We start from the raw sequence: 56,639 nt of genomic DNA on the forward strand, positions 1-56,639 counted from the left end.
GAGCAGGGAGTGGCGTCCGGTGCCGTGCATCGCGAGGCGGAGGAAGGAGGCATGGCGGAGCCATGCCGACCGACGACAACGCGGCGAGGCGCGGCACCGGACGCCGCGAGCCCGGCCTGATCGACAAGACACCCCCTAACCTGGTCCCATGCCTCGTTACGAATTCCGCTGCCGTACCTGCGGCGACACCTTCGAGCTCAGCCGTCCCATGGCCGAGTCCTCCGATCCGGCCTCCTGCCCCGCCGGGCACGACGACACCGTGAAGCTGCTCTCGGCCGTGGCCGTCGGCGGCTCGTCCGCCGCCCCCGCGCCGAGCGGCGGCGGGGGCGGCGGCGGCTGCTGTGGTGGGGGCTGCTGCGGCTGATACGCGTTACACGGCGGCCGCCGCCCTGAAGCGACGCAGGATCTCCTCCCCCGCCGCGACACCGCGTTCCACGAGGACGTCGAGGTGGGGGGCCGTCCAGTCGCTGTCGGCCAGTTCGCCGTGGCCCGGGCGCCAGGCCCGGTCCGCGGCGAGCAGCAGGTCGGCGTCGAGGAGGGAGTCGCCGGCCGCGAGCGTGAGTGTGGCGCCGGTGCGGCGGGCAACCTCGCGGACCGCCGCGCTCTTGGTGAGCGGCTTCGGTACGGCGTACACCTTGCGGCCCTGGAGCGAGACCGTCCAGCCGCGGTCCGCCGCCCAGTCGCCGAAGCGCCCCAGCCACTCCTCGGGGAGCCGTTCCCGCTCGACGACGAGGTAGGCGAACAGGTCCTCGGCGACGCGGTGCTTGCGCACCCAGGACAGGTCCGTGGTGGCCGTGAGGTACGCCCGGATCTCGGAGAGCGGCGCGCACTCCTCGGCGAGTCGGCCCAGGACGGAGGCATGCCAGTCCTCGTCGGTGACGCCGTCGACGAGGATGTGCCCGCCGTTGGCGCAGATCGCGTACTTCGGTGTGGCGCCGGGGAGTTGGATGCGCTGGTACTGCTTGCGCGTCCGCGTCGTGGTGGGGACGAAGACGGCCTCGTCGGACAGCTGGGCGAGGAGCCCGGCCGCGTCCTCGGTCATGTAGGAGAGCGGCTTGGCCTCGTGGACCTCGACGCAGAGCAGCCGGGGTGCCTGGGCGTCGGGCATGCCGAGGGCGAGGGCGGCCGAGGAGTAGATGAGGGTGCGGTCGAGGTCGCTCGCGACCAGGATCGTGCTCTGTGCCGTGATCGGGAGCGCGTCCTGCGCCGCGCTCGGCGTCGCGGCCGGGAGGGTGACCGGAGGCGCGATCGGGAGCGTGGCCGGAGGCGCGTCCTGCGCCGCGGCCGGTGTCGCGATCAGCGTCGTGCTCTGTGTCGTGGGCGGCTGGGTGTTCGCGGTCATGTCGTCGGCCGGCGTCGTTCCCTGGGTCGTACTCACTGGGACACCACCGCCTTGCCGTCGGCCCCTGTCGCACCTCTGGTGTACTGAGGGTGGATCAGACCCACGCAGCTGTACGGCAGTTCGTCGACCACCTCGACCGGTACTCCGCGCTGCTCCGCGAGCAGGCGGACGTGCGCTAGGTCGGCGTCGGCGCCGCGCTTGGCGAGGATCTTCCAGGGGACGCGGCGGAGCAGGACGCGGGTGGTCTCACCGACGCCCGGCTTGACCAGGTTGACGTCGTGGATGCCGTACTCCTCGCTGATCCGCTCCACGGCCGCCCAGCCCTCCCAGGTGGGGGTGCGGTCGGCGGCCAGGAGCTCCTTGACGTCCGCGTCGACGGTCCCGGCGACCTCGTCGAAGCGGGCGGTGACGGCGTCGAGGAAGTCGTTCGAGACGTCGGCGCCGGCCAGCTCGCGGTAGAACTTGCCGCCGTGGAAGTCGTCGGGCCCGACGAGGTCGGCACGCAGGACCGTACGCGATATCAGCCCGGAGACCGTGGAGTTGAGACAGGCGGAGGGGATGAGGAAGTCCTCCCGGGTGCCGTAGGTACGGACGCAGGAGCCGGGGTCGGCGAGGACCGCGATCTCCGGGTCGAAGCCCTTGATTCCCTCGGTCCCCTCGAACTTCCTTATCGCTTCGGCGAGTTCGCGGGTGATGGCGCCCTTGCCGGTCCAGCCGTCGACGAACACGACGTCGGCCGGGTCGTGGTGGGCGGCGAGCCAGCGCAGCGCGTTGGTGTCGATGCCGCGGCCCCGCACGATGGAGACCGCGTAGTGGGGCAGGTCGAGGCCGTGGCGTGCCCCCGCCCAGCGGCGCATGAGGACGCCGACGGGCGTGCCGGCCCGCGCGAGCGAGACGAGCACGGGGCGACGGCCGGGCCGCTCGGCGAGAACGGTCTCGGTGACGGTGCCCACGGCGTGGGCGATCCGGGCGGCGGAGCTCTCCAGGGCGGTGTGGAAGAGCTCCTGGTAGCGCGCGCTGGGCTGGTACTCGACGGGGAGCGACTCGGCGTAGTGCGCGCCGCCGCTCTGGATGGCTTCCTCGCGTTCCTCGGTGGGCGCCTCGAGCTCGACGTCCGAGAGGTCCTGGAGCAGCCAGCCGACCTCCTCGGGTGCGTACGAGGAGAAGGCGGGGCCGCGGAGGGGCTCGGGCAGCATGGAGCTCCTTTCGGGAGCTTCGGAGTCGGAGAGCTGGGGGGTGTACGGCGTGGACGACGGCACGGTCTGCCCGTACGGCGCGTACGAGGGGACGACGGCGAGCACGACGCGCGGGATGTGCGCGGCCAGCTGGGCGAGGAGGCCGTCGGGGGCGTGCAGGGCCGGGGTGTCGGCCGTGGAGTCGACGACGACGGCGACGGCGTCGAAGCCCGCGCCGGCCACGTTGTAGGCGTAGCGCTCGCCGGGTCCGTCGGCGGGGTCGTCGTGGGCGGGGAAGACGAGCCGGGTGCGTATCGCGTAGCCAGGGTCGTCCACGGCGAGGACGGGCGAACGGGTGGTGGTGGAGTAGCGGACGTCGAGCCCGGCGTCCTCCAGGGCGGTGCCGAGGCGGAGCGGGGCGTACATGAGCTCCTCGAAACCGAGAACGAGCACGCGGGGCCCTGCTGCGGGCGGCTGGGTGGGGGCGGCGGTGAGGGGGCTGAGGAGCGCCTCGGGGCCACCCGGCGGCTCGGCGGACGGCTCCACGGACGCCTCCGTGGCGACGGGGCCACTCGCCGCCTCCGTGGACGCCTCCGTGGCAACGGGGCCACTCGCCGCCCCCGTGGACGCCTCCGTGGCAACGGGACCACTCACCGCCTCCGTGGACGCCTCCGTGGCAACGGGACCACCACCAGGGCCCTCGGTGCCACCCAGCGCCTCGGCGGGCGCTTCCGCGCCGGCGAGCGCCCCCTGCGCGGCGGGTCCCTCCGGCATCGGGATGCGCAGTGCCTCGGCGATCCTGGCGGCCATGGCGGGCAGGGCCGCCTCCAGGGCCGCTCGGTGCTCCGGGGTGAAGCCGTGCCGTCCGCCGTCGGGTATGCCGTCGGGCCAGCCGAGCGCTATCCGGACGGGGGCGGGGCGGGGGGCGTCGGCAGCGCCCGGCGAGCCGGCCTGGCCCACAGGAGCGACGCGCGACTCCGCACCCGCCTCACCCACGGCACCGCTACCGGATTCCAGACCCGCCTCACCCACCGCACCGCCGCCGGACTCCGCACCCGCGGCGCTCCCCCGCGCCCGCTCGGTTCGCCGTTCGTACTCCGCCACCAGCGCCTGGCCCTTCTCCAGGACCCCGTCCGGGAGGCGTACCGTTCCCGCCGCGCCGGAGATCAGGTCGACGCGGGCTCCTATCTCCGCCGCGAAGGCGTCCAGGCGGCCCAGGTCGGCGGCCGAGCGCATGTCGACGAGGGCGACGACGACGTACCGGTCGCGGGGGTAGCGCTCGTGCAGTGCGCGGATGGTGTTGAGGACGGTGTTGCCGGTGGAGAACTCGTCGTCGACGAGGATCAGCGGGCCGTCGCCCGCGAGCAGCTTCGGGTCCTCGGGGAGCAGCAGGTGCGAGGTGGCGTGGGAGTGGGACTCCTCGAAGCCGCCCGCGCGGGCGACGCCGGGCACCGGCCGTCGTGTGGAGTGGAGGTACGGGGCGAGGCCGAGGCCGTCGGCGACGGCGTGGCCGAGGGCGGTGGCGGTCTCCGCGTAACCGAGGACGACGGAACGCGCGGCCTCCTCGTCGCCGAGGAGCGCCCGGACGCGCCGGCCGAGGGCGAGGCCGGAGCCGTACACCACGGACGGCCGCTGCGGCACGTGCTTGCCGAGCACGCTGGAGACCAGCAGATGCGCCCGTTTGGGGTTGCGACGCAGTGCGAGGCCCAACAGGGCCGGTAGCTCCTCGCCGCCGATCAGTTCGACGCCCAGTCGCTCCGCGACCCACGTTCCGGTCCACACCACGTCGTCGACGTCCCTTCGTCAGCCGGCAAGTCCGGCGGTGAGCAGATCCACGAAACCGACGTCCTCCTTGGCGACGCCGAACACCTCGGCGCGCAGGAGGGTGCGCTCGGCCCACGCGCGATGCGGCTTCACTTCGTTCATCTTGTTCGTATAGGCGGAGCGCAGCACTCCGCCACCACCCTGGTCGGGCCGCAGGATGTCCTGGGCGTCGCTCCACTCCTCGTGGCTGACGACGGAGAGCGCGTGCACCGGCACCACATGGGTGGGGTGGATGCAGGTCTTGCCGAGCAGTCCGTTGGCGCGGTCGAGTTCGATCTCGCGCAGCAGGCCGTCGAGGTCGTGCTCGATGAGGGCGGTGCGCAGGTCCTCGGCGCGGCCTTCGAGGAAGGGGCTGCGGCGCAGCTGGGGCTTGAACATGCGCTCGCCGGGCCGGAAGTACTCCCAGACGGGTCCGGTGACGGTGAAGCCGGTGCCGTCGGAGCGGCCGAGGAGGTTGACGACGTCGGCGATGACATGGGCGACGATCTTGATGTCGTACGCGGTCATGTCGGGCGAGCGGCGCAGACCGTAGGCGGAGCAGAAGTCGGTGACGCCGAGGCGCAGGGCGAGGACGCGGTCGCGGTACTTGTCGGTGATCGCGGCGATGCCGGCCAGGGTCTCGGCCCGGGTCTCCAGGTGGAGGAGCTCGGGGGACTCCAGGACGGGCATGGCGAAGAGGCGTCGGCCGCTCGTCCGCTCGGCCTGGGTGAGCGCTTCGAGGAAGGCGTGGCCGCGGCTCTCGGTGAACTTGGGCAGCACGAATCCGGACAGCAGGCGGACCGTTTCGCCCAGGCGGTCGACGAGGTCGGTGATCTGGCGCGGTTCGCGGACCCGGATGAAGAGCAGGGGCACGTCCGTGGCGGTGTCGGCGTCCGTCACGGTCGTGGTGGCGAGGTCGGCGAACTGGCGGACGAGGTTGGCCTCGCCGTCCTCGACGTCGGCGTCGCTGATGGAGTCCTCCAGGCAGAGCACCATGGAGACCACTCCGCGGGCTGCCTGCTTGCGCACGTCGTCGGCGAGCCGCGGCCGGGTGGCCGGGCTGTAGAGCGTGGCGCCCAGGGCCACGGCGAGCGTGCCTGCGGGCGAGTCCGCCGTGAACGAGGCCGGCTCCCGGTGGAACAGCCCAGCCCGCGCGGTGGACGGGATGTGCCCGAAATGACGCATATAAGTCCCCCGTCTGCCTTTCTCGTCCTGACGACATGTGGCCGGTAATAGTACGTAGGTGCGGGTGTCCGCAGTTCCATTCACGCATGAAATCCAGGTAACTCGTCAGCATCCGTCCCCCCACGCGGGTATCGGTGGTGCCCCCGCGTTGTCCGCGGGTCGGCCGGGAGGGCAGGATTACGGTCATGACGCACGCGATGCTGAAGGGCTCCAACGTCCCTCTCGACACCGCGGCCGTACGGGCCGTGCTCCGCTGGACCCCGGGCCCCGGGGTCCCCGACGTGGATGCCTCGGCTCTGCTGCTCGGGCCCTCCGGTCGCGTGCGGTCCGACGAGGACTTCGTCTTCTACAACCAGCCGCGCCACCCCTCGGGCATGGTGCGGCGGCTGCCGAAGAAGCGGGTGCCCGAGGGCCTGACGGACACCGTGGAGGCCGATCTCGGCTCTCTGGACGCCTCGGTCGACCGGGTGGTGATCGCGGCCTCCTCCGACGGCGGCACCTTCCGGTCCGTCTCCGACCTGCGCATTCTGATCTACGACGCCGCCCCGGGGCCGGAGCGCGAGCCGCTGGCCCTGTTCGCCGTGACGGCGGAGACGGGCGAGGAGACGGCGGTCATCTGCGGCGAGCTGTACCGGCGCGGGGACGGCTGGAAGTTCCGCGCGGTGGGCCAGGGCTACCCGACCGGCCTCGTCGGCCTCGCGACCGACTTCGGCATCTCGGTCGACGAGGACGCGCAGGAAGACCCTGAGGCACACGACGGCCAGGACGGCCAGGACGGTCACGAAGGGCGTCAGGAAGGCCAGGAGGAGCCCCAGGCGGCCCAGGAGGGCGCGACCGCCGCTTCCGGCTCCCCCGACCTCGACCTGACCCTGGTCCACGCCCCCGTGCCCCCGCGGCCGGTCGTGCCGCCGCCGGTGCCCGACCGGGCGCCCGCCTACGGCTATCCGCAGCCGCCGGTGAACGACCCCGTGCCGGCCTATGGCTATCCGCAGCCGGTGACCGCCCCGGAGCAGCACCCGTCGCCGGAGTTCCGGATGCCGCCCATGGGCCCCCAGTTCGTCCGCTCCTGAGGACGGGGGCCAGAGCTCTTCCGCTCCCGAGGACACGGTCAAGAGCTCGTCCGCTCCCGAGGGCCGGGGCCAGAGCTCGTCCCGCCCCGAGGACGTGGGCAAGGGCTACGCCTTGGTCTTGTAGCCGCGTCCCCACTGGAGGCCCCAGCCGTACAGCCGGTCCAGTTCGGCCTGGAAGCCGTAGACGAAGCGCACCTCCCGGCGGACCGTGAGCTCGCCCTTGCTGTTGTCCACGGAGAAGACGGCGCAGGAGCGGGCCTGCGGGGCGCGCTCGTCGAGCTCGATCTCGATCCGGGGGCCGTTGCTCGGGTAGAGCGTGATCTTGGCGTGCGTACGGTCGAAGGCCGGCGTCTGGTCGTAGATGTACACGAAGAACAGCAGGCGCTTGATCTCGTCCTTCTGGTCCAGGTTGACGAAGATCGTCTCCCCGGAGGACCCGCCGAAGCGGTCGTCCCCGCTGAGCTTCACGTACGGGGCGGTGTTCAGGTCGCCGAAGAAGCCGCCGAGCGGCTGCACGACGCCCTTGCTGCCGTCCTTGAGCTCGTAGAGGCAGCCGAGGTCCAGGTCCACGTTGACCATGCCCTGGGTGTGGGCCTGGACGACCTCGGGCTTGAAGAGCTTGGACGGGTTGCGCAGGAGCCGTCCGCTCTGCCGGGAGCGGCCCTCGATGTCGGAGGTCCGCATCCGCCAGGAGAGGTTCACCCGGAGGTTTCCGGTGGCGGCACCCTGCTTGGTGAGCGAGACGGACGGGCGCCGTCTCGTCAGGTCGATCGAGTTCGACGCGGCGGCGCCCGAGTCGAACTGCGCCGTCCTCGCCGGAAACAGGTTGTCCCAGAAGGCCATGGCGCCTTCACCCCCCACTGGTCGTCACCACCACCGCACATGCCTGCGGGGCGGCCGGGTGCACCGGCCGCCCCGCAGTGAAGCGTTCCTCGTCGCCGGGGGTGTCACACCCCGGAGGACACCTTGGTCTTGTCGCCCGGGGATCCGGACCCGCCCTCGGCCGCCGCGAGCGCCCTGTTGCGCCGGACGGAGGACCAGAAGGAGAGCGCGATCAGGACGACACCGATGGAGCCGGTGATGAGCTCGCTGATCTCGTGCTGGATGGTGATGAGCAGGATGACGGCGAGCGCGCCGATCGCGTAGTGCGCGCCGTGCTCCAGGTAGACGTAGTCGTCCAGGGTGCCCTCACGGACCAGGTAGACCGTGAGCGAACGGACGTACATGGCGCCGATACCGAGGCCGAGCGCCATCCAGAAGATGTGGTTGGTGATGGCGAAGGCGCCGATGACACCGTCGAAGGAGAACGAGGCGTCGAGCACTTCCAGGTACAGGAACAGGAAGAACGCGGCCTTGCCGGCGAGGCCGACCGCGGAGACCGGCTTGCCCTGGGCCTTGGCCTTCTCCTCCTCCTCGTGCTCGCGCTCCTCCTCTTCCTCCAGCTTGTTCTCGAAGAAGCCGGAGAGACCGCCGACGATGAGGTACGTGATCAGGCCGGCGACGCCGGAGAGCAGCACGGTCGCGGACTTGTCGGCGTGGCCGGCGCTGGTGTGCGCGTGCGTCGCGAAGGTCATGGCCGTGACGAGCAGGGCGATGAGCGCGACACAGACCGACAGCATGTCGACCTTGCCGAGCTTGGCCAGCGGGCGCTCCAGCCAGCCGAGCCACTTGATGTCCCGCTCCTCGAAGATGAAGTCGAGGAAGATCATCAGCAGGAACATTCCGCCGAAGGCGGCGATCGCCGGGTGGGCGTCCGTGACCAGGGCCTCGTACCGCTCGGGATTGTCCATGGCCAGCTCGATGGCCTCGATCGGGCCGACCTTGGCGCTGATGGCGACGATCGCGACGGGGAAGACCAGCCGCATGCCGAATACAGCGATCAGGATGCCGATCGTGAGGAAGATCTTCTGCCAGAAGGCATTCATCTTCTTCAGGATTCCCGCGTTGACCACCGCGTTGTCGAAGGACAGCGAGATCTCGAGGATCGACAGGATCAGAACGACCCCGAACGCCTCCCACCCCCACTGCCAAGCGGCGAAGGCCAGGCCGAGCGCCGTGATGGCGAACGACCAGCCGAAGGTTTTCAGAACCACTGTCTACCCCATCGTGAAACTACTTGGCTTTACGAAACGTTGACCCCGAAGTCTAGAGCGATGCCTCGCAGTCCCGACGCGTACCCCTGACCGACCGCGCGGAACTTCCATTCGCCGTTGTACCGGTAGAGCTCGCCGAAGATCATCGCGGTCTCCGTGGAGGCGTCCTCGGAGAGGTCGTACCGGGCGAGTTCCTGCCCGTCCAGCTGGTTCACCACGCGGATGAAAGCATTGCTGACCTGGCCGAAGCTCTGGCTCCGGTTGTCGGCGTCATGGATCGACACCGGGAAGACGATCTTGTCGCAGTGGGCCGGCACCATGGAGAGGTCCACGATGAGGGACTCGTCGTCCCCGTCGCCCTCGCCGGTGAGGTTGTCACCGGTGTGCTCGACGGAGCCCTCGGGGCTGCGGAGCTGGTTGTAGAAGACGAAGTACTCGTCCCCCAGAACCCGCCCGGCCTGGCACAGCAGGGCGCTGGCGTCGAGGTCGAAGGGGGCTCCGGTGGTGGAGCGCGCGTCCCAGCCGAGCCCCACGAGGACCTTGGTCAGGTTGGGTGCGGCCTTGGAGAGGGAGACATTGCCTCCCTTGGCGAGCGTGACGCCCATGATTCGGTTCCTCCCCGGTGGTGATGAGGCACGTCCGGCGCCGCACGGGATGTGCGGCGCCGGACGATTCGAACGGTTCGGCTCAGACGTTGACGCCGAAGTCCTGCGCGATGCCGCGCAGGCCCGAGGCGTAGCCCTGGCCGACGGCGCGGAACTTCCACTCGGCCCCGTGACGGTACAGCTCGCCGAAGACCATGGCGGTCTCGGTCGAGGCGTCCTCGGAGAGGTCGTACCGGGCGATCTCGGTGCCGCCGGTCTGGTTCACGACGCGGATGAACGCGTTGCGCACCTGGCCGAAGGACTGCTGGCGGTTCTCGGCGTCGTAGATCGAGACCGGGAAGACGATCTTGGTGACTTCGGGCGGCACGGTGGCCAGGCTGACCTTGACCTGCTCGTCGTCACCCTCGCCCTCGCCGGTGAGGTTGTCACCGGTGTGCTCGACGGAGCCGTCGCCACTCTTCAGGTTGTTGAAGAAGACGAAGTCCCCTTCGTTACGGACCTTGCCCTCGTCCGTCACCAGGATGGCGCTGGCGTCGAGGTCGAAGTCCGTGCCGGTGGTGGTCCGGACGTCCCAGCCCAGACCGACGGTCACGGCGGTGAGGCCAGGGGCCTCCTTGGTCAGCGAGACGTTGCCGCCCTTGCTGAGGCTGACTCCCACGAGTCCCTCCATAGGTTTCCAGGGGCAGCGCCCCCAGGTCGTGCGTTGGCATTCGGATCAACGACTGGATCCTAGTGACGGGTTCCCGGTCGAAACAGTCGATTCGCCCCACGAATCGGAGATGTCGGCCGCCGAGGGCTCAGATGGCGTCGAGGGCCTTGACGTACTCGCCGATGTCGCGGGCGTCCGGAAGGGCGTTGACGACGGTCCAGCGGACGACACCCTCCTTGTCGATGACGAAGGTGCCGCGCACCGCGCAGCCCTTCTCCTCGTCGAAGACGCCGTACGCCCGGGAGGCCTCGCCGTGCTTCCAGAAGTCGGAGAGCAGCGGGAAGTCCAGGGACTCCTGCTCGGCGAAGACGCGCAGCGTGTGGATGGAGTCGTTCGACACGGCCAGGAGCTGGGTGTCGTCGTTGACGAACGCCGGGAGGTTGTCGCGGAGCTCGCCGAGCTCACCGGTGCAGACGCCGGTGAAGGCGAAGGGGTAGAAGAGCAGCACCACGTTCTTCGCGCCGCGGAAGTCGGACAGCTTCACGGTGCGCCCGTGGTTGTCCTTGAGCTCGAAATCCGGGGCCTCGGTGCCGGCCTCGATCGCCATCGCGTACGCATCCCTTCGACGGAGCCCTGCCCTTGGGCCGAATCGGTGAGGCCCACCCTACGGCCTGGGCACGAAAGCCCCCGCCGGTGGACCGGCGGGGGCTTCTCGCAGCGTGGTGATCAGCGCTTGGGGGCGCCCAGGCGGGTGCCCGTCCAATCCTTCGCGACGCTGATGCTCTTGGTCTGGGAGAGACCCGCTGTCTGCGCGGCATCCTGGATGTCGGACGGCTCGATGTAGCCGTCGCGGCCGGTCTTCGGGGTCAGCAGCCAGATGTTGCCGCCGTCCTCCAGAAGACCGATGGCGTCCACCAGTGCGTCGGTGAGATCGCCGTCCTCGTCCCGGAACCACAGCACGACGACGTCGGCGACATCGTCGTAGTCCTCGTCCACGAGGTCGGTTCCGATGATGGACTCGATGCCTTCACGGAGATCCTGGTCGACGTCGTCGTCGTAGCCGATCTCCTGGACCACCTGTCCGGGCTCGAACCCCAGCCTTCCGGCCGGGTTGGTCCGCTCCTCCGCGTGGTCCGCGGTCGCGCTCACGGCTTGCCTCCTGCTCATTCGGTAAATGCTTGGGCCGCGCGTATGCGCGCGGCGCTGGCCGTAGTCCACACGTGCCGGGGTGGATCGCGCAAGTACCCGGCCGCGGAGACCGCCGAAACGGTGACGTTTGGGGCCGTCTCGCCGCAACTTCCGGCGCCGCGGGAAACCGCTCCGTGATCAGGCACACATGATTCATCCCGGTTTGATTGTTTCTGCGGTTTCAGTCTGCCGAACGCCCGGACGAAACGCATGCGCGGGTTGGGCGTAAGGTTGCGATTTGAGCACGGTACGACACGGCTTGAGCGCACCCGGACACCCGCAGGACGCCCCCGAGACACCCCCTGGGGGTTACCCCTCGGTAAATGTGACGTCTGGCGTCGGCGGGGTACACGATGGACATCCCGACCACTACTCCGTGGCCCCGTGGGCACCACCGACAGCGAAGGAAGAGCGTGGCTCCCGGATCCGATCGCAACCCGATCATCATTGGCGGCCTTCCCAGCCAGGTCCCGGATTTCGACCCGGAAGAGACCCAGGAATGGCTCGACTCCCTCGACGCGGCCGTGGACGAGCGGGGCCGTGAGCGAGCCCGTTACCTCATGCTCCGGCTGATCGAGCGGGCCCGCGAGAAGCGCGTGGCCGTGCCCGAGATGCGCAGCACGGACTACGTCAACACCATCGCCACGAGGGACGAGCCCTTCTTCCCCGGCAACGAGGAGATCGAGCGCAAGGTCCTCAACGCCACCCGGTGGAACGCGGCCGTGATGGTGTCGCGCGCCCAGCGTCCGGGCATCGGCGTCGGCGGTCACATCGCGACCTTCGCCTCCTCGGCCTCGCTGTACGACGTCGGCTTCAACCACTTCTTCCGCGGCAAGGACGAGGGCGACGGCGGCGACCAGATCTTCTTCCAGGGGCACGCCTCCCCGGGCATCTACGCCCGCGCGTATCTCCTGGACCGGCTGAGCGACACACAGCTCGACGGCTTCCGCCAGGAGAGGTCGAAGTTCCCGAACGGGCTCTCGTCGTACCCGCACCCGCGGCTGATGCCGGACTTCTGGGAGTTCCCGACCGTGTCGATGGGCCTCGGCCCGCTCGGCGCGATCTACCAGGCGCGGATGAACCGCTACATGGAGGCGCGCGGGATCGCCGACACCTCCAGGTCGCACGTCTGGGCGTTCCTCGGCGACGGCGAGATGGACGAGGTCGAGTCGGTCGGCCAGCTCTCCATCGCCGCCCGTGAGGGCCTGGACAACCTGACCTTCGTCGTCAACTGCAACCTCCAGCGGCTCGACGGCCCGGTGCGCGGCAACGGCAAGATCATCCAGGAGCTGGAGTCGATCTTCCGGGGCAACGGCTGGAACGTCATCAAGCTGATCTGGGACCGCTCCTGGGACCCGCTGCTCGCGCAGGACCGCGACGGCATCCTGGTCAACAAGTTCAACACCACCCCGGACGGCCAGTTCCAGACGTACGCCACGGAGACCGGCGGCTACATCCGGGACCACTTCTTCGGCGACGACCACCGGCTGCGGGCGATGGTCGAGGGCATGTCGGACCAGCAGATCCTGCACCTCGGGCGCGGCGGTCACGACCACAAGAAGATCTACGCGGCCTACGCGGCGGCGAAGGCCCACACGGGTCAGCCGACCGTGATCCTCGCGCAGACCGTCAAGGGCTGGACGCTCGGCCCGAACTTCGAGGGCCGCAACGCGACCCACCAGATGAAGAAACTGACGGTCGACGACCTCAAGCGCTTCCGCGACCGGCTGCACATCCCGGTGACCGACCGGCAGTTGGAGGACGGCCTGCCGCCGTACTACCACCCGGGCCCGGACTCCGAGGAGATCCAGTACATGCACGACCGCCGCAACGCCCTCGGCGGGTACGTCCCGACCCGGGTCGTACGGGCGAAGCCGCTGGCCCTCCCCGACGACAAGGCCTACGCGGCGGCCAGGAAGGGCTCCGGGCAGCAGTCGATCGCCACCACGATGGCCTTCGTCCGCATCCTGAAGGACCTCATGCGGGACAAGGAGATCGGCAAGCGCTTCGTGCTGATCGCCCCCGACGAGTACCGCACCTTCGGCATGGACGCGTTCTTCCCGAGCGCCAAGATCTACAACCCGCTCGGCCAGCAGTACGAGGCAGTGGACCGTGAACTCCTCCTCGCCTACAAGGAGTCCCCGACCGGCCAGATGCTGCACGACGGCATCTCCGAGGCCGGCTGCACGGCCTCGCTGATCGCCGCCGGTTCGGCGTACGCCACGCACGGCGAGCCGCTGATCCCGGTGTACGTCTTCTACTCGATGTTCGGTTTCCAGCGGACCGGCGACCAGTTCTGGCAGATGGCCGACCAGCTGGCCCGCGGTTTCGTCCTCGGCGCCACCGCCGGCCGGACGACGCTGACCGGTGAGGGCCTCCAGCACGCGGACGGTCACTCGCACCTCCTCGCCTCGACCAACCCGGCCTGTATCGCCTACGACCCGGCGTTCGGCTTCGAGATCGCGCACATCGTCAGGGACGGTCTGCGCCGCATGTACGGCCCCGATGCCGAGGACGTCTTCTACTACCTGACCGTCTACAACGAGCCGATCCAGCACCCGGCCGAGCCCGCGGACGTGGACGTGGAGGGCATCCTCCAGGGCATCCACCGGTTCAGGCCGGCCGAGGCGGGCACGATCCCGGCGCAGATCATGGCCTCCGGTGTCGCCGTGCCGTGGGCGATCGAGGCGCAGCGGATCCTCGCCGAGGAGTGGAACGTGCGGGCCGACGTCTGGTCCGCGACGTCCTGGACGGAGCTGCGCCGCGAGGCCGTGGCCGTCGAGGAGCACAACCTGCTCCACCCGGACGAGGAGCAGCGCGTCCCGTACGTGACGCGCAAGCTCCAGGGCTCCGAGGGCCCCTTCGTGGCGGTCTCGGACTGGATGCGGGCGGTGCCGGACCAGATCTCCCGCTGGGTGCCCGGTCCCTACACCTCGCTGGGCGCGGACGGCTTCGGCTTCGCGGACACGCGCGGCGCGGCCCGTCGCTACTTCCACATCGACGCCCCGTCGATCGTGCTGGCGGTGCTGACCGAACTGGCCCGGGACGGCAAGGTCGAGCGGTCGGTCCTGAAGCAGGCCGTGGACCGCTACCAGCTGCTCGACGTGGCGGCCGCCGAGCCGGGCGCCGCGGGCGGCGACGCCTGAGCCCGTAGGGGCGTGTCCGGTGAGGGCGGTGGGACCGTGGTCCCGCCGCCCTTCGGCGTTCTCTACGATTCCTCGCATGAGGGATCGCTGGGAAGAACGCACACGGGCACCACTGCTCGTGCTCGCCGTGGCGTTCGGCATCGCCTATGCCGTGCCGATCGTCGCTCCCGGCGCCGCACCCTGGGTGCACCGGCTGTGCACCCATGTGGAGTGGGCGGTCTGGGCTGCCTTCGTCCTCGACTATCTGGTCCGGCTCGCCCTCGCCCCGGCCCGCTGGGCCTTCGTCCGCTCCCACCCCCTGGATCTGCTGGCGGTCCTGCTGCCGATGGTGCAGCCGCTGCGGCTGCTGCGGGTCGTGTCCACGCTCCTCCTCATGGGTCGGCGGGCCCGGATGGCCCCGCAGATCACGCTCACCGCCTATGTGGCGGGCGCGGTCGTCGGCCTGATGATGTTCGGCTCGCTGGCCGTGCTGCACGTCGAGCGGGACGCCCCGGAGGGCAACATCAAGACGCTCGGGGACGCTGTCTGGTGGTCGTTCACCACGATGACCACGGTCGGCTACGGCGACCATGCCCCGACGACGGGTCTCGGCCGGGTCCTCGCGGTGGGTCTGATGCTGTCGGGCATCGCCCTGCTGGGTGTCGTCACCGCCAACATCGCGGCCTGGTTCATCTCCCGCTTCGAGCGGGACGACGCGGCGGAGCGGCGGCAGACCGAGCTCCTGGAGGCGCTGACCCGGGAGGTCAGGGAGCTGCGCGCCGAGGTGTCCCGGCTCTCGGACCCGGTGAGGGTGCCCACTCCTGACGGGCCCCCGGACGTCCGCGTGCCTACCGCTCCCACAGCTTGAACGCTCTGACCTCGTAGGGCGTCTGCGGCACCCACGTCCCGCGCCCCGGGTAGGTCTCGAACTCACCGGTCTCCGCGCACTCCGCCGACTGGTATGTGGTGACGGGCCGGCCCGTGCGGTTGGCGAGGGACTGCGCCGAGGTGCCCGGTGGCAGGGCGACACAGCTCTCGAGGTCGGTCGTCGCCAGCTCGTGGGTCCCCGCCCGGCCCTTGAAGTCGGGCTTGGCCCAGAGGCAGAGCCGGCCCGGTCCGCAGGGCCCGAGGACGGTCCCGGACGGTGCGGCCGCCGCCGGTGCCGCGGCCGGGGCCGCGAGAAGGGCGGTCAGGACGGCCGCGATGACGAGCACGGTCTTCGTATACATGCTGATGAACCCCCGTTTGGTCACTCTCCGTAATCACGAGAATGGCGGAGGTCGCCCGCCGACGGAAGAGGGGCCGCCCCCGTTCACGCGAACGGGTGACGGCCCCCTACGGGAACCCTGAGCACTACGGCCTCAGGGCCGAGGACGTCAGATGTGACCGCCCATGCCGCCCGCCTCCGCGTTCTCACCGCGCTTGGTCAGCGTGGCGACGAGGGCCGCGACGACGGCCACGGCACCGGCGACGGTGAAGGCCAGGCCCATGCCGTCCAGGAAGGTGTCGTGGATGACCCCGGTGATCTGCTGGAGGGCGTCGGGGGTCATCCCCGGCGCCTGCGCCAGCTCCGGCGGGGCCATGCCGAACTCGGCGGCCTGCTCCAGCTGCGGGTTCACCGGCGCCTGGATGCCGGCGTCCTTCCAGTTCCCCTCGAACGCGCTGGAGACCTTGGAGGACATGACGGCACCGAGCACCGCCGTGCCCAGCGCGCCGCCGACCTGCATCGCTGCCTGCTGCAGACCGCCGGCCACGCCTGAGAGCTCAAGAGGAGCGTTGCCGACGATGACCTCGGTGGCACCGACCATGACCGGGGCGAGCCCGAGGCCGAGCAGGGCGAACCAGAGGGACATGGCGAAGGTGCCGGTACCGGCGGAGAGCGTGATCATGCCGAACATCGCGACGGCCGTGCAGACCATGCCGCCGACCAGCGGCACGCGCGGGCCGAACTTGGTGATCAGCGCGCCCGCCAGCGGCGAGGAGACGATCATCATCGCGGTCAGCGGCAGCAGGTGCAGACCGCTGTCGACCGGGCTGAGCCCCTTCACGCCTTGGAGGTAGAAGGTCACGAAGAACAGGCCGCCCATGAACGCGAAGGCCATCAGGACCATGAGCACCACGCCGGCGGAGAGCGGCACGGAGCGGAACATGGCCAGCGGGATCAGCGGCTCCTTGACCTTGGTCTCCCAGACGGCGAAGACCGCGAACAGCAGCACCGCGCCGAGCAGGCAGCCCCAGGTCTTGCCGCCGGTCCAGCCCCAGGACTCGCCGGCCTTGATGAGTCCCCAGACGAGGGAGGCCATCGCGCCGGAGAGCAGCAGGATGCCGAGGATGTCGAAGGAGCGCGGCGCGTTCTCGGCGCGGTGGTCCTTGAGGATGACCAGGCCGAGGACGAGCGCGACGACGCCGACCGGCACGTTGATGAAGAAGACGGACTGCCAGCTGACGTGCTCGACGAGCAGGCCGCCGACGATCGGGCCGCCCGCGGTGGAGGCGCCGATGACCATGCCCCAGATGCCGATGGCCATGTTCAGCTTCTCGGCGGGGAAGGTGGCGCGCAGCAGGCCGAGCGCGGCCGGCATCAGCAGGGCGCCGAAGAGCCCCTGCAGCACGCGGAAGGCGATCACGGCCCCGATGCTGTGGGAGAGGCCGATCGCGGCGGAGGCGGCGGCGAAGCCGGCGATGCCGATGAGGAAGGTCTGCCGGTGGCCGAAGCGGTCACCGAGCTTGCCGGCGGTGATCAGGGCGACGGCGAGCGCGAGCAGGTAGCCGTTGGTGATCCACTGGACCTGGGCGAGGGAGGCGCCGAGGTCGCTCTTGATGGCGGGGTTGGCGATGGCGACGATCGTTCCGTCGAGCGCGACCATCATCACGCCCACGGCCACGCCGAAGAGGGTCAGCCAGGGGTGGCCGCGCAGTCCTTTCGCCGGGCCCGTTACGGGTTCCCGGACGCCCCCCTGACCCTGCGGGGCCTTTTCCACGGTGGTCTGACTATTCATATGAACGAGGCTAGTGACAGTCACTGACAATTGACAAAGCGATTCACACGCCGGTAACTGTCACGTAGCTCACAGGTACGCTGAGCAGAGGAAATGCCCGAAAAGAGGACCCGACGTGACCCTGCCCGGCCTGCGTGAGCGGAAGAAGCAACGCACGCGCGACGCGCTGACCCGGGTGGCCCTGGAGCTCTTCACCACCCAGGGGTACGAGCGGACCACCGTCGACGAGATCGTCGACGCCGTCGAGGTCTCCCAGCGCACCTTCTTCCGGTACTTCTCCTCCAAGGAGGAGGTCGCCTTCGCCGTCCAGCACATGGTGGAGGAGCGTTTCGTCCAGGTCCTCGGAGAGCGCCCGCCGGCCGAGGGGCCCTTCGACGCGATGCGGAACGCGGTGCTCTGCGCCTGGGACACCATCGGCGAAGCGATCACCGAGGTCGTACCGGTGGAGCTGCACCTGCGCACCTTCCGGATGATCGAGTCGACGCCCGCGCTGCTCGCCGTCCATCTGCGCCGCTCCACCGAGATGGAGGAGACCATCGCCCGGATCATCGCCACACGGGAGGGCCTCGACGTGGACGCGGATCCGCGCCCCCGGATCGCGGTGGCGGCGTTCAGCGGTGTGATGCGGGTGACCGCGCAGCTGTGGGGCCGGGGTTCGGACCAGAGCCTGGAGGCCATCCGCGCGCTCACCGAGGAGTACCTCGACCACCTGGGCCCGGCGCTCGCCACCAGCTGGAGGCCACCGCTCCCCTAGGGGGTGTCTTGTCGATCAGGCCGGGCTCGCGGCCCGGCCGGCACGACACCCCAGGGCCGGATCGGCGCCTGTCCGCCCTCGCCCCGTAGGGTGGCGGCCCGTGACCTCAGCCGAAGCCGCCTCCCCCGCTCTGGTCGTCGTGCGCGCCCTCCTCACGCTCGCCGTCGTCCTCGTGCTCCTCGCGACCACCGGGTGGACCACGATCCGGCACCCTCCCGTGCCCGGACCGTCGCGCGAGGCCGCGCTCGCCGCCTGGGCCCGCGACCGGATCGACCACCGCCCGCTGCCGGGGCCGGGCACCCCCTCCCGTACCGTCGCCGCGTTCTTCGCCGGACTCGGCCCCGCGCGCGCGTCCCGGCTCGCCGAGCGTCACCCGCTCGTCGTCGGCAACCTCGACGGCGTCCCGGTCTCCCTGCGCTACCGCGCCAACCGCCTCACCCTGCGCCACGCGCTCGCCGCCGAGCGGGACAGGATCGACGACACCCGGCTCTCCGCCGAGGGACGGCACGAGGCGCGGCGCCGGTTCGACCGCTTCACCTCGCTCTCGCGGCCCGGCCGGCAGATCCTCGCCTTCGACCCGACCGGTACGGGGCGGACGGCCGAGGTCCTCGGGGATCTGGAGCGGGCCCGGCGCGTCTCCGTGATCGTCCCCGGCGTCGACACGAACCTCCTCACCTTCCAGAAGACCCACGGCCGGTACGGGGCTCCCGTCGGCATGGCCCAGGCCCTCTACGCCGCCGAGCGGCGCTCGGCGCCCGGCACCCGGACCGCGGTGATCGCCTGGGCCGACTACACGGCGCCCGCCGGGGTCGGCGTCGACGCGATGACCGGGCGGCTCGCCGAGGTGGGCGCCGCTCGGCTCCTGGAGCTGACCGACGCGCTGCCCGGCGACGCGCGCGTGGCGCTGTTCTGCCACAGCTACGGCTCCGTGCTCTGCGGGCTCGCCGCGCCCCGGCTGCCCGCCCGGGTGACCGACCTCGCCGTGGCCGGAAGTCCCGGGATGCGGGCGGAGCACGCGGCGGAACTCGCCACCCCCGCGCGCGTGTGGGCCATGCGGGACGCCGACGACTGGATCGCCGACGTGCCGCACGTGGAGGTGGGAGGCATGGGGCACGGCGCCGACCCGGTGGCCCCGGAGTTCGGCGCCCGGCTGCTCTCGGCGCGGGGCGCGGCCGGCCACAGCGGCTATTTCGAGCCGGGCACGGAGAGCCTCGGCAACTTCGCCGCGCTGGGGGTCGGCGCCTACGACCGTCTGGTGTGCGCACGTGCCGACAGCGCTTGCCACAACGGAATATCCGGTGCGGAAGGGCCCTGACGCGCGTAGATCACGTGATGTCGGGACCTTTCACGGGGGCGACGCACGGGCAAGCGCCGCTTACGATGAGGCGTATGGGTGATGTGCTGGCCGGAATTCATGCCACCTGGGAGTTCGAGAGCGACGCGCTCGTCATCCGCTTCGAACGGGGGAACCGCACGCCGAAGCTCCTCAGCGTGCTGCGCGAACGGCGTGTACCGCACGAGGCGCTGGCGTCCGTGACGCTCACGCCCGGGAAGCGGGGCACGGTCGTGCTGCACGCCGTGCCGAGACCGGGTGCCGATCCCCTGATGGAGGCGGCCGCCGGGCAGCTCGCGGAACACTGCGATCCGTACCGCCTGGTGCTCCCCGCGGACCGGGAGACGCTCGCGGAGTACTACCGGGACGAGCTGCGGGCGGTGCTCGCGGCACGGCGGCGGACGAGTGCCTGGGACCCCCTCGACGCCCCGGGCCTCCCGCACTCCCCGAGTGACGTTCTCGACGCCCCGGAGACCGTGGACGCCACGCCCGCCGACCGTTTTCTGGTGGCGCCGCCGTCGGGACCGCGGTCCTTCAAGGCGTACGACGGGAAGGCGAGCTTCGACGGGCACGCGGAGGTCGCGTTCCGCTGGTCCTGGACGGGGGCGTCCTCCGAGAAGTGGAAGGCCGGCGACCAGGTGTTCCAGGTACGGGACCTCTGCGGGGTCGAGTGGCGCTCGCCGGACGTCCTCGACGGGCATCTGCGGCTGCTGCCCCGGGGCGGCGAACCCCGGGCGTCCCAGCCGGACCGGGACCCGGCCTCCGTCGTCTTCGGCCTCGGTTACGGGCCGGTGCACCTGTCCCTGCCCTTCGCGGCGGCGGTCCTCGCGGCGATCCGGACCACGGACCGCGTCCCCGCCCGTGTCGCCGCTCCCGGAGCGGTCGCTGAAAGGATTCGGCACCTGGGTGAACTGCACCAGGCGGGACTGGTGACGGACGAGGAGTTCTCGGCGAAGAAGGCGGAACTGCTCGCCGAGCTGTGAGCGGCGCCGGGTAGGCATCGGGTGGGCGCCGAGTACGGAGTCATACCCCGGTAGCAGGCCGGAGCCCGGTCCCCGGTATGACGTCGGGGGCCCGGACCGCTGCCTACCCTGGGCTCGTCATGGCTACCGAACCGCGGCACGAGCCGCCCACCCTCCAACGGCTCAGCGCCCGGACACGCGAGATGGTCCAGGGGCTCGGATCCGCGCTCACCACCCCGGCGAAGCCCGGGGCGCCCCTTCTCTCCGACGCCTCCTGGCGCTGGGCGCGGCTGCTGCCGTACGTCCTCGCCCTCGCCCTCGTCGCCTCGCTCCTCCCCGTCACGGTCACCCTCCTCGCCGGGGACTACGGCGTCAACGGCGCCCTCGCCGGAGCCATCGGCACCGCGCAGACCGCGCCGCTGCTGCTCGCCGTCGCCCGCCCCCTCCAGGCCTGGTGGATCATCTTCGCCGCCGACGTGCTCGGCGCGCTCGTCCTGCTCGCATCGGACGGACCGCGCGCCCACCTGTGGCCCTGGGCCCCGCCGACCGTCATCGGCTATTGCGCCCTGATGATCGCGCTCGGCCTCCGCGAGTCCCGCCGGGCGCTGTTCGGGGTCTGGCTCGCGACGGGCGCCGCCGGGTACGCCATGGAGGTCTTCCGTCCGGACGGGTACTCCAGCCTCCACACGCTGCTGCTCGTCCTCACCGGAGTGCTGCTCCTCCTCACCTCGGCGATACGCGCGCGGAGCGACGCCCAGCGGCGGCTCGCGGAGCAGGAGACCATCAGCGAGGCCGAACGCGCCCGCCGCACCCTCCTGGAGGAGCGGGCCAGGATCGCGCGCGAGCTCCACGACGTGGTGGCCCACCACATGTCCGTGATCACCGTGCAGGCGGACTCGGCCCCGTACCGCATCCCCGGGCTCCCGGACGCGGCCCGCGAGGAGTTCACCTCGATCGCGGCGAGCGCGCGCGAGTCGCTGGCCGAGATGCGCCGGCTCCTGTCCGTGCTGCGCAGCGACGGCAGCGAGGGCGAGCGGGCCCCGCAGCCCGGCCTCGACCGGGTCCAGCAGCTGGTCGAGGCGACGGTACGGGCCGGGGTGCCGGCCGAGCTGCGGCTCGCCGCCGGCCTCGGGGACGTACCGCAGGCGGTGGACCTCTCCGCGTACCGGATCGTGCAGGAGGCGCTGGCCAATGTCGTCCGGCACGCGCCGGGGGCGCCGACCCGGGTGTCGGTCAGGGCGGACGAGGGGTGGCTGACGGTCCTCGTGGTCAACGGGCCCTCGGCCGAGCCGGGTTCGTCGGTCGAGCGGGGCGCGGCCGGCACCGGGCACGGGCTCGTCGGCATGCGGGAGCGCGTACGGTTGACGGGCGGCTCGCTCGACACCGGGCCGCTGCCGGACGGCGGCTTCCGGGTCGCCGCACGGATGCCGCTGACCCCGGACCCGGCCACGACGACCGCCGGGCCGCTCCCGACCGACCCCACCGCCACGACCGGCAAGGAACCCCAGTGACCATCCGCGTGATCATCGTCGACGACCAGGCCATGGTGCGGGCCGGTTTCGCCGCGCTGCTCGCCGCCCAGCCCGACATCGACGTGGTGGGCGAGGCGCCGGACGGGCGGCAGGGCGTGGACGTGGCACGGTCGACGCACCCGGACGTCGTCCTGATGGACGTACGGATGCCGGAGCTCGACGGACTCGCCGCCGCCCGGGAGATCCTGCATCCGCCCACGGGGGTCACGCACCGGCCGAAGGTGCTGATGCTGACCACCTTCGACGTGGACGACTACGTGTACGAGGCGCTGCGCGCGGGTGCCTCCGGGTTCCTCCTGAAGGACGCGCCGCCGGCCGATCTCATCGCGGCGGTACGGGTGGTGGCGGCGGGCGAGGCCCTGCTCGCCCCGTCGGTGACGCGACGGCTCATCGCCGACTTCGCCGCCTCCCGGCCCGCACCGCGCAAGGACACCACGGCCCTGCGCCTGAACGGTCTCACCCCGCGCGAGACGGAGGTCCTGGAGCTGATCGCCCGGGGTCTCTCGAACCAGGAGATCGCGGACCGTCTGGTCCTGGCCGAGCAGACGGTGAAGACCCACATCGGCCGGGTCCTCGCCAAGCTGGACCTGCGCGACCGGGCGCAGGCGGTGGTCTTCGCGTACGAGTCGGGCCTGGTGACCCCGGGCGCTCCCTGAGCCTGACGGTGGCCTCCCCCGGCCGCGCACAGGCCGGGTGACGCGGGCCTGACGCGTGGCCTCCCCCGGCCGCGCTCAGGCCCGGTGACCCGGGCGCTCCCCGAGCCTCACGTGACCGCGCACACCCGCCACCCCCCGGGGGAAAACCCCACCCTCTCCCTGGTGTTGCCCGCTCCTCCACCCCCTACCCGGGTATCAACCCACGGTTGGCTCCCCGGTGTGACGTGCCGTCACCCGTCGTCTTCCTACCTTCCTCTCGCCGACGAACGAGCGAGAACCGGAGAGGGAGGGCGAGACCATGCGCCGCTTTGCGAGGATCCTGACCACCGTGGCCCTGGTGGCCACCGTGACCGCCGGGACGGCCGGCTGGGCGTCCGGGAACGCCCAGGAGGCCGTGACCGGCGCCCCGGCCGGGAGTGCCGGGTGGCGGGCCGCGGGGCTGCCGGACCCCGAGCGGACGAGCCCGGCCGGGATCGCGCGCTTCTTCGCGGGACTCGACCCCGTACAACAGCGTGAACTGGCCCGCACCCACCCCACGGTCGTCGGGAACCTCGACGGCGCGCCCCTGGCCCTGCGGTACGAGGCCAACGCCCTTTCCACGCACGGGAGATACGGCGGGGCGCGGGTCCTGGCCCACGATCCTCGCGGCCGGGGTCAGGTCGCCCTCGTGTACGGGGATCTGACGCGGGCCGAGCACGTGGCGGTGATCGTGCCCGGCTCGGACACCGACGCCGGCCACGTACGGCCGCTCGCGGACATGGCGACCGCCCTGCGCCGGGCGACCGGCGGACGTACGGCGGTCGTCGCCTGGGCCGGCTACACCACCCCCGTCGGCGTCGGCCTCGACGCGGCCACCGGCCGGCTCGCCGAGGCCGGGGCGGAGCGGCTCAGCCGGTTCACCGACGGGCTCGCGGCCGTCCGCGCGGCCGAACCCTCCGTGTTCTGTCACAGCTACGGTTCCGTCGTCTGCGGCCTCGCCGCCCACGGACTGAAGGCCAAGGACCTGGTGGTCTTCGGCTCACCCGGGATGCGCGCCGCGAACGTGACCGAGCTCGGCACCTCCGCCCGCGTCTGGGCCGCGAAGGATCCCACCGACTGGATCGACCGGGTCCCGAACGTCGAGTGGGCGGGCCTCGGGCACGGCACCGACCCGACCGACCCGTCCTTCGGGGCCCGCCGGATCCCGGCCGACGACGCCACCGGCCACGGCGGCTACTTCGCGCCGGGTACCGCCTCGCTCCGTACGTTCGCCGCGATCGCCGAGGGGGACGTCCGATGAACAGGCTCGTCGAGAAGATCGAATCGAGCACTCCCACCCACCGCGACCGGGCGATCGACGGGCTGCGCGCCCTGGCCCTGCTCGCCGTGCCCACCGGACACTGGCTGCTCGGCGGCTTCACGCTCTCCTCCGACGGCGCGATCCACAACGCGAGCCCGCTGGGCACCTTCGCCGGTCTCGCCCCGGTCAGCTGGGTCCTCCAGATGCTGGGCATCTTCTTCCTGGTCGGCGGCTACGCCTCGGTGCTCTCGTACCGGCGGAGGAAGGGGGCAACGGGTGAGTGGCTGAAGGGCCGCCTGGCCCGGCTCGGCCGCCCGGTCCTCGGGGTCACCGCCGTGTGGGCGGCGCTTCTGCCGCTGCTCCACTTCGGCGTCGGGGTGCCCGTCGACACCCTGCGGACGGCGTCCACGCTGGTCATCCAGCCGCTCTGGTTCGTGGGGGTGTACACGGTCGTCACCGCGCTCACCCCGCTGTGCGTCCGGGCCGCCCGCCGTCTCGGGGTGTGGGCCGCGGCCCCGCTGCTCGGCTCGGTCGCCGTCGTCGACCTCCTGCGGTACGGGCCGTACGCCGACGCCGTGCCGTCCTGGCTGAGCCTCCTGAACATCCTGCCCGGCTGGCTCTTCGCCTATCAGCTCGGCGTCTCCTGGGGCGAGGGCCGGGTCACCCGGCGGCACGCCCGGGGGCTGCTCATCGGCGGGGCGGCGCTGTTCGCCGTCCTCCTGCTCGTCTTCGGCTACCCGGCCTCGATGGTCGGCGTCCCCGGCGAGGCCCGCACCAACTCGCACCCGCCGTCGCTGCTCGTCCTCGCCCTCGCCGCCGCGCAGAGCGGCGCGGCGATCCTGCTCCGGAACCGGCTCGGCGGGCTCCTCAAGCGGCCCGCGCTGTGGGCCCCGGTCGTGGTGGTCAACCTGTCCGCGATGACGATCCTGTGCTGGCACCAGACGGCGATGCTCACCGCCGCGATCCCCGCCTCCTTCCTCGGGGAGGTCCCGGGCCTGGTCGGAGCGCCGGACTCGGTCGGCTGGATCCTCGCCCGGCTGGCGTGGCTGCCGGTCTTCGCCGGACTGCTCGTCCTGACCGGCCGGTTCGCCCGGGGCTTCGAGTCGCCGTGGACGCGGACGGGCCCGGCCCGCCGCACCGTCGCGGGGCTGCTCGCTGCGGGGTTCGCGGTCTTCGCCCTGGGGCTCGCGTGAGCGGGCCGCGGAGTTCAGGCCTCGCGCGACACGGACGTGAAGCGCATGTCCGGGTAGCGGTCGCCCGCCACCAGGCCGGCGATCGGCTCCAGTTCGGCGAGTTCGGCCGCGGTGAGGGTGATCCGGGTGGCGGCGGCGTTCTCCGCCAGGCGGGCCCGCTTGCGGGTGCCGGGGATCGGGACGACCGTCAGACCGTGCACGGAGGCCCGCTGCTGCACCCAGGCGAGGGCGATCTGCGCCGGCGTCGCCCCGTGCGCGGCGGCGATCTTCCGGACCGGGTCGAGCAGGGCGGCGTTACGCTCCGCGTTCTCGCCGGTGAACCGGGGCTGGTACTGGCGGAAGTCGCCGCCCGACAGGTCCTTGGCGGCGTCCGCGAACGCCCCGGTCAGAAAGCCCCGGCCGAGCGGCGAGTACGGCACGAAGGTGACGCCGAGTTCGGCGGCGGCGCCGACGGCGCTGCGCTCCACGTCCCGGGAGAAGAGCGACCACTCCGACTGGAGGGCGGCGATCGGGTGCACGGCGTGGGCCTCGCGCAGTTCGGGTCCGGTGACCTCGCTGAGGCCGAGGTGGCGGACCTTGCCCTCCTTGACGAGTTCGGCCATCGCGCCGACGGACTCGGCGAAGGGGATCTCCGGATCGCGGCGGTGCATGTAGTAGAGGTCGATGGTCTCGACGCCGAGGCGGCGCAGGCTGGCCTCGGCGGCCTTCCTGATGTAGGCGGGGTCGTTGCGGACGGCCCGGTGGGCCGGGTCGTCGGCGCGCCGCTCGATGGCGAACTTGGTCGCCAGGGTGACCTCGTCGCGGTGGGCGGCGAGGAAGGGGGCGAGGAACTCCTCGTTGGCGCCGCTGCCGTAGATGTCGGCGGTGTCGATCAGGGTGACGCCGGCCTCCAGGGCCGCGTCGAGGGTGTCGCGGGCGGCGGCCTCGTCGGTGTCGCCGTAGAACTCGCTGATGCCCATGGCGCCGAAGCCCTGGACGCCGATCTCGGGTCCGTCCTGGCCGCCGAGACGTACGGTGTCGATCCTGGTCACGCTGGTCATGAAGCTGTGCCTCCGCATGCGGTCCCGTAATGACTGATCTTGATGTCGAGCACGGCGAGTGTGTCCTGGAGCTCGGTGATCCGGGAGAGCACGTCCCGCCTGGTGGTCTCCAGGAGCTCCCGTCGCGCGTCGCGGGTGTGGTCGCCCTCGCGGACGAGTTCGGCGTACCTGACCATGTCGGCGACCGGCATCCCGGTCAGCCGCAGTTTGCCGACGAAGCCCAGCCAGCCCAGGTCCCGTTCGCTGAAGCGGCGCTGGCCCGTGTGCGAACGGTCGACGTGCGGCATCAGGCCGATGCGCTCGTACCAGCGCAGGGTGTGGGCCGAGAGGCCGGTCAGGGCGGCGACCTCGCTGATGGTGTAGTGCGCCCGGGTGCCGGCCGCGCTCGGGGTCGTGCCCGGGCTCGGGGTCGTGCCGGTGGTCGTGCTCGTGCTCGCCATCACGCTCATGACCCCCACGCTAAAACGTTGGAGTGCACTCGAAGCAAGTAGGCTCGGCCGCATGCAGAGCAGCGTGCCGAGCCTGGCGTCGATCGAGAACTGGCCCGTCCCCACCGCGGCCGCCGCCGTGGTCCGTGCGGACGGCACCCTGGCCGGCTCCCATGGCCCCACCGGGCGGCGGTTCCCGCTCGCCTCCGTCACCAAGCCGCTCGCGGCGTACGCCGTCCTCGTCGCGTACGAGGAGGGGGCGATCGACCTCGACGAGCCGGCCGGGCCCGAGGGCGCCACGGTCCGTCACCTCCTCGCCCACACCTCGGGGCTCGCCATGGAGGAGAACCGTGTCATGGCCGCGCCCGGCACCCGCCGCATCTACTCCAACGCCGGCTTCGAGGCGCTCGGCGACCATGTCGCCAAGGCGGCCGACATCCCCTTCGCCGAGTATCTGCGCCAGGCGGTCCTGGAGCCGCTCGGCATGACCGCCACCTCCCTCGACGGCTCGCCCGCCAAGGACGGCGTGTCGACCGTGGACGATCTGGTGCGGTTCGCCGCCGAGGTGCAGGCACCCCGGCTGCTCGACCCGCGTACCGTCCTGGACGCGATGAGCGTCACGCACCCCGGTCTGACCGGCATCCTGCCCGGTTACGGGCACCAGAGGCCGAACGACTGGGGCCTCGGCTTCGAGATCCGCGACGGCAAGTCCCCGCACTGGACGGGCGCCACCTCCTCGCCGCGCACCTTCGGGCACTTCGGGCAGTCCGGCACGTTCCTGTGGATCGACCCGGACGCGCGGGCCGCGTGCGTGGCGCTCACCGACCGGCCCTTCGGGCCGTGGGCGATCGAGGCCTGGCCGCCGTTCACGGACGCGGTCCTCGCGGAGCTGCGCGCGGGCTAGGGCCTGCCAAGCCCTGGGCCGTGTCCGGCCCCCGTCAGTCGTCGCAGCGGCTGGTGGGCAGGGTCCCGTCGGGTCCGGTGACCGACACGTCGGCCAGGCCGGTCGGGTGGTCGGCGTAGGCGGTCGTGCACACCAGCTGGCGGACGGCCGCGTCCGACAGTTCCCTGACGGGGAACGGGGCGCGGAGCCGGAGCGTCCGGCGTGCCGAGGTGGTCGCGTCGACGGGCACGACGTGCGGTCCTTCGCCGTGGAGCGCCGGCAGGTCGGTCGTGATGCCGGCGGAGGCCTCGTGGCGCTGCGGCCCGGCGAGGAGCATGGCGAGGATCTTGTCGGTGGTGACGGCCGCCCCCGAGCGTTTCAGGTCGTCGGCGGATATCTCGTAGCCCGGCCCGAATCCCTCGTAGGTGGCCGTGTCGGCCGTCGAGCCGTCCGTCGGGAAGGTGGCTTCCGGGCCGGGGTGCTGGGGGTCGCGGGCCACCGGCATCGACCGGCCGTCGGGACCGAGGAAGTAGAGGACGATCCGGTCGTTGGGTATCGGCGCGACGATGACGGTCGCGGCCCCGCCCGCCTCGACGACGTCGGTCTCCTGGATGCCGCAGCCGGACAGCGCCACCAGGAAGAGCGGGCCGAGGAGGGCCGTGGCGGCCGTCCGGCGGTTCACCGTGGCATCCGTACGGTGAAGACGGCCCCGCCCATGGAGTCGTTGGCGGCCGTGACGGTGCCTCCGTGGAGCAGTACGTTCTCCAGGGTGATCGCGAGGCCGAGGCCGCTGCCCGCCGAGCGGGTACGGGCCTGGTCCGCCTTGTAGAAGCGGTCGAAGACGTGCGGCAGGACGTCCGGGTGGATGCCCGGCCCCCGGTCGGCGACCTCCGTCACCAGCTCGTCCCCCTCCGCGTACAGCCGTACCGTCACCGGCGCTCCGCCGTGCCGCAGGGCGTTGCCGACGAGGTTGGCGACGACGACGTCGAAGCGGCGCGGGTCGAGCCGGGCTCTGATCCCCTCGGAAAGATACGGGACGACCTGCGTGGGATCGGTCCAGTGCCGGTGCTGGAGGGTCTTGCGGACGCAGTCGGCGGCGTCGACCTCGTCGGTGTGGAGCTCGGCGGCGCGCGCGTCGAAGCGGGAGATCTCCATCAGGTCCTCGACGAGCACGGCGAGCTTGCCGGTCTCGGCGCTGATGAGACGGACGGCGCGGGCGGTGTCGCTGTCGAGGGACCCGGCGTCCTCGTCGAGGACCTCGGTGACCGCGAGCATCCCGGCGAGCGGGGTACGGAGTTCGTGCGAGACGTCGGAGGCGAAGCGGCGGGCGCGGGCCTCGGCGTTGCGGAGTTCCGCGACGGAACGTTCCAGCTCGGCGGCGGACTCGTTGAAGGTGCGGGCGAGGTCGGCGAGTTCGTCGCTTCCCTTGGCGTGGATACGGGTGTCGAGGCGGCCGCGTCCCATGCTGTGGGCCGCGCGGCGCAGCTCGCGCACGGGCCGGAGCACACCCCGCGCGGCGATCAGCGCGGGGATCAGGGCGACGGCGAGCGCGGGCAGGGCGCCGTCGCGGGCGGCCGCGACCATGGCCTCCACGTTCGCCTCCTCCGCGCCGAGGTCCATCACCGCGTAGAGCACGAGACCGGTGCGCTGGGGCGGCCCCTCGGCCGAGTGGGCGAGGAAGACGGCGGGGACGGCGATCGTGAGGTACGGGGTGCCGCCCTTGACCACCCGCTGGAAGCTGCCGTGCGGGATCGCCTGGTCGGCGGCGCGGGCCCGCAGCTCCGGGGTGATGACGGAGGAGGAGGGCCGGTCGGTGGAGGAGACGCGGACGTCGCCGTACTCGGCGTAGACGCGCCAGGGGCGGGGTTTGCCCTGGCGGGCGATCCGCATGAGGGAGTCCCGCAGGGAGTCCGGCTCGACGGGCAGCGAGATGTTGAGGGCCTCGACCTGCTCGCGGAAGGCGGACACGGCGGTGTCCTGGGCCTGCTCCAGGATGGCGTTCCGGGCGGCCCGGTAGGTGAGGGCGGCGGTGGTGCCGCAGCCGACGGCGGCGACCAGCAGGAAGGCGAGGACGAGCCGGGTGCGGAGGCCGAAGGGGTGGAGGCGCAGACGGGGGCCTCGGGCGGCGCGCCGCTCGGCACGGCCGGTCTCCGCACGGCCGGGCTCCGTCCGGTGCCCGGTGTCCGGCTCCTCGGCCTCGGGCTCCGGGCTCACGCAGGCCTTCACAGGGGTCCGAAGCGGTAGCCGAAGCCGCGCAGGGTCTGGATGTAGCGGGGTTCGCCCGGGGTGTCCTCGATCTTGTTCCGCAGCCGGCGGACGCAGGCGTCGACCAGCCGGGCGTCCCCGTGGTAGCTGTGCTCCCAGACGTGTTCGAGGAGCTGCTGCCGGCTGAAGACCTGCTCGGGCGCGGCCGTGAGGTGCAGCAGGAGTTTCAGCTCGGAGGGGGCGAGGGCGACGCGCTCGCCCGCCTTGGCGACGGTGAGTCCTGCCCGGTCGATGGCGAGCTCCCCGTGGAACTCGACGGCGGACCGGCCGCTCGCGGGCTCCTCGATGCGGCGGAGCACGGCCCGGATCCTGGCTTCGATGACCTCGGTGCGGGCGGGCTTGACGATGTAGTCGTCGGCGCCGGCCTCCAGGCCGATGACGACGTCGAAGTCGTCGCCGCGGGCGGTCAGCATGATGATCGGCAGCTGGCTGTTCTCCCGGACCCGGCGGCAGACCTGGACGCCGTTCATGCCGGGCAGCATCAGGTCGAGCAGCAGCAGGTCCGGCCGGAACTCGCCGAGCGCGTCGAGTCCGGCCTCCCCGGTGGGCGCGGTCCGCACCTCGTGCCCGCGGCGGCGGAGTCCGAGCTCGACGCCCTCGCGGACGGAGGGGTCGTCTTCTATCAGGAGCACGCGGGGCATGGGCGGAGTATCCCAGGGTCGACGGGCCCTCCAGGAGGGCGGGGGCTGAAGCGGGCCGGGAAAGCGGGGCCGGCGAGGAGCGTCACCGGCGGCGGAGGCGGGTCGATGCGGTGGCCAGGAGGGTTCGGACCTCCGTGAGTCGGAGCGGGCCGGCCAGGACCGCGAAGACGCCGAGGACCGTCAGCGCCCCCGCGAGGCCCGAGGGCACCGCCCCGGCCGGACCGGTGAGGTCGGTGACGAGGAGCCCGTACCCGGCGGCGGGCACGGCCGCGAGCAGCAGCCGTACGAGCGCGGGGGCGGCCCCGCCGGCCGGGGTCCCGCCCAGCCGGCGCCGCAGCACGTACGCCGTGAGGCCCCAGCCCGCCCAGAGGGCCAGGGAGTATCCGGCGGCCATGCCCGCGACGGCCCAGTGCGTCGGCAGGTGGTGGAAGGCGGCGAACGACAGGAGCGCGTTCAGTCCGGCGATCACCAGGTTCAGCAGGAACGGGGTGCGGGTGTCGCGCAGGGCGTAGAAGGCGCGGGTGCACACGTACTGGCCGGACAGGGCGACGAGGCCGGGCGCGAAGGCCATCAGGATCCAGGACATCGCGCGGATGTCGTCGCCGGTGGTCGCCCCGTACCGGAAGACGACCGTCATCAGCGGTACGGCGAGCGCGAGGAGGGCGCAGGCGGCGGGGACGACCGCCGCCGAGCTGGTTCGCAGCGCGTACGAGACGTCCCGCCGGACCCCGGCGAGGTCGCCGTCGGCGGCGGCGCCGCTCATCCGGGGCAGCAGCGCGGTGACGAGGGAGACGGTGATGATGCCGTGCGGGACGGTCCACAGCAGATAGGCGTTGTTGTACGCGGCGAGGCCTCCGCCGCTGACCGATTCACCGGCCGTGGTGGCGAGCAGGGTGGTCACCCAGTACGCGCCCTGGTTGGTGAGGACGAGCAGCACGAGCCAGCCGGCCGAGCGCAGCGGGGCCCCGAGGCCGCTGCCGCGCCAGTCGAGACGGGGCCGCCAGCGGAAGCCGGCGGCGCGCAGCGAGGGCACGAGGGCGAGGGCCTGGAGGGCGATGCCGGCGGTGGTGCCCCAGCCGAGCAGCGCGGTCTCGCCGGGGGTGAGGGTGCCGCCGTCGCTCACCACGAGGAAGAGACCGAAGACGGCGACGACGACCACGTTGTTGAGGACGGGCGTCCACATCATGGCGCCGAACCGGCCCCGGGCGTTGAGGACCTGGCCGAGGAGGGTGAAGAGTCCGAGGAAGAGGATCTGCGGCAGGCACGCGCGCGCGAAGGCGAGGGTCATCTCCCGTCGCTCGCCCGTGTAGTCGGTGTAGGTGTCGACGATCAGGGGTGCGGCGAGGACCGCGACGGCCGTGATCAGGGTGAGGGCGAGGGCGCAGAGGGTGAGGAGCCGGTCGGTGTAGGCGACGCCGCCGTCCTCGTGTTCCTTGGCGGCCTTGACCAGTTCGGGGACGAAGACGGCGTTGAGGGCGCCGCCGAGGAGCAGCGTGTAGACGATGGTGGGGACGGAGTTGCCGACCGCGTAGCCGTCGGCGACGTAGCCCGCGCCGAGCGCGGCGGCGACGACGGCGGCGCGGACGAAGCCGGTGGCGCGGGAGACGAGCGAACCGGCGGCCATGAGCGCGCCGCTGCGGAGCGCGGACGGCGTGCCCTTGGACCGTGGGCGTTCGGCGGTGAGCGTGGCCGTCACCGGCGGGCCAGATACGCCTGGAAGGCGCGGTACAGCGCGTGGTTGGTCGTGCCTCGCATCGGTGTCTCCCATTCCCCCAGCGTCTCGACGACCTGGCCGCCCGTGCCGAGCTTCCAGCGGAGGAGGCCGTGGGCGCGGTCGTCCGGATCGAGGGTGGAGGGTACCCCGCGCAGGTCGTAGACGGCGGCGCCGAGGGCGTGCGCGTCGAGCAGCATGCGCCACTGGAGGGCGTTGGAGGGACGGACCTCGCGGCGGTGGTCGGCGGAGGCGCCGGTCTGGTACCAGACGCGCCCGCCGACGGTGACCATGGTGTGCGCGGCGAGGATCTCGCCCTCGTGGCGGGCGAGGTAGAGCTTCATGCGGCCGGGCTGTTCGGCGTTGAGGACGGCGTACTGGCGCTCGTAGTACGCGAGGGAGCGGCCGAGCCGGAAGCCGTCGCGCTCCTCGGTGATGCGGAGCAGCCGGTAGAACTCGGGCAGGTCGGCGGCGGATCCGACGGTGATCTCGACGCCGGACTTGCGGGCCTTGCGGACGTTGCGCCGCCATTCCTGGTTGAGGCCGTTCCACAGGTCGTCGGTGGTGCGACCGGTGAGCGGGATCTGGAAGACGTGCCGGGGCTGGGCGTCGGCGCCGTCCTCGGACTCGCCGCCGCAGCGCCGCCAGCCGCGTGCCCGCAGGCGTTCGGCGACGACGGTGCCGAGGGGGTCGACCTCGTCGGCGAGGACGTCGGCGAGACGGCGGCGGGGTCCGGTGCCGGCCTTGACGGTGGCGGCGCTCCACCGCCGGTGGGCGGGTCCGGGACCGATGCGTACGGCGAAGGCGCCGGTGGCGCGCAGATGCCCGAGCAGCGGGTCGAGCCAGCCGTCGACGTCGGGGTCGGACCAGTCGGCGACGGGCCCTTCGGGAAGGTAGGCGAAGTACTTCCTGGTGCCGGGGAAGGGCCGCAGCAGGACGAGGGCGACGCCGGTCAGCGGCCCCGACTCCGGCCCCCAGCCGACGAGCTGGTGGCTCCAGCCGTCCTTCACCTGGGCCCAGGAGGGCACTTGGAGGAAGCTGGCCCCGTCGGCACCGGTGCGGGTGGCGAGGAAGGCGCGGTAGGCCTCGGGGGTCACGGGACCGAGCCGCAGGGCGCGGTGGTCGGCGGGTGCGGCCGTCACGAGCAGCGCTGACACAACGGGAGCCTCCTTGTTCCGCCCCTCGGTGGTGGGGCGCACAGCAGGCTCACAGCCGATTTCGACGGAAGCGCGCGGTCAATGTGACCGGACCATGACCGTTGCGTCGCAGCCCTCGTCACATGGGCCTCGCCCGGCCTCCGAGCGGCGGGGGCGACCTACAGTCCAGACATCCCACCCACTTCCCCACCATCGCGGAGGTCTTCCGTGCTGCGCATACGCACACCCCGTCCCGTTCTCGCGGCCGTGGCGCTGAGCGTCTCCCTCACCGCCTGTACGGCGCAGGCGGCGAACGGCCCCTCGCGGGACCGGGCCCCGTCGTCGGCGGCTCCGCCGGCGAAGGTGACCGTCGTGGACCCGGCGGCCGGCCGGCCGGTGACCGTGACCGCGTCGGGCGGCACGATCGCCGCGGTGAAGGTCGCCGACGCGGACGGCGGAGCCCTCACCGGCCGTACGGGCGCGGGCGGCACGCGCTGGACCTCGGACCGCAAGGCCCTGCCGGGCAGTTCGTACACGGTGGAGGTGACCTCCCGTACGGCCGACGGCAAGGAGTCGACGACCCGGTCCTCGTTCACCACCCCGGAAGCGGCGCGGGTCAACAAACTGACCCTGGCGCCCGGCAAGAACACCACGGTGGGCATCGGGCATCCGCTGTCGATCGTCTTCGACCTGCCGGTGACGCGGAAGGCGGACGTGGAACGCCAGTTGAAGGTGACCACGTCGAACGCCACCGAGGGCTCCTGGGGCTGGGTGAAGGACCACTCGGGCCGGGACAGGGCCGACTGGCGGCCCCGTGAGTACTGGAAGCCGGGCACGAAGGTCACCCTGGAAGCGGACCTGAACGGCACGGACTCGGGCGGCGGCTGGTTCGTACGGGACTACCGCACCGGCTTCACGATCGGCGCCGCGCAGATCGTGAAGGTCGACCTCGACCGGCACCGGCTGACCGTGCACCGGGACGGCCGCGCCGTCCGGACGATCCCGGTCTCCGGCGGCACCCCGGGCGGCGACAAGCGGTCCTGGCGGGGCACGGCCGTCCTGATGGCGAAGGAGGGCACCATCAACATGAACTCGGAGACGGTCGGCCTCGGCGACGCGTACGACAAGGACGTCGACTACTCGATGCGGCTGACGTGGTCGGGGATGTACGCGCACGCGGCTCCGTGGAACGCGAAGTACTTCGGCAACGCCAACAAGAGCTCCGGCTGCATCGGCATGAGCGACGCGGACGCGGCGTCGTTCTACGCCTCGGTGAACGTCGGCGATCCCTTCGAGATCACCGGCAAGGACACCAAGGGCACGGTCGCCGAGGGCAACGGCTACGGGGCGTGGAATCTGAGCTGGGAGCAGTGGAAGAAGAAGAGCGCGCTCGCCTGAAGGGTCAGCCCAGGGCCTTGCGCCCGTCCCGCATCTCCCAGACCAGGACCTCCGCGTCGCCCGTGGCGGCCAGCTCCGTCCCCCCGGTGCCGGTGAGACGGGCCGCGTCGCCGGGGGCGAGGTCCTCGCCGTCCAGCCGCACCGCCCCGCGTACGACGTGGACGTACACGAGGTCGGCCTCGGGTACGGCGGTGCGGGCGCCCGCCGTCAGGCGGTGGACGTGCAGCCGGGCGTCCGCCTCCGGCAGGGCGTACGGCCCGTCGAGGCCGCGCACCACCTCGTACGACGGCTCCCCGCCCGGCGAGAGGGGGGCGAGCCACATCTGCACGAAGACCAGGGGTACGCCGGCGTCGTTGCGTTCGACGTGCCGGACGCCGCCGGCGGAACTGAGGCGCTGGAGGTCGCCGGGGCGGACGACCGTGGTGTGGCCGGCCGTGTCGTGGTGGGTCAGTTCGCCCTCGACGACCCAGGTCACGATCTCGGTGTGCCTGTGCGGGTGCTCGTCGAAACCGGCACCGGGCGCGAGCCGCTCCTCGTTGCAGGCGAGGAGGCCGCCGAAGCGGAGGTTGTCGGGGTCGTAGTGCGGCCCGAAGGACAGGGCGTGCCGGGTCTCGATGCCGGCCGCCGGGTCGCCCCCGGGGTACCGCTCGGCGGCGCGCTGGATGCGTATCACGGGCCCTACGGTAGTGCCGCCCCCGGAGGCGAAGCCGCCCCGACCCCGCACGCCGACGTCCCGATAAGGCAGTCTTGTCCCCGTGCCAGAACCCACGAACGCCCCTCACTCGCACGCCGCGACCCTGAAACGCCTCGAACAGTCCTCCGGGCGGCTCGCCGCCGGTGCCATCGCCCGCATGGACGAGACGCTTCCGTGGTACCGGGCGATGCCGCCCGAGAACCGGTCGTGGATCGGTCTGGTCGCCCAGGCCGGTATCGCGGCGTTCACCGAGTGGTTCCGGCACCCCGAGACCCCGCAGGCGATCTCGACGGACGTCTTCGGCACGGCGCCCCGCGAGCTGACCCGGGCGATCACCCTGCGCCAGACCGTGGAGATGGTCCGCACCACGATCGAGGTCATGGAATCGGCGATCGAGGAGGTCGCCGCCCCCGGTGACGAGTCGGTGCTCCGTGAGGCGCTGCTCGTCTACGCCCGGGAGATCGCCTTCGCGACGGCCCAGGTGTACGCGCAGGCCGCCGAGGCCCGGGGCGCCTGGGACGCGCGTCTCGAATCGCTCGTGGTGAACGCGGTCCTCTCCGGCGAGGCCGACGAGGGTGCCGTCTCCCGCGCGGCGGCCCTCGGCTGGAACTCCCCCGACCATGTGTGCGTGATCCTCGGCACGGCCCCCGACGGCGACAGCGAGCTGACGGTGGAGGCGATCCGCCGGGCGGCCCGTCACGCCAAGCTCCAGGTCCTCACCGGCGTGCTCGGCGACCGTCTCGTCGTCATCGCGGGCGGCAACGACAACCCGCTCGCCGTGGCGAAGGCCCTCATCGGCCCGTACGCCGCCGGACCGGTCGTCGCCGGCCCCGTCGTCCCCGACCTGCTCGCCGCGACCCGCTCCGCGCAGGCGGCGGCCGCCGGCCTCAAGGCGTGCACGGCCTGGCAGGACGCTCCCCGGCCCGTTCTCGCGGACGATCTCCTCCCGGAGCGCGCCATCGCCTCCGACCCTTCGGCGCGCGAGCAGCTGGTGGAGGAGATCTACAGACCGCTGGAGGAGGCGGGCTCGGCTCTCCTGGAAACTCTGAGTGTCTATCTGGAGCAGGCCAGCAGTCTGGAAGGCGCTGCCCGGATGCTCTTCGTCCACCCCAACACCGTGCGCTACCGGCTTCGACGTGTGACCGACGTCACCGGCTGGTCACCCTCCGATGTGCGCTCCGCGTTCACGCTGAGGATCGCGCTCATCCTGGGGCGCTTGGCCGACGGAGATCCGCAGTCCTAGACTTTTGTCGAACACCAACAATTCCCCCGACGGTTCTTCGTCCCTGTCCCCACGGGCGCTCGGAGCCGTCCGCAAGAGAGAGTGTGAGGGTGCTCGTACTAGTCGCTCCCGGCCAAGGCGCCCAGACGCCCGGCTTCCTGACTCCCTGGCTCGAACTCCCCGGTGCCGCCGAACGCGTCGCGGCCTGGTCCGACGCCATCGGGCTCGACCTCGCCCACTACGGCACGAAGGCGGACGCGGACGAGATCCGTGACACCGCCGTGGCCCAGCCGCTCCTCGTCGCCGCCGGTCTGCTGTCCGCCGCCGCGCTCGGCGACGTGTCCCCCGGCGTCGTCGCCGGTCACAGCGTCGGCGAGTTCACCGCCGCCGCGTTCGCGGGCGTGATCGACGACACCGCCGCGCTGCGTCTCGTACGGACCCGTGGGCTCGCGATGGCCGAGGCCGCCGCGATCACCCCGACCGGCATGTCGGCGCTGCTCGGCGGCGAGCCCGAGGTGACCGTCCCGCACCTGGAGAAGCTCGGTCTGACCCCGGCCAACATGAACGGCGCCGGCCAGATCGTGGCCGCGGGCACCCTGGAACAGCTGGCGGCCCTGGAGGCCGACAAGCCCGAGGGTGTCCGCCGGGTCGTCGCACTGAAGGTCGCCGGTGCCTTCCACACCCACCACATGGCCCCGGCCGTGGCGAAGCTGGAGGAGGCGGCCGACAAGCTGTCCCCGGCCGCCCCGGCCACCCGCTACGTCTCCAACAAGGACGGGCAGGTCGTCACCGACGGCGCCGAGATCGTGGCCCGCCTGGTCGGCCAGGTCGCCAACCCGGTCCGCTGGGACCTGTGCATGGAGACCTTCCAGGAACTCGGCGCGACGGCGCTGATCGAGGTGTGCCCCGGCGGCACCCTCACCGGCATCGCCAAGCGTGCCCTGAAGGGCGTTGCCACGGTCGCTCTCAAGACTCCGGACGACCTCGACGCGGCCCGTACGCTCATCGCTGAGCACGCGGCCGTCTGACAAGGAGTGTCGAGAAGCATGTCGAAGATCAAGCCCAGCAAGGGCGCCCCGTACGCACGGATCCTCGGTGTCGGCGGATACCGCCCCACCCGGGTCGTGCCGAACGAGGTGATCCTCGAGACGATCGACTCGTCCGACGAGTGGATCCGCTCGCGCTCCGGTATCGCCACCCGCCACTGGGCCTCGCCCGAGGAGACCGTCGCCGCCATGTCGGTGGAGGCCTCCGGCAAGGCCATCGCCGACGCCGGGATCAGCCCGGACCGGATCGGCGCCGTGATCGTCTCCACGGTCTCCCACTTCAAGCAGACCCCGGCCGTCGCCACCGAGATCGCCGACAAGATCGGCGCCGGGAAGCCGGCCGCGTTCGACATCTCCGCCGGCTGCGCGGGCTTCGGCTACGGCCTGACCCTCGCCAAGGGCATGATCGTCGAGGGTTCGGCGGAGTACGTCCTGGTGATCGGTGTCGAGCGGCTCAGCGACCTGACGGATCTGGAGGACCGGGCGACGGCCTTCCTGTTCGGCGACGGCGCCGGCGCCGTGGTCGTCGGCCCCTCCGACGAGCCGCACATCGGCCCCACCGTCTGGGGTTCCGAGGGCGACAAGTCCGAGACGATCAAGCAGACCGTCCCCTGGAACGAGTTCCACGTGGGCGACGTCTCGAAGCTGCCGCTCAACGAGCAGGGCGAGATCAAGTTCCCCGCCATCACGCAGGAGGGCCAGGCGGTCTTCCGCTGGGCCGTCTTCGAGATGGCGAAGGTCGCCCAGCAGGCCCTGGACGCCGCCGGCATCTCGGCGGACGACCTGGACGTCTTCATCCCGCACCAGGCGAACATGCGGATCATCGACTCCATGGTGAAGACGCTGAAGCTGCCGGAGCATGTCACGGTCGCCCGTGACGTCGAGACCACCGGCAACACGTCGGCCGCCTCGATTCCGCTCGCCATGGAACGACTCCTGGCGACCGGCAAGGCGAAGAGCGGCGACACGGCGCTCATCATCGGCTTCGGGGCGGGTCTCGTCTTCGCCGCGACGGTCGTTACCCTCCCCTAGGCACTCCGGTTCTCCCGGAAGCCTTTTCACAAGTAATCACAAGAAGGAGCGCCACCATGGCCGCCACCCAGGACCAGATCGTCGAAGGCCTCGCCGAGATCGTCAACGAGATCGCCGGCATCCCGGTCGAGGACGTCCAGCTGGACAAGTCCTTCACCGACGACCTGGACGTCGACTCGCTCTCCATGGTCGAGGTCGTCGTCGCCGCCGAAGAGCGCTTCGACGTGAAGATCCCGGACGAGGACGTCAAGAACCTCAAGACGGTCGGCGACGCTGCCGACTACATCCTGAAGCACCAGGCCTGATTCGGCCCTCGCTGACTCGGTCCGCCACCCGGCGGTGGCGCCGTATTCCGACCATCACACACATGGAGAACGAATTCCTGTGAGCTCGACCAATCGCACCGTGGTCGTCACCGGTATCGGCGCAACCACACCGCTGGGTGGCGACTCCGCGTCGACCTGGGAAGGTCTTCTCGCGGGGCGCTCCGGCGTCAGGCCCCTCGAGGGTGAGCGCTTCGCCGAACTGCCCGTGCAGATCGCCGCGACCGCAGCCGTCGACCCCGGTGACGTCCTGCCCCGCCCGCTCGCCCGCAAGCTGGACCGCTCGGCGCAGTTCGCGCTGATCGCGGCCCGTGAGGCCTGGGCCGACGCGGGCTACACCGGTCCGGCCGGCGACGACGAAACGATCGTTCCCGAGCGGCTCGGTTCCGTCATCGCCTCCGGCATCGGCGGTGTCACCACGCTGCTCGACCAGTACGACGTGCTGAAGGACAAGGGCGTCCGCCGCGTGTCCCCGCACACCGTGCCCATGCTCATGCCGAACAGCCCCTCCGCCAACGTGGGCCTGGAGGTGAACGCCCGCGCCGGCGTCCACACCCCGGTCTCCGCGTGCGCGTCGGGCGCCGAGGCGATCGGCTACGCCGTCGAGATGATCCGTACCGGCCGTGCCGACGTGGTCGTCGCCGGCGGTACCGAGGCCGCGATCCACCCGCTGCCGATCGCCGCCTTCGCCAACATGATGGCGATGTCCAAGAACAACGACGAGCCGACCAAGGCCTCGCGTCCCTACGACACCGGCCGGGACGGCTTCGTGCTCGGCGAGGGCGCGGGCGTCGTGATCCTGGAGTCCGAGGAGCACGCGAAGGCGCGCGGCGCGCGCGTCTACTGCGAGGTCCTCGGGCAGGGCCTGTCGGCCGACAGCCACCACATCGCGCAGCCTGAGCCGACCGGCCGGGGCATCGCCGCCGCGATGCGGAACCTGCTCGACGCGACGGACCTCAAGCCGTCCGAGGTCGTCCACCTCAACGCGCACGCCACGTCGACGCCGCAGGGTGACGTCGCCGAGATCAAGGCGCTGCGGAAGGTCCTGGGCGACGACCTCGACCACGTCGCGATCTCCGCGACGAAGTCGATGACCGGTCACCTCCTCGGCGGCGCGGGCGGCATCGAGACCGTCGCGACGGTCCTGGCGCTGCACCACCGCCTGGCCCCGCCGACGATCAACATCGACGACCTGGACCCGGCCGTCGAGGCGGACGTCGTCCGCGACGAGCCCCGCGCACTCCCGCAGGGCACGATCGCCGCGATCAACAACAGCTTCGGCTTCGGTGGCCACAACGTGGTCCTGGCGTTCCGCTCGATCTGAGCCGCGCCTGACGTGTGAGGCCCGCCCCCTGACCGGGGGCGGGCCTTTCGCGTGGGTCAGCGCAGGGCGAAGGCGGCCGGTTCGGTCTGGACCAGGACCTGGTTGAGGACGACGTGACCGCCGGGGACGGGGACCAGCTCCGGGTAGATGGAGACCTCCGACCGCTTGTCCGTGCCGGGGGTGAGGACTCCCCGTACCTTGCCGGTGGCGCGGTCGAGGAGGGTGACCGTCGCGTCGTACCCGAGGTAGGCGACCCGGCCGTCGGGCTCGGTCGCGAGTGCCATCATCTGGGCGTCGCCGGCGTGCGCCCACACCTTCCGGCCGTCCTTCAGGGAGTACGCGACGACCGTGTTCGGAGAGGTCGAATCGCTCGTGGCGAGGGTGACGAGGAGGCCGTCGAGGACGAGGGGCCTGACGGTCCGGCCGCCGCGGACGTTCCAGAGGCCGGAGAGGACACCCTCGGGACCGGTGAGCGGCACGCTCACGGTCGGGGCTCCCCCGTCGTCGAAGCCGAGGAAGGCGTGGGTGCCCCGGGTGTCCGCCTCGTCGACGGCGAGGACGGCCGGGGAGACGGAGACCACCGAGGCCGAGGCCGTCGACTCGACGGGCAGGTCCCGGGCCCACCGCTGGGCTCCGGTACGGGTGTCGAGGGCGAGGAGCCGGGCCCCCTTGCCGCACTGTTCGACGAGGAGGGTACGGGTGGCGTCGGCGCCGAGCGCCCGGATCCCGCACCCCTTGGCCACGGCCCGCTGCCAGCGCTGTTCGCCGGATTCGGCGGAGCGGGCCCGTACGGCCCGGTCCTCGGCGGTGACCGCGGTGGCGCCGCCGACGGCGAGGGCGCCGCCGACGAGGCCCCCGCCGCCGAGGTTCCGCTTCCACAGGACCTTGCCGTCCGCGGCGCGGACGGCGAGCAGGGTCGCGCACGGCTTGTCGTGGCGGCCGTGGGCGACGAGCCCGACGCCCTCTCCGACGCCCGGGGTCATCGCGCACAGCGCTTCGCGGGCGGGTGCGGGGACGCTCCAGCGGACGGTCCCGTCGGCGCCGTCGTACGCGAAGAGCCCGTCGATCCGCCCGTGGGCGACGGTGGTGCCGAGGCCCCAGGAGCCGACGCCGTGGTCGTACCGCTGACCGGCGCCCGGGACCGTCCATGCCACGGCCGGCTCCCGGTCGGCGGACGGGGAGCCGGAGGCCGTGGGCGGCGCCGCGCCGCCGCCCCGCCCGCCCTCGTCGTCGCCCGCCGCGAGCCCCCAGACACCGGCGGCGAGGAGCGCGAGGACCCAGACGACGGCGGCGGCCACGAGGGAGGACCGGCCCTGGGAGGCGGAAGTCCCACTGTCGGTCTTGGCGGTGTCCGCGTGGCCGTGCGGCACCGCGTCCTGCCGCTCGGCCACCGGTGCCACCGGGTCCGTACCGCCCCGCCGTGCCGCACGGACGGTGACGCCCACGGCGATGAGGACCACGGCGCACGCCAGCGCCGCCCAGCCCGTCGGCCACGCACCACCGACCGCTCCCGCCCCCAGGAAGACCACCGCCGCGCCGAACAACGCCCCCGGCACACCGTCACGTATCACGTCTCTCCCGCCCGGCGTGCCCCCTGCACACCCAGGCGGAATCTACCGCGCGCGCCGCTGAAGCCCCGTCAGACCACCTGGTGGAGCCAGCGGACGGGTGCGCCCTCGCCCGCGTACCGGAAGGGCTCCAGTTCGTCGTCCCAGGGCTTTCCGAGGAGCTTGGCGATCTCGGCCTCCAGCTTGGTCTCGCCCTGCGCGGAGCGCGCCAGGGCGGCCCGCAGCCGGTCCTCGGGGATCAGGATGTCTCCGTGCATGCCGGTGACGGCGTGGAAGATGCCCAGGTCGGGGGTGGCGCTGTAGCGCTCGCCCTCGGCGGTGGGGCAGGGCTCCGCGGTGACCTCGAAGCGGAGCATCTGCCAGCCGCGCAGGGCGGAGGCGAGTTCGGAGGCGGTGCCGGTGCGGCCCTGCCAGGAGAACTCGGCTCTCCAGGTGCCGGGGGACGCCGGCTGACGGATCCAGTCGAGCTGGACCCTCGCACCGAGGACGCCCGCCACCGCCCATTCGACGTGCGGGCACAGCGCGCGCGGTGCGGAGTGTACGTACAGGACTCCACGTGTCGTCACCGGGACCTCCAGTGTGGGACGAGGTTCGCCTTCCCCAGCGGCCTCAGTAAACAGCATCAGGAGCAAAACATCGCAAACCCTCAAAAAGGGGACAGCATGTGACGTGATGTAATTTACCGGAGCCGGTCGGCGAAGATGCCTCTGGTTCGACGGGGGAAAAGCTACCGTGCCGCACCGTCATCGGTGTGACGTACGGTCGGTCCGGGGGCGGGTGAACACGAAGCTTTCACTCGCGAGGACGCCGAAGGAGGGACCGGGGATGCACGGCCGAAGCCGATTCCGTACCGCTGTCGCCACCGCGACGGCGGCGCTGCTGTGCGCGGGGGCACTGTCCGGCTGCACCTCGGAAGAGCCCGCGGCGCAGACCGCCACGGCGAAGCCGGCGCAGCGACCGACGCCGAAGCCGGCCCCGCTGTGGGACGTCTCCCCCGCCTCCGTCGCCGCCGTCGGCGACTCCGTCACCCGGGCCTTCGACGCCTGTGAGGTCCTCGCGGACTGTCCCGAGGTGTCCTGGGCGACCGGCACGGACACCACGGTGAACAGTCTGGCGCTTCGGCTCCTCGGCCCGGCGAAGGTGGCCACCCGCAGCTGGAACCTGGCGCGGACGGGCGCGCGCATGGCGGAGCTTCCCGAGCAGATGGCGGGGGCGGCCGCCGAGAAGCCCGAGCTCGTGACGGTGATGATGGGCGCGAACGACGCCTGTCGGCCGACCCCTGAGCTGATGACACCGGTCGCCGATTTCCGCGCCTCCTTCGAGGCGGCGCTCACCCGGCTGCGGGCGGGCGCGCCGAAGGCGCAGGTGTACGTGGCGAGCGTGCCCGATCTCAAGCACCTGTGGTCGACGGGGCGGCTGAGCCCGATGGGGCTCGAGGTGTGGAAGCTGGGGATCTGCGGCTCGATGCTGGCGGACGCGGAGGATCTGGGTCCGGTGGCGGAGCGGCGGCGGGCGACGGTCCACGAGCGGGTGGTCGCGTACAACGCGGTCCTGAGGGATGTCTGCGCGAAGGACGCGCGGTGCCGGTACGACGGTGGGGCGGTCTTCGGTTTCCGCTTCGACGGCCGGCAGTTGAGCCCGTGGGACTGGTTCCATCCGAGCAGGGACGGGCAGGCACGGCTCGCGGAGCTGGCGTACCGGCGGATCACGAAGGAGTGAGGGGCCCCGGGACGGTTGTCAGGTGCCGTCCCGGGGCCGGTCGCGGGGTTCCCCGGGGGGTCAGACCTCCAGGGTCACGGTCAGGCGGGTGTCGGTGAGGGAGTGGGCGGCCCGCACCTCGTAGGCGCCGTGGACGAAGGTCCAGCCGTTCTTCTCCTCGTCCCAGATCTCGAAGGCGCGGCGCGGCAGCGTGATCTCGGTCTCGACGGTCTCGCCGGGTCCCGCCTCGACGCGTCCGAAGCCGGCCAGCCGGCGCTCGGGCCGGCCGGGGCCGTGGTCGCGCGGTGCCAGATAGATCTGGACGACCTCGCCGCCGGGCCGGTCGCCGGTGTTGGTGAGCCGGACGGTGGCCGTGTCCGGGCCCGCGACGAGGGAGTCGTAGGACCAGGTGGTGTAGCCGAGGCCGTGTCCGAAGGCGTACGCGGGGGCCTCCTGGTGCCGGTCCCAGGCGCGGTATCCGATGAAGAGCCCTTCGCTGTAGGCGAGTTCGCCGTCGACGGGGGTGACGTCGGTGACGGGGACGTCGGCGAGGGCGGCGGGCCAGGTGGTGGGGAGGCGGCCGCCGGGCTCCTCGGCGCCGGTGAGGACGTCGGCGAGGGCGGCGCCGCCCTCCTGGCCGGGGAACCAGCTGAGCAGGACCGCGGCCACGTCCTCGCGCCAGGGCAGTTCGACCGGGGAGCCGGCGTTGACGACGACGACGGTGTTCGGGTTGGCGGCGGCGACGGCCCGCACGAGCTCGTCCTGGCGGCCGGGGAGGGCGAGGTCCGTGCGGTCGAAGCCCTCGGACTCGACGCGCTCGGTGGTGGCGACGACCACGACGGCGGTGTCGGCGGCGCGGGCGGCCTCGACGGCTTCGGCGATCAGTTCGTCGGGGTCACGGCGGGGACCGAGGTGGACGAAGGAGAACATGATGGCGGGCAGCGGGGCCGCGAACTCCTTGTCGAGGGTGTGGAGCAGGGACACCTCGACGGTCTCGCCCGCGGTGAGCGCGACCCTGGCCCGTTCGACCGGGGAGCCGAAGAAGGCCTCGAAGGGGTCGGTCTCGGGGCCCATGGTCTGGACTCCCTCGAAGAGGGTCTCGCCGCCGACGGTGAGGGTGTAGGCGCCGAGGCCGCGGGTCCCGAAGGAGTGCTCGCCCGTCTCGCGCGGGGTGAAGGTGCCGACGACCTCGACGGAGGCGAGGGCCTCATGGGTGACGCCGGCCGGCAGGTCGTCGCCGATCCACTGGACCTGCCCGTTGGGCAGGGAGCCCTCGCCGAGGAGCCGGCCCCCGGCGTCGCGGCAGCGGGCGCGGAGCGTGAACCCCTGCTCGGCGGGAGCGAGTTCGTCGCTGGGGTCGGCGCCGATCGCGTACGTCAGGGTCCCTGCGGGCAGGGCGGCGGTGAGGCCGTCGAGCGGGGAGACGACGTGGTCGGGGAAGACCTGGGCGGAGCCGCCGCCGAGGACGCGGGCGTCGCGGGCGGCGGCGCCGGAGAGGGCGACGGTGCCGGGCCGCAGCGGGAGGGCTTCGTTCTCGTTCCGTACGAGGACGAAGCCGCGGCGGGCGATCTCGCGGGCCAGGGCGTCGCCGTCGATCGCGGCGGGAGGCTCGGTGACGACCGGCGGGGCGCCTTCGAGGGCGCCGACCCGGGCGGCGAGCCGCAGCACGTTGCGTACGGCCGTGTCGACCGTGGACTCCTCGACCTCGCCGGCGCGGACGGCGGCGGCGAGGGCCTCTCCGTAGACGGTGACGGGGCCGGGCATGGCGACGTCGAGGCCGCCCTCGATGTCGCCGGTGGTGGAGCGGGCGGCCATCCAGTCGGAGACGTTGAAGCCGTCGAAGCCCCACTCGCCGCGCAAGACCTCGTTCACGAGGTACCGGTGCTCGGTCATGGTCACGCCGTTGACCTGGTTGTAGGCGGTCATGATGCCCCAGGGGTGGGCGTTCCTGACGATGGCCTCGAAGGGGGCGAGGTAGAGCTCACGGAGCGGTCGGGGGGCGATGCGGTTGTCGACGGTGAAGCGGTCGGTCTCGGCGTCGTTGGCGACGAAGTGCTTGACCGTGGTGCCGACGCCGCCGTCCTGGACGCCCTGGACGTAGCCGGTGCCGATCTCGCCGGTGAGGAAGGGGTCCTCACTGTAGGCCTCGAAGTGGCGTCCGCCGAGCGGCGTGCGGTGCAGGTTGACGGTGGGTGCGAGCAGGACGTGGACGCCCTTGCGGCGGGCCTCCTGCGCGAGAAGGCGGCCGGCGCGGCGGGCGAGCGCGGGGTCCCAGGCGGCGGCGAGCGCGGTGGGGGACGGCAGGGCGACGGACGGGTCGTCTGCGGTCCAGCGGACGCCCCGGACGCCGATGGGGCCGTCGGACATGACCAGGGACTTCAGGCCGATCTCGGGCAGGGCGGGCAGGGACCACATGTCCTGGCCGCCGAGCAGCCGGGTCTTGGCGTCAAGGCCGAGCGTGGCGAGTGCCGCCTCGACGGCCTCTTCGCGCGCCGCGTCCGCCTCCGCCCGTGCCGTGTCCGCGCCGGTCTCCGTCATGGCCGTACCTCCTCGTTGACGTACTGGTGACCCCGATGCGGCCATCGTGCACCCATCTACCTGTAGCGCGGTAGGCAACGTTATGCTCTTGTTATTTCTGGAGGGGGTACCGTCCTGTCGGACGGGCGGAACCTCGGAGGCGAGCGCCTGAAAGGGGGCCCAGGCGATGGTGCGGGCCAGGAGCGAGGAGAGGCGGGCGGACATCCTCCGCGCCGCCCTCGAAGTGATCGCCGAGCGCGGCTACCGGGGTGCCACCCTGGGCTCCGTCGCCGAACGGGTCGGGCTGACCCAGCAGGGGCTCCTGCACTACTTCCCGACGAAGGAGGCGCTGCTCGTCGCCGTCCTGGAGGAGCGCGACCGCTGGGACACCAGCGGCGGCGGGGACCGCGAGGGCTGGCGGCTCGACCTGCTCGAATCCCTCGTCGAGTACAACGCGATGCGGCCGGGGATCGTCCAGACCTTCTCCGCGCTGCTCGGCGAGAGCGTCACGGACGAGCACCCGGCGCGCACCTTCTTCACCGAGCGGTACGCGCAGGTGCGGGCGAACATGGCGCAGGTGCTGCGCCTGGAGTTCGGCGAGCGGCTGCCGGGCGGACTCACCCCGGAGCGGGCGGCGCCCCTGCTCACGGCGGTGATGGACGGGCTCCAGTACCAGTGGCTCCTGGACCCGGCGGCGGTGGACATGCCGTCCGCCTTCCGCGACTTCCTGCGGCTGCTCGACGGGGGCGAGAACCGGAGGACGCCCCGGGAGTTCCCCCGCGGCGGGCGGGCGGGAGGATGACGGGCATGATCGTCGCAGCCACCCAGTTCGCCCCGGTCGCCGGGGACATCGACGCCAACGTCCGTACGGTCGCCGGTCTCGTCCGGGCCGCCGGGGCCGAGGGAGCCCGTGTGGTCGTCTTCGCCGAGCTCTGTCTCACCGGGTACGAGCCGTCCCTCGTCCGGGACACCCCCGGCCTCGTCCTCGCCGAGGACGACCCCCGCCTGGAGCCCGTACGGGAGGCCTGCCGCGCGGTCTCGGCGGCGGCCGTGGTCAACGGGCCGGTGCGGACGGCCGGCGGGCGGCCCGCGGTCACCACGCTCGTGATCGGCCCGGACGGGTCGCTCCTCGCCCGCTACGACAAGCAGCACCTCTACGGGATCGAGCGGGAGGTCTTCGAACCGGGCGCCGTCGACGGCCGGTTCACGCTCGACGGGGTGCGGTTCGCCCTGGCCACCTGCTACGACAACCGCTTCCCCGAGCTGGCCGAGCGGGCCGCCGCCGACGGCTGCGGGGCCTACCTGGCGAGTTCGGTGCTCACCGCCGGCAACGACTCGTTCGAGAAGGTGTATCCGGTACGGGCCCGGGACTCCGGTCTCCCCGTGGTGCTCGGCAACGCCCTGGGGCCGAACGAGGACGGGGTCGCCGTGGGCCGGGCCGGGGCCTGGGGCCCGGACGGTGAGCGGATCGCGGACGCGGGGAGCGACGGGCCGGGGTTCGTGCTCGCCGAGGCCGGCTGAGCAGGGGGGCGCCCGGGCAGGGCCGGGCGCCCCCGCTCACCGTCAGTCGTACGAGAGGTCGCCTGCCGAGTAGCGGCAGGTGGTGCCGTCCGGGCCGGTGCCGATCTCCTTGGGCTCCTTGCCGGTGTCGTTGCCGGTGAAGCGGGTGCACGGCTTGATCTTCTTCTTGGTGTCGCCGTGGATCCGGATGTTCCGCAGGGAGGCGGTGTCGCCGTAGTTGGCGTTGACGCCGACGATCGACTTGCCGGGCGTGGTGATGTCCACGTCGTTGATCAGGATCGTGCGCTTGTACTGCTTCTTGCAGTTGCCGCAGGAGCGGACCAGCTTGCCGAAGTCGGCGACCTGGAACTTGGTCACGACGAGCTTGCCCGCGCCGTTGAACTGGAAGACCTTGTCGGACGCGCTCTTCGCGCCGCCCCCGTAGACCGCGTACACCGAGGACGCCGAGGTGCCCTTGAAGGTGGCGGCGTCCTCGCCGACGTTCTCCCACCAGACGTTCTGCAGGGTGCAGCTGCCGAGGCAGTGGACGCCGTCGGCGGCCGGGGAGCCGATGATCACGTTCTTGAGGACGGCGCCGTCCTTGAGGACGAAGACCGGCTTCTGGCTCTCGTCCTGGCCTCCGGAGCCGAGCTCACCGGTTCCGTGGAAGCGCTGGAGCTTGCCGTCGTAGGTGCCGGAGACCTCGATGCTCGCGGGGACCGGCTTGGTGCCCTTCGCCTGGGGCCAGGCGGCCACCGCGGGCGCGGCGCCCGCCGGGGCGAGCAGGGTGCTGGTGATGACGGCGGCGCCGGTGACGCCGAGGGCGCTCAGGCCTCCGATGAGCGCGCGCCGGCGGCCCGTCTTCCGCTTGTGGGACGTCATGGTGCTACTTCCTTCAGTGGGGGAGGTGGTGCACCCCCTGGTCGCCACCGGCGGAAGGAAGGTTGCCGCCTTCTCGACCGTTCTTCCGGAAGAGGTCGTCACGGTCGTCGTCGCCGGACGTCTCCCCCCGCAGTTCGCGGGCCATGAGGGTGGCGCCCGCGACGGCTCCCGGCATCAGGAAGACGGCGACGAAGGGCACCAGGAAGGAGAGGGTCAGCGGTACGCCGAAGCCGAGGGCGACCATCCGGCGCCCGCGCAGCAGCCCGATGTGCTCCTTGAACTCGACGCCCCGGCGCTGCAGCGCGACGGACGTCAGCTCCTGGGTGAGGAAGAAGCCGGAGACGCAGAAGCCGATGACGGGGACGACGGTCTGGCCGATCACCGGGATGAAACCGCAGGCGAAGAGCAGGATGCCGTAGAACGCGACCCGCACCAGGACCTTCAGGCTGTCGCGGGCCGAGATCCACAGCTCGCGCCAGAGCGGCAGCCCGGACTCGGGCACCTCGCCGCCCTCTCCGCGGTCGACCGCCTCGGAGAGCGACTCGTAGAACGGCTGGCCGACGAGCAGGGTGACGGCGGTGAAGGTGATGACCGCGAGGAAGAGCCCGAAGGCGAAGACCAGCGCCGTCAGGGTGCCGCGGACGATGTCGAGCCAGGGAGAGGTCCAGTCGTCGGCGAACGGGGTCATCCAGGCGACCAGGTCGTCGGCGCCGTATCCGAGTCCGACGAGCGCCCCCGTGTAGAGGACGAGGGTCACGAGCCCGGGCAGCAGCCCGAATCCGAACCACCGTCCGTGCCGGGCCACCCACTTCTGGCCCTGGACCAGGAATCCGAAACCCACCCCGAGATCGCGCATGGGGGCCACTTTATCGGTGGAGCGCAGGTCAGCCGTCGGGCGGCCGGGCCCGCGGCCCGGGCACGGCGAGGGCCGCACCCCCGGTGGGGATGCGGCCCTGTGTGCGGTCCCGCGCGTCCGGACTCAGACGGCGAGCTCGACCGTGATGTTGCCGCGGGTCGCCTTGGAGTACGGGCAGACCTGGTGGGCCTTCTCGATCAGGCCCTTGGCGGTCTCGGCGTCCACGTTCGGGATGGTCGCCGAGATCTTGACGATGATGCCGAAGCCGTCGTCGTTCTTGCCTATGCCCACCTCGGCGGTGACCGTCGAGCCGGAGACGTCGGCCTTCTCGTTGCGGGCGACGACAGCGAGCGCGCCCTGGAAGCAGGCGCTGTAGCCCGCCGCGAAGAGCTGCTCGGGGTTGGTGCCCGCACCGGAGCCGCCCATGGCCTTGGGCGGGTTGACGACGAGGTCGAGCTGACCGTCGTCGGTGGCGACACGGCCGTCACGCCCGTTCTCGGCGGTGGCGACAGCGGTGTAGACGACGTCGGAGTGCTGGATCGACATGCGTGGTACTTCCTTCATCGGTTCGCCGCGACTCGCGCCCACGATCGCGACGGCTGAGGGAAGACTAGCGGGTCAGCGAGACGATCATCTTTCCGGTGTTGTCGCCGCGGAGCAGTCCGAGGAAGGCCTCCACGCCGTTCTCGACGCCCTCGACGAAGGTCTCGCGGTGCTTCAGCTCGCCGGCGGCGAGCCAGCCGCCGACCTCCTGGACGAACTGCTCCTGGAGACCGTAGTGGTCGCCGACGAGGACGCCCTGGAGCCGCAGCCGCTTGCCGATGATCATCGCCATGTTGCGCGGCCCGGGGACCGGCTCGGTGTCGTTGTACTGGGCGATCATGCCGCAGATGGTGGCGCGGCCGTGCACGTTGAGCGAGGAGATCGCGGCTTCGAGGTGGTCCCCTCCGACGTTGTCGAAGTAGACGTCGATGCCGTCCGGGGCGGCCTCGCGGAGCTGGTCCTTGACCGGGCCGTTCTTGTAGTTGAAGGCGGCGTCGAAGCCGAGCTCCTCGACGAGCCACTTGACCTTCTCGTCGGAGCCGGCCGAGCCGATGACCCGGGAGGCGCCCTTGAGCCGGGCCATCTGGCCGACCTGGCTGCCGACGGCGCCGGCGGCGCCGGAGACGAAGACCGCGTCGCCCTCCTTGAAGGAGGCGACGTCGAAGAGGCCGGCGTAGGCCGTGAGGCCCGTCATGCCGAGCACGCCGAGGTAGGAGGAGAGGGGGGCGAGCTCCGGGTCGACCTTGGTCGCGTGCTGGGCGGGGACGTCGGCGTACTCGCGCCAGCCGAGGCCGTGCAGGACGTGGTCGCCGACGGCGAAGCCCTCGGCGTTGGAGGCGACGACCTCGCCGACCGCGCCACCGTCCATGGGGTGGTCGAGCTTGAACGGGGGAACGTACGACTTCACGTCGTTCATCCGGCCGCGCATGTACGGGTCGACCGAGAAGTGCAGGTTGCGCACGAGGATGCGGCCCTCGGCGGGCTCGGCGACCGGGGTCTCGCGCAGGGCGAAGTCCGCGGGGGCGGGCCAGCCGTGCGGACGGGCGACGAGGTGCCACTCACGGCTGGACGCGGGAAGAACGGACATGAGCACGGCCTCCAGTAAAGCTTGAGATCACAAAAGGTTCACTACCTGAAACAACCATGCGCCTAGATATTTCATGTTGTCAAGTATCTGGGTAGGATGTGTCGCATGGCCACCTCACGCACGGACCCTCTGACCGTCGAAGTCGTCGAACTCATCGGCACGGTCGTGGCGCGCTACTACGCGGAGTACGAGCAGGCGGCCGCGCAGCACTCCCTCACCGGCGCCCAGGCCCGGGTCCTCGGCCTGCTCTCGCTCGACCCGCTGCCCATGCGCCGCATCGCCCAGAGGCTGAAGTGCGAGCCGTCCAACATCACCGGCATCGTGGACCGCCTGGAGGCCCGGGGCCTGGTGGAACGGCGCCCGGACCCGGCCGACCGCCGCGTGAAACTCGCCGCGCCCACCGAGGAGGGCCGCGCCACGGCCCGCCGGCTGCGCGAGTCCCTCGACTTCGCCCGCGAACCGCTGGGCGAGCTGACCGAGACCGAGCGCACCCTGCTGCGGGACCTGCTGAAGCGGATGCTCGGCGAGGACGTGACGGGCGGGCCGGTCGGCTCCTAGGGGGCGCGCCTTGTCGATCAGGCCGCTACACGCACCACCAGAGGAAGCGGGTGCAGGTCGGCTCGGGGCTCGGGGTGGGCGTCGGCCTGGGGGCCGTGGCCGAAGGGGCCGGTCCGCCGGTCGTCGCCGTGGGGGGCGGGGTCCCGTCGCCCTGCGTGGCGGACGCCGTGGCGGTGGGCGGGAGGCTGGAGGTGACGGAGGGCGACGCCGGATCGCTGGACGTCGGCGACTCCTCGGGGGCGTCCCCGTCACCCGTACCGGAACCGGATCCCGGGCCCGTACCTGATCCGGATCCCGAGCCCGAGCCCGAGCCCGAGCCCGTAGCGGATCCCGAGCCGGTGCCGGATCCGGATCCCGTACCCTTCCCCGCGCCGGTACTGGCGCCCTCTCCCGTGCCCTCGCCCGAGTCCGCGCTCACCTGACGGGGCCGCGTCGGCGCCTCCGAGACCGGGGACGGGCCCGCGCCGTCCGGGAGAGCGGTGCTCTGGACCGGTTCGGGGGACGTCGTGACCTCGGGGACCTCCTGCTCCTCGACGACCGAGGCGGCGCCCAGCGGCTGCGGCTCCTCCAGGGCCAGCCGCGCCAGCGTCAGCGACCCGGCGGCGAGCACAAGACCGAGCGTCCCGACCAGGACCGTACGGCCCCGGCGGCCCCTGGCCCGTCCGCGCCCGCGTGCGGCGGAGCGGCCCCGGGCGGCGCGGCGGCCCTGCTCGGCGGAGCGGCCCCGGGCAGCACGGCGGCCGCCGGGGGCGGTGCGGCGCGGCGGCTCGACGACGTCGAGTTCGTAGACGTGCTCGGGCCCGGCGGGCTCGACCCGCTCGACCGGCTGCGTCGGCTGCGTCGGCTGGACCGGCTGGACGGGTATGTGGGGGGTCTCGTACCGCAGTTCCTCGACGGGAGTTCCGCACCCGGCACAGGCGAGGGCCCCGTTGAGATGCCGCCGGCACGCGTGGCAGTAGTCCATGGGCCCCGCAGGCTATGCGGCCCGGTACGGCGGCAGGTAGGCGCGGAAGTGAGGATCCTGTGTGGAAACCGCAGGTCGGCGGAGGTGCGCCGCGATTCTCCCGCTTCGGTACGTTCCGGCCGGCGCGCGGCTCCGGGCCCCGGGCGGCTCAGCCCAGCGCGCGCCGCGCCCCGGACGGCCGGACGATGCCAACAGGACCGCGAAACGCGAACCACCTCGCCCGTGCCAGCACCGCACTCCGGAGGATCCGCCGTGACCGTCAGCCTTGAGCAGCTGCGCCGTTGCCATGTCGCCGTCGACCTGGGTGCCGCCCGCACCCGGGTCTTCGTCAAGGGCGCCGGACTCGTCGTCGACGAGCCGAGCGTCGCCGCCGTCAACACCCGCACCGGAGCGCTGATCGCCGTCGGCGCGCTGGCCGAGAAGATGACCGGCCGCACCCCCGACTACATCCGGGTCGTCAGACCCGTCTCGGGCGGCACCGTCGTCGACATCGAGATGGCGCAGCGGATGCTCCGTCACCTGCTCGGCGAGAAGCTCCGCCGCCAGCTGCGCCGCAAGCCCCGGCTGCGCGCCGCCGCCTGCACCCCGCACGACAGCGACCCGCTCGCGCAGCGCGCCGCCGTGGAGACCCTCGTCGGTCTCGGGGCGCGCCGGGTCGAACTGGTCGACACGCTCATCGCGGCTGCCGTCGGCTGCGGTCTGCCGGTCGAGCAGCCCACCGCGACCATGATCATGGTGTGCGGGGCGGCGACCACGCAGGTCGCCGTGCTCTCACTCGGCGCGATCGTCACGGCGGAGCGGATGCCGGTCGGCGGCGACGCCATCGACCACGCCGTCATCCAGCACCTGCGCCACCACCACGAGCTGATGCTGCCGAGCCAGTCGGTGCGCCCGCTGCAGCTGGCTCTCAGCGGCAACGGCCTGACGCCGCACGGCCCGGCCTGGACCGAGATCCACGGCCGGGACGTCGCCACGGGCCTGGCCCGCTCGGTGACCGTCGACACCGCCGCCGTACGGGAGGCCATCCACACCCCGCTGACGGCGGTCCTCGACGGCATCGGGAAGGTGCTGCGGGACTGCCCGCCGGATCTGGTGGCCGACCTCGCGGACCGCGGGATCATGATGGTGGGCGGCAGCGCCCTGCTGCCGGGGCTCGACCAGATGCTGCGCGCGGCGACCGGGATGCCGGTGCACATCGCCGAACGTCCGGACGTGTGCGCGGTCCTCGGCCTCGGCGCGATGCTGGAGGGCAGGGTCCAGCCGATGGTCCTCGACCCGCTGACGGAGCGTGACCCGCTCGCCGACGTGGACTGAGCCGCGGGGAGCCCGGAGGGCGGCCAGGATCAAACCGATGAAACCACCAGATTAGTACGACAATGAGACCATGACGATCATGGATGAGGACGCGGACGAGGACACGGACGGGCACGCGCACGAAGACGCGGACGCGGACGCGCCCCGGCTTCCCATGCTGCTCGAAGCGGTCCTCAGCGTCGGCACGGACCTCGAACTCCGCACCACCCTCCAGCACATCGTGGACTCCGCCACCGAGCTGACCGGGGCCCGCTACGGCGCGCTCGGGGTCGTCGACCCCGAGCGCGGCCGGCTCACCGAACTCTTCACCTCCGGCATGACGGACGAGGAACGGCAGCGGATCGACCGCCTCCCCGACGGCCGCACCGGGCTGCTCGGCGTCCTCCTCCAGGACCCGCGGCCGCTGCGGCCCGACGACCTGACGGCCGAACCGCGCTCCTCCGGCGCACCCGCCGGACAGCCGGAGAAGCGCGCCTTCCTCGGCGTCCCCATCCGGGTCCACACCGAGGTCTTCGGCAATCTGCACCTCACCGGGAAACGCGGAGGCGCCTTCACCCAGGAAGACCTCGCGCTGCTCCGCGTCCTCGCCTCGCAGGCCGGGATCGCCATCGGGAACGCCCGCCTGTACGAGACCGCGCGGCAGCGGGAACGCTGGATCGAGGGCGCCGCCGCGGTGACCACGGCCCTGCTCACCGGCGCGTCCGCCGAGAACGCCCTGATGACCGTCGCCGAGCGGGCCCGCATCCTCGCCGGGGCCTCGGCAGGGGTGGTCCTCCAGCCCACCGCGGCGGGCGGCATGGAGATCGTCGCCGCGTCGACCACGGACGACCCGGGTGACCTGGTCGGCACGACGATCGCGCCGGGATCCCCCGTCCTCGTCCAACTGCTCGGCGGCGAACCCGTGTTCGTCGAGGACTCGGCGACCGATCCGCGGATGACCACCCATGTCCGGTCCCGTTTCGGCCCGTCGATGATGCTGCCGCTGCAGAGCGGCGGGAAGCTCATCGGCACCCTCGCCCTGCCCCGGCGGCGCGGCGACCCGCCGTACAGCGCGGTGGACCGGCTGCTCGCCTCGCAGTTCGCCTCGCAGGCCGCGCTCGCCCTGGTCCTCGCGGGCGCCCGGCACGACAGGGAACGGCTCGCGGTCTTCGAGGACCGGGACCGGATCGCCCGCGACCTGCACGACCTGGTCGTGCAGCGGCTGTTCGCCACGGAGATGATGCTGGAGTCCACCCGGCGGCGGGCGGCCGGATCCTCCGACGAGAACGCGCTGCTCGGGCGGGCGGTGGACGAACTGGACTCGACGATCCAGGAGGTCCGTACGACCATCTTCGCGCTCCAGCAGCCGCCCGCGGACGCGCCGACCTCCTTCCGGGGGAAGGTACTGCGCGAGACCGGCGGAGCCGCGGCCCTGCTCGGTTTCCAGCCGTCGGTGCACTTCGCCGGGGCGGTCGACACCCTCGTGGACGAGGAGACGGCGGGGAAGCTCCTCGCCACCCTGCGCGGAGCCCTTGCGGCGGCGCACCGGCGGGCCGGGGTCGGCGCGATCACGGTCGAGGTGTCGGCCGGGGAGAAGGGCGTACGGCTGCGGGTCGAGGACGACGGCACGCCCCCGACGGTCGTGACCTGGCCGTAGGGCGTTGGCCCGGGGAGGCGGCCGGGGCGGACCGCGGACGACGGCGGGAGGCCGCAGGGGCGGGTTATGGGGCGTTGGCGCGGGAGGCGGCCGCGGCGGGCCGCCGCACCCCGTACGGAGCAGTCCGGCGCGCCGCCGTCCCCTCGCCGATCTTCACTGGACTCGTGACCACCGAGACCACACCCCCGACAGCGGCCGCCTACCGCAACCTGGCGATGGCCACCATCGGCTTCACGCTCACCTTCTGGGCGTGGGACCTGATCGCACCGCTCGCGAGCTGGTACGGCGACCGGCTCGAACTCAGCTCCTTCCAGCAGTCGCTGCTCGTCGCCGTCCCCGTCCTGGTCGGCTCGGTCGGCCGCATCCCGGCCGGGGCGCTGACCGACCGCTACGGGGCGAAGCTGATGTTCCCGCTCGTCTCGGCGCTGACGATCATCCCGGTGCTGCTGCTGACCGTGGTCAAGGACAGCTACGGCCTGATGCTGGTGGTCGCCTTCCTCCTCGGCCTCGGCGGCACCACGTTCGCCATCGGCATCCCTCTGGTCAACTCCTGGTTCCCGCCCGCCAAACGCGGTCTGGCCCTCGGGGTGTTCGGCATGGGCATGGGCGGTGTGGCGCTCTCCGGCTACTTCACCCCGCGCATCGCGAAGCACGGCGAGAACCTGCCGTTCGTCGTGGTGGCGATCGCGCTCGCCGCCTACGCGGTGCTCGCCACGTTCCTCATCACGGACCGGCCCGACCGGCCCGTGCCCACGGAACCCCTGACGGCCCGGCTGGGCTCGGCGGCCCGGCTGCGGGTGACGTGGGAACTGTCGGCGCTGTACGCGATCGGCTTCGGCGGCATCGTCGCGTTCGGCGTCTACCTGCCCACGTACCTGAAGACCTGGTACGCGCTCGACCCGACGGACGCGGGCACCAAGGCCGCCGGGTTCGCCCTGGTCACGGTGATCTTCCGGCCGATCGGCGGCTGGCTGTCGGACCGCGTCCACCCGGCGGTCGTCACGGCCGGCGCGCTCGGTGTGGTCGCCCTGTTCGCGATCGTCCAGGCCTTCGACCCGCGGCTGAATCCGGGCGGCACGATCGCCCTGCTCGTCATGGCGGCCGGGCTCGGCACGGCGAGCGGTTCCGTCTTCGCCCTGGTCTCCCAGGTGACCCCCCAGGCCAAGGTCGGCAGCGTGACCGGCATCGTCGGTGCGATGGGCGGGCTCGGGGGCTTTCTGCCGCCGCTGGTGATGGGAGCGATCTACAGCGCCAAGGACTCGTACTCGATCGGCTTCATGCTTCTGTCGGACCTGGCGCTCGCGGGGTGTGTGTACGCGTACGGGCGGATGCGGGGGATCCGGCCGGACGGCGGGGACCCGACGCCGGAAGCGACGAAGGTCACGGCCGGCAGGCCCTGACGCCCCGGCGGAACGTCCCCCTCACCCCGG

Annotated in this window: 52 protein-coding genes; 25 read left to right on the forward strand and 27 right to left on the reverse strand. The window is 72.2% G+C overall.

Features of this window, described 5'->3' with window-relative positions; all coding sequences use genetic code 11:
• The first annotated feature begins 148 nt into the window (after positions 1-148).
• On the forward strand, positions 149-364 hold the full coding sequence (locus ACFVYX_RS00005; RefSeq protein WP_389678967.1) for a zinc ribbon domain-containing protein: 216 nt from the start codon (positions 149-151) through the stop codon (positions 362-364).
• Between the two features lie 6 nt (positions 365-370).
• On the opposite strand, the gene ACFVYX_RS00010 is transcribed toward ACFVYX_RS00005, so the two are convergent.
• The 3 genes from ACFVYX_RS00010 to ACFVYX_RS00020 are packed head-to-tail and all read right to left on the reverse strand — an operon-like array spanning position 371 to position 5,505.
• Positions 371-1,378: an HAD family hydrolase gene (locus ACFVYX_RS00010; protein ID WP_389678968.1), complete on the reverse strand. Its 1,008-nt coding sequence runs from the start codon at positions 1,376-1,378 to the stop codon at positions 371-373.
• Positions 1,375-4,302 (reverse strand): phosphoribosyltransferase domain-containing protein, encoded by a 2,928-nt coding sequence (locus ACFVYX_RS00015; RefSeq protein ID WP_389678969.1) that lies wholly within the window; start codon positions 4,300-4,302, stop codon positions 1,375-1,377. The genes ACFVYX_RS00010 and ACFVYX_RS00015 overlap by 4 nt, the downstream gene beginning before the upstream one ends.
• Positions 4,303-4,320: 18 nt before the next feature.
• Positions 4,321-5,505 carry an HpcH/HpaI aldolase/citrate lyase family protein gene (locus ACFVYX_RS00020; protein WP_389678970.1) on the reverse strand — a complete coding sequence of 395 codons (1,185 nt, stop codon included), beginning with the start codon at positions 5,503-5,505 and terminating at the stop codon, positions 4,321-4,323.
• A 185-nt stretch (positions 5,506-5,690) separates the two neighbouring features.
• Here ACFVYX_RS00020 and ACFVYX_RS00025 point away from each other — a divergent pair, with 185 nt between their 5' ends.
• Entirely contained in the window at positions 5,691-6,575 is an 885-nt protein-coding gene (locus ACFVYX_RS00025; protein ID WP_389678971.1) for a TerD family protein, read from the forward strand.
• A gap of 105 nt (positions 6,576-6,680) precedes the next feature.
• Here ACFVYX_RS00025 and ACFVYX_RS00030 read toward each other — a convergent pair whose 3' ends face one another.
• From ACFVYX_RS00030 to ACFVYX_RS00055, 6 genes are all read right to left on the reverse strand, one after another.
• On the reverse strand, positions 6,681-7,418 hold the full coding sequence (locus ACFVYX_RS00030; protein ID WP_389678972.1) for a Tellurium resistance: 738 nt from the start codon (positions 7,416-7,418) through the stop codon (positions 6,681-6,683).
• A 104-nt stretch (positions 7,419-7,522) separates the two neighbouring features.
• Positions 7,523-8,668, reverse strand: a complete 1,146-nt coding sequence (locus ACFVYX_RS00035) for a DUF475 domain-containing protein (RefSeq protein WP_389678973.1) — start codon at positions 8,666-8,668, stop codon at positions 7,523-7,525.
• 29 nt (positions 8,669-8,697) lie between these two features.
• Positions 8,698-9,273: a TerD family protein gene (locus ACFVYX_RS00040; protein WP_389678974.1), complete on the reverse strand. Its 576-nt coding sequence runs from the start codon at positions 9,271-9,273 to the stop codon at positions 8,698-8,700.
• A gap of 82 nt (positions 9,274-9,355) precedes the next feature.
• Entirely contained in the window at positions 9,356-9,931 is a 576-nt protein-coding gene (locus ACFVYX_RS00045) for a TerD family protein (protein WP_389678975.1), read from the reverse strand.
• 139 nt (positions 9,932-10,070) lie between these two features.
• Positions 10,071-10,529, reverse strand: a complete 459-nt coding sequence (locus ACFVYX_RS00050; RefSeq protein WP_389678976.1) for a peroxiredoxin — start codon at positions 10,527-10,529, stop codon at positions 10,071-10,073.
• Between the two features lie 119 nt (positions 10,530-10,648).
• Positions 10,649-11,071, reverse strand: coding sequence for a DUF3052 domain-containing protein (locus ACFVYX_RS00055; protein WP_389678977.1), 423 nt, complete (start codon positions 11,069-11,071; stop codon positions 10,649-10,651).
• A 452-nt stretch (positions 11,072-11,523) separates the two neighbouring features.
• Here ACFVYX_RS00055 and aceE point away from each other — a divergent pair, with 452 nt between their 5' ends.
• The gene (aceE, locus tag ACFVYX_RS00060; protein ID WP_389678978.1) at positions 11,524-14,256 is read left to right on the forward strand and encodes a pyruvate dehydrogenase (acetyl-transferring), homodimeric type; all 2,733 of its coding nucleotides are present in this window, start codon (positions 11,524-11,526) and stop codon (positions 14,254-14,256) included.
• A gap of 76 nt (positions 14,257-14,332) precedes the next feature.
• Positions 14,333-15,103: a potassium channel family protein gene (locus tag ACFVYX_RS00065; protein ID WP_389678979.1), complete on the forward strand. Its 771-nt coding sequence runs from the start codon at positions 14,333-14,335 to the stop codon at positions 15,101-15,103.
• Here the strand turns inward: ACFVYX_RS00065 and ACFVYX_RS00070 are convergent.
• Positions 15,084-15,464 (reverse strand): peptidase inhibitor family I36 protein, encoded by a 381-nt coding sequence (locus tag ACFVYX_RS00070; protein WP_389678980.1) that lies wholly within the window; start codon positions 15,462-15,464, stop codon positions 15,084-15,086. The genes ACFVYX_RS00065 and ACFVYX_RS00070 overlap by 20 nt on opposite strands.
• A gap of 147 nt (positions 15,465-15,611) precedes the next feature.
• Positions 15,612-17,105 carry an MFS transporter gene (locus ACFVYX_RS00075; protein WP_389679480.1) on the reverse strand — a complete coding sequence of 498 codons (1,494 nt, stop codon included), beginning with the start codon at positions 17,103-17,105 and terminating at the stop codon, positions 15,612-15,614.
• 244 nt (positions 17,106-17,349) lie between these two features.
• Here ACFVYX_RS00075 and ACFVYX_RS00080 point away from each other — a divergent pair, with 244 nt between their 5' ends.
• The 7 genes from ACFVYX_RS00080 to ACFVYX_RS00110 all read left to right on the forward strand — a co-directional run bounded on the left by ACFVYX_RS00080 (position 17,350) and on the right by ACFVYX_RS00110 (position 24,943).
• A complete protein-coding gene (locus tag ACFVYX_RS00080; RefSeq protein WP_389678981.1) occupies positions 17,350-17,988 on the forward strand; it encodes a TetR/AcrR family transcriptional regulator in 639 nt (212 codons plus the stop codon).
• Positions 17,989-18,088: 100 nt separating this feature from the next.
• Entirely contained in the window at positions 18,089-19,303 is a 1,215-nt protein-coding gene (locus ACFVYX_RS00085) for an alpha/beta hydrolase (protein WP_389678982.1), read from the forward strand.
• Positions 19,304-19,377: 74 nt separating this feature from the next.
• Entirely contained in the window at positions 19,378-20,304 is a 927-nt protein-coding gene (locus ACFVYX_RS00090; protein ID WP_389678983.1) for a DUF4429 domain-containing protein, read from the forward strand.
• A 119-nt stretch (positions 20,305-20,423) separates the two neighbouring features.
• Positions 20,424-21,794 (forward strand): sensor histidine kinase, encoded by a 1,371-nt coding sequence (locus ACFVYX_RS00095; RefSeq protein ID WP_389678984.1) that lies wholly within the window; start codon positions 20,424-20,426, stop codon positions 21,792-21,794.
• Positions 21,791-22,471, forward strand: coding sequence for a response regulator (locus ACFVYX_RS00100; protein WP_389678985.1), 681 nt, complete (start codon positions 21,791-21,793; stop codon positions 22,469-22,471). The genes ACFVYX_RS00095 and ACFVYX_RS00100 overlap by 4 nt, the downstream gene beginning before the upstream one ends.
• 298 nt (positions 22,472-22,769) lie before the next feature.
• On the forward strand, positions 22,770-23,750 hold the full coding sequence (locus tag ACFVYX_RS00105; RefSeq protein ID WP_389678986.1) for an alpha/beta hydrolase: 981 nt from the start codon (positions 22,770-22,772) through the stop codon (positions 23,748-23,750).
• Positions 23,747-24,943, forward strand: coding sequence for an acyltransferase (locus ACFVYX_RS00110; RefSeq protein ID WP_389678987.1), 1,197 nt, complete (start codon positions 23,747-23,749; stop codon positions 24,941-24,943). The genes ACFVYX_RS00105 and ACFVYX_RS00110 overlap by 4 nt, the downstream gene beginning before the upstream one ends.
• Positions 24,944-24,957: 14 nt before the next feature.
• On the opposite strand, the gene ACFVYX_RS00115 is transcribed toward ACFVYX_RS00110, so the two are convergent.
• A complete protein-coding gene (locus tag ACFVYX_RS00115) occupies positions 24,958-25,983 on the reverse strand; it encodes an aldo/keto reductase (RefSeq protein ID WP_389678988.1) in 1,026 nt (341 codons plus the stop codon).
• Positions 25,980-26,432 carry a MerR family transcriptional regulator gene (locus tag ACFVYX_RS00120; protein ID WP_389678989.1) on the reverse strand — a complete coding sequence of 151 codons (453 nt, stop codon included), beginning with the start codon at positions 26,430-26,432 and terminating at the stop codon, positions 25,980-25,982. The genes ACFVYX_RS00115 and ACFVYX_RS00120 overlap by 4 nt, the downstream gene beginning before the upstream one ends.
• Positions 26,433-26,484: 52 nt before the next feature.
• Between ACFVYX_RS00120 and ACFVYX_RS00125 the strand changes: the two genes are divergently transcribed.
• Complete coding sequence (locus tag ACFVYX_RS00125; RefSeq protein WP_389678990.1) at positions 26,485-27,315, forward strand: serine hydrolase domain-containing protein; 831 nt, start codon at positions 26,485-26,487, stop codon at positions 27,313-27,315.
• A gap of 34 nt (positions 27,316-27,349) precedes the next feature.
• Here the strand turns inward: ACFVYX_RS00125 and ACFVYX_RS00130 are convergent, their stop codons facing one another.
• The 5 genes from ACFVYX_RS00130 to ACFVYX_RS00150 form a co-directional block, all read right to left on the reverse strand.
• Entirely contained in the window at positions 27,350-27,976 is a 627-nt protein-coding gene (locus ACFVYX_RS00130) for a hypothetical protein (RefSeq protein ID WP_389678991.1), read from the reverse strand.
• Positions 27,973-29,508, reverse strand: a complete 1,536-nt coding sequence (locus ACFVYX_RS00135) for an ATP-binding protein (RefSeq protein WP_389678992.1) — start codon at positions 29,506-29,508, stop codon at positions 27,973-27,975. Before ACFVYX_RS00135 ends, ACFVYX_RS00130 begins: the two co-directional genes overlap by 4 nt.
• 8 nt (positions 29,509-29,516) lie before the next feature.
• On the reverse strand, positions 29,517-30,200 hold the full coding sequence (locus tag ACFVYX_RS00140; RefSeq protein ID WP_389678993.1) for a response regulator: 684 nt from the start codon (positions 30,198-30,200) through the stop codon (positions 29,517-29,519).
• Positions 30,201-30,282: 82 nt separating this feature from the next.
• Positions 30,283-31,896, reverse strand: a complete 1,614-nt coding sequence (murJ, locus tag ACFVYX_RS00145; protein WP_389678994.1) for a murein biosynthesis integral membrane protein MurJ — start codon at positions 31,894-31,896, stop codon at positions 30,283-30,285.
• Positions 31,893-33,068, reverse strand: a complete 1,176-nt coding sequence (locus ACFVYX_RS00150; protein ID WP_389678995.1) for a lipid II:glycine glycyltransferase FemX — start codon at positions 33,066-33,068, stop codon at positions 31,893-31,895. Before ACFVYX_RS00150 ends, murJ begins: the two co-directional genes overlap by 4 nt.
• Positions 33,069-33,275: 207 nt before the next feature.
• On the opposite strand from ACFVYX_RS00150, the gene ACFVYX_RS00155 reads away from it, so the two are divergent.
• Entirely contained in the window at positions 33,276-34,445 is a 1,170-nt protein-coding gene (locus ACFVYX_RS00155; protein ID WP_389678996.1) for an Ig-like domain-containing protein, read from the forward strand.
• A gap of 4 nt (positions 34,446-34,449) precedes the next feature.
• Here ACFVYX_RS00155 and ACFVYX_RS00160 read toward each other — a convergent pair whose 3' ends face one another.
• Entirely contained in the window at positions 34,450-35,118 is a 669-nt protein-coding gene (locus ACFVYX_RS00160; RefSeq protein WP_389678997.1) for a pirin family protein, read from the reverse strand.
• Positions 35,119-35,200: 82 nt separating this feature from the next.
• On the opposite strand from ACFVYX_RS00160, the gene fasR reads away from it, so the two are divergent.
• The 5 genes from fasR to fabF all read left to right on the forward strand — a co-directional run bounded on the left by fasR (position 35,201) and on the right by fabF (position 40,086).
• Complete coding sequence (fasR, locus tag ACFVYX_RS00165; protein ID WP_389678999.1) at positions 35,201-36,382, forward strand: fatty acid biosynthesis transcriptional regulator FasR; 1,182 nt, start codon at positions 35,201-35,203, stop codon at positions 36,380-36,382.
• 89 nt (positions 36,383-36,471) lie between these two features.
• Positions 36,472-37,389: an ACP S-malonyltransferase gene (locus tag ACFVYX_RS00170; protein WP_389679000.1), complete on the forward strand. Its 918-nt coding sequence runs from the start codon at positions 36,472-36,474 to the stop codon at positions 37,387-37,389.
• Between the two features lie 18 nt (positions 37,390-37,407).
• Positions 37,408-38,439, forward strand: coding sequence for a ketoacyl-ACP synthase III (locus ACFVYX_RS00175; protein ID WP_389679001.1), 1,032 nt, complete (start codon positions 37,408-37,410; stop codon positions 38,437-38,439).
• A 56-nt stretch (positions 38,440-38,495) separates the two neighbouring features.
• Positions 38,496-38,744, forward strand: a complete 249-nt coding sequence (locus ACFVYX_RS00180) for an acyl carrier protein (protein ID WP_015033413.1) — start codon at positions 38,496-38,498, stop codon at positions 38,742-38,744.
• A gap of 79 nt (positions 38,745-38,823) precedes the next feature.
• Entirely contained in the window at positions 38,824-40,086 is a 1,263-nt protein-coding gene (gene fabF / locus ACFVYX_RS00185; RefSeq protein ID WP_389679002.1) for a beta-ketoacyl-ACP synthase II, read from the forward strand.
• A 56-nt stretch (positions 40,087-40,142) separates the two neighbouring features.
• Here the strand turns inward: fabF and ACFVYX_RS00190 are convergent, their stop codons facing one another.
• Positions 40,143-41,657 carry a PQQ-binding-like beta-propeller repeat protein gene (locus ACFVYX_RS00190; protein WP_389679004.1) on the reverse strand — a complete coding sequence of 505 codons (1,515 nt, stop codon included), beginning with the start codon at positions 41,655-41,657 and terminating at the stop codon, positions 40,143-40,145.
• Positions 41,658-41,725: 68 nt separating this feature from the next.
• Positions 41,726-42,220 (reverse strand): DUF3145 domain-containing protein, encoded by a 495-nt coding sequence (locus tag ACFVYX_RS00195; RefSeq protein WP_389679005.1) that lies wholly within the window; start codon positions 42,218-42,220, stop codon positions 41,726-41,728.
• Positions 42,221-42,479: 259 nt separating this feature from the next.
• Between ACFVYX_RS00195 and ACFVYX_RS00200 the strand changes: the two genes are divergently transcribed.
• On the forward strand, positions 42,480-43,373 hold the full coding sequence (locus ACFVYX_RS00200) for an SGNH/GDSL hydrolase family protein (protein ID WP_389679006.1): 894 nt from the start codon (positions 42,480-42,482) through the stop codon (positions 43,371-43,373).
• Between the two features lie 60 nt (positions 43,374-43,433).
• Here ACFVYX_RS00200 and ACFVYX_RS00205 read toward each other — a convergent pair whose 3' ends face one another.
• Positions 43,434-45,890 carry a glycoside hydrolase family 3 protein gene (locus ACFVYX_RS00205; protein ID WP_389679007.1) on the reverse strand — a complete coding sequence of 819 codons (2,457 nt, stop codon included), beginning with the start codon at positions 45,888-45,890 and terminating at the stop codon, positions 43,434-43,436.
• Positions 45,891-46,056: 166 nt separating this feature from the next.
• Between ACFVYX_RS00205 and ACFVYX_RS00210 the strand changes: the two genes are divergently transcribed.
• Both ACFVYX_RS00210 and ACFVYX_RS00215 read left to right on the forward strand, forming a co-directional pair.
• Positions 46,057-46,671, forward strand: a complete 615-nt coding sequence (locus ACFVYX_RS00210) for a TetR/AcrR family transcriptional regulator (RefSeq protein WP_389679008.1) — start codon at positions 46,057-46,059, stop codon at positions 46,669-46,671.
• Between the two features lie 5 nt (positions 46,672-46,676).
• The gene (locus ACFVYX_RS00215) at positions 46,677-47,390 is read left to right on the forward strand and encodes a carbon-nitrogen hydrolase family protein (protein WP_389679009.1); all 714 of its coding nucleotides are present in this window, start codon (positions 46,677-46,679) and stop codon (positions 47,388-47,390) included.
• A 42-nt stretch (positions 47,391-47,432) separates the two neighbouring features.
• Here ACFVYX_RS00215 and ACFVYX_RS00220 read toward each other — a convergent pair whose 3' ends face one another.
• The 4 genes from ACFVYX_RS00220 to ACFVYX_RS00235 form a co-directional block, all read right to left on the reverse strand.
• Entirely contained in the window at positions 47,433-48,251 is an 819-nt protein-coding gene (locus ACFVYX_RS00220) for a pectate lyase (protein WP_389679010.1), read from the reverse strand.
• A gap of 13 nt (positions 48,252-48,264) precedes the next feature.
• On the reverse strand, positions 48,265-49,107 hold the full coding sequence (locus ACFVYX_RS00225) for an EI24 domain-containing protein (RefSeq protein ID WP_389679011.1): 843 nt from the start codon (positions 49,105-49,107) through the stop codon (positions 48,265-48,267).
• Positions 49,108-49,230: 123 nt separating this feature from the next.
• Positions 49,231-49,653: an organic hydroperoxide resistance protein gene (locus tag ACFVYX_RS00230; protein WP_389679012.1), complete on the reverse strand. Its 423-nt coding sequence runs from the start codon at positions 49,651-49,653 to the stop codon at positions 49,231-49,233.
• A gap of 64 nt (positions 49,654-49,717) precedes the next feature.
• Positions 49,718-50,737 (reverse strand): NADP-dependent oxidoreductase, encoded by a 1,020-nt coding sequence (locus tag ACFVYX_RS00235; RefSeq protein ID WP_389679013.1) that lies wholly within the window; start codon positions 50,735-50,737, stop codon positions 49,718-49,720.
• 105 nt (positions 50,738-50,842) lie between these two features.
• Between ACFVYX_RS00235 and ACFVYX_RS00240 the strand changes: the two genes are divergently transcribed.
• Entirely contained in the window at positions 50,843-51,295 is a 453-nt protein-coding gene (locus ACFVYX_RS00240) for a MarR family winged helix-turn-helix transcriptional regulator (RefSeq protein WP_389679014.1), read from the forward strand.
• A gap of 25 nt (positions 51,296-51,320) precedes the next feature.
• Here the strand turns inward: ACFVYX_RS00240 and ACFVYX_RS00245 are convergent, their stop codons facing one another.
• A complete protein-coding gene (locus ACFVYX_RS00245; RefSeq protein WP_389679015.1) occupies positions 51,321-52,259 on the reverse strand; it encodes a hypothetical protein in 939 nt (312 codons plus the stop codon).
• Positions 52,260-52,511: 252 nt separating this feature from the next.
• On the opposite strand from ACFVYX_RS00245, the gene ACFVYX_RS00250 reads away from it, so the two are divergent.
• The 3 genes from ACFVYX_RS00250 to ACFVYX_RS00260 all read left to right on the forward strand — a co-directional run bounded on the left by ACFVYX_RS00250 (position 52,512) and on the right by ACFVYX_RS00260 (position 56,609).
• Positions 52,512-53,573, forward strand: a complete 1,062-nt coding sequence (locus tag ACFVYX_RS00250; RefSeq protein ID WP_389679016.1) for a rod shape-determining protein — start codon at positions 52,512-52,514, stop codon at positions 53,571-53,573.
• Positions 53,574-53,652: 79 nt separating this feature from the next.
• Entirely contained in the window at positions 53,653-55,209 is a 1,557-nt protein-coding gene (locus ACFVYX_RS00255) for a GAF domain-containing protein (RefSeq protein WP_389679481.1), read from the forward strand.
• A gap of 215 nt (positions 55,210-55,424) precedes the next feature.
• Complete coding sequence (locus tag ACFVYX_RS00260; RefSeq protein WP_389679482.1) at positions 55,425-56,609, forward strand: nitrate/nitrite transporter; 1,185 nt, start codon at positions 55,425-55,427, stop codon at positions 56,607-56,609.
• Positions 56,610-56,639: the final 30 nt, after the last annotated feature.

This window comes from Streptomyces sp. NPDC058326 (genome assembly GCF_042879855.1).
Lineage (GTDB): Bacteria > Actinomycetota > Actinomycetes > Streptomycetales > Streptomycetaceae > Streptomyces.

Excerpts from the sequence above, each read along its gene's own strand:
- ACFVYX_RS00065 (WP_389678979.1), top strand. The coding sequence starts at position 14,333 with ATGAGGGATCGCTGGGAAGAACGCACACGGGCACCACTGCTCGTGCTC.
- ACFVYX_RS00205 (WP_389679007.1), bottom strand. The coding sequence starts at position 45,890 with ATGACGGAGACCGGCGCGGACACGGCACGGGCGGAGGCGGACGCGGCG.
- ACFVYX_RS00255 (WP_389679481.1), top strand. The coding sequence starts at position 53,653 with ATGGATGAGGACGCGGACGAGGACACGGACGGGCACGCGCACGAAGAC.
- ACFVYX_RS00220 (WP_389679010.1), bottom strand. The coding sequence starts at position 48,251 with ATGACGTCCCACAAGCGGAAGACGGGCCGCCGGCGCGCGCTCATCGGA.
- ACFVYX_RS00120 (WP_389678989.1), bottom strand. The coding sequence starts at position 26,432 with ATGAGCGTGATGGCGAGCACGAGCACGACCACCGGCACGACCCCGAGC.
- ACFVYX_RS00125 (WP_389678990.1), top strand. The coding sequence starts at position 26,485 with ATGCAGAGCAGCGTGCCGAGCCTGGCGTCGATCGAGAACTGGCCCGTC.
- ACFVYX_RS00235 (WP_389679013.1), bottom strand. The coding sequence starts at position 50,737 with ATGTCCGTTCTTCCCGCGTCCAGCCGTGAGTGGCACCTCGTCGCCCGT.
- ACFVYX_RS00020 (WP_389678970.1), bottom strand. The coding sequence starts at position 5,505 with ATGCGTCATTTCGGGCACATCCCGTCCACCGCGCGGGCTGGGCTGTTC.
- ACFVYX_RS00005 (WP_389678967.1), top strand. The coding sequence starts at position 149 with ATGCCTCGTTACGAATTCCGCTGCCGTACCTGCGGCGACACCTTCGAG.
- ACFVYX_RS00090 (WP_389678983.1), top strand. The coding sequence starts at position 19,378 with ATGGGTGATGTGCTGGCCGGAATTCATGCCACCTGGGAGTTCGAGAGC.
- ACFVYX_RS00225 (WP_389679011.1), bottom strand. The coding sequence starts at position 49,107 with ATGCGCGATCTCGGGGTGGGTTTCGGATTCCTGGTCCAGGGCCAGAAG.
- ACFVYX_RS00180 (WP_015033413.1), top strand. The coding sequence starts at position 38,496 with ATGGCCGCCACCCAGGACCAGATCGTCGAAGGCCTCGCCGAGATCGTC.
- ACFVYX_RS00245 (WP_389679015.1), bottom strand. The coding sequence starts at position 52,259 with ATGGACTACTGCCACGCGTGCCGGCGGCATCTCAACGGGGCCCTCGCC.
- ACFVYX_RS00215 (WP_389679009.1), top strand. The coding sequence starts at position 46,677 with ATGATCGTCGCAGCCACCCAGTTCGCCCCGGTCGCCGGGGACATCGAC.
- ACFVYX_RS00040 (WP_389678974.1), bottom strand. The coding sequence starts at position 9,273 with ATGGGCGTCACGCTCGCCAAGGGAGGCAATGTCTCCCTCTCCAAGGCC.
- ACFVYX_RS00050 (WP_389678976.1), bottom strand. The coding sequence starts at position 10,529 with ATGGCGATCGAGGCCGGCACCGAGGCCCCGGATTTCGAGCTCAAGGAC.
- ACFVYX_RS00175 (WP_389679001.1), top strand. The coding sequence starts at position 37,408 with ATGTCGAAGATCAAGCCCAGCAAGGGCGCCCCGTACGCACGGATCCTC.
- ACFVYX_RS00030 (WP_389678972.1), bottom strand. The coding sequence starts at position 7,418 with ATGGCCTTCTGGGACAACCTGTTTCCGGCGAGGACGGCGCAGTTCGAC.
- ACFVYX_RS00095 (WP_389678984.1), top strand. The coding sequence starts at position 20,424 with ATGGCTACCGAACCGCGGCACGAGCCGCCCACCCTCCAACGGCTCAGC.
- ACFVYX_RS00140 (WP_389678993.1), bottom strand. The coding sequence starts at position 30,200 with ATGCCCCGCGTGCTCCTGATAGAAGACGACCCCTCCGTCCGCGAGGGC.
- ACFVYX_RS00110 (WP_389678987.1), top strand. The coding sequence starts at position 23,747 with ATGAACAGGCTCGTCGAGAAGATCGAATCGAGCACTCCCACCCACCGC.
- ACFVYX_RS00260 (WP_389679482.1), top strand. The coding sequence starts at position 55,425 with ATGGCCACCATCGGCTTCACGCTCACCTTCTGGGCGTGGGACCTGATC.
- ACFVYX_RS00240 (WP_389679014.1), top strand. The coding sequence starts at position 50,843 with ATGGCCACCTCACGCACGGACCCTCTGACCGTCGAAGTCGTCGAACTC.
- ACFVYX_RS00025 (WP_389678971.1), top strand. The coding sequence starts at position 5,691 with ATGACGCACGCGATGCTGAAGGGCTCCAACGTCCCTCTCGACACCGCG.
- ACFVYX_RS00105 (WP_389678986.1), top strand. The coding sequence starts at position 22,770 with ATGCGCCGCTTTGCGAGGATCCTGACCACCGTGGCCCTGGTGGCCACC.
- ACFVYX_RS00200 (WP_389679006.1), top strand. The coding sequence starts at position 42,480 with ATGCACGGCCGAAGCCGATTCCGTACCGCTGTCGCCACCGCGACGGCG.
- ACFVYX_RS00230 (WP_389679012.1), bottom strand. The coding sequence starts at position 49,653 with ATGTCGATCCAGCACTCCGACGTCGTCTACACCGCTGTCGCCACCGCC.
- ACFVYX_RS00115 (WP_389678988.1), bottom strand. The coding sequence starts at position 25,983 with ATGACCAGCGTGACCAGGATCGACACCGTACGTCTCGGCGGCCAGGAC.
- ACFVYX_RS00070 (WP_389678980.1), bottom strand. The coding sequence starts at position 15,464 with ATGTATACGAAGACCGTGCTCGTCATCGCGGCCGTCCTGACCGCCCTT.
- ACFVYX_RS00210 (WP_389679008.1), top strand. The coding sequence starts at position 46,057 with ATGGTGCGGGCCAGGAGCGAGGAGAGGCGGGCGGACATCCTCCGCGCC.
- ACFVYX_RS00075 (WP_389679480.1), bottom strand. The coding sequence starts at position 17,105 with ATGATGGTCGCGCTCGACGGAACGATCGTCGCCATCGCCAACCCCGCC.